We start from the raw sequence: 57,671 nt of genomic DNA, 5'->3' as shown, positions 1-57,671 counted from the left end.
CACCAACGGCTGTGTAGCCAAGCTTTCCCGATCCTGAGTTACTTTGTGCAAGATGACGTTATAGCGAAACTGGGTCATTTCATTGTGAGCCTGACCGCGAGTGAGCTGAATTTGCACCTCCTGAATTTGGGGAAAACGCGATCGCAACGCCTGAAAGAAATCTGGCTCAATCACTAGTTCTGGTTCCTCAAACATGGTTCGTTGAACTCGTTGCTGGAGCTGCGATCGCTCTAATGCAGGGCTAGCTTGATACATCTGCACAGAAGCATGAAAAGCAGACAACAGCGCTAGATTCCGCACATCCCCAATAAACAGAGAACCGCCCGGAGTTAGGACTTGTAGCGCTCCCTCCAAGACTTGCAACAAATAATCCACACTCGGAAAGTACTGCACCACCGAATTCAGGATAATCAGATCAAATCTATCTGGCTCTATATCCGTAAAGTCGTTAGCTGAGCGCTGCAATAGCTTGACTGGCGGCAACTGGTGCTGGTTTAGCTGTTGCCGAATCGCATCGAGGGAGACTTGAGAAAAATCTGTGCCCCAATATTCTAGACAGTGAGGAGCCAACTGAAATAGCAGCAATCCAGTGCCGCAACCAATTTCTAGAACTCGCTGAGGTTTCAGGGCGAGAATATTTTCCACTCGGCGATCGACCCATTCTCGCATCTGTTCTATTGGAATAGGTTGCCCCGTATAACTGCTATTCCAACCCACAATATTAAACGTTGGATCAGCAGAATTAAGAGGCTGGGTATAGGTTTGCTCATAGAGAGTTTGCCAATACTCTACTTGCTCCTGCTGTAGTTGCTGGGCGATCGCAAATCCTTCTCCTTGACGCTCTGGATGCAGGGAGACATAAGCCGTCAATCGTTGATCTCCAGATGCTGCTGCATGTACCGTGGCGATCGCCCCTCTCACCAAAGGATGCTGCTGCAAAACCGCCTCAATCTCACCCAATTCCATCCGGAAGCCCCGAACCTTGACCTGTTCATCTGCTCGACCGATGAATGCTAAGGTGCCATCTGGTCGATAACGAACCAAATCTCCTGTTTTGTACAATCTTGCTGCTAGGCTAGCGCTAAATGGGCAAGGAATAAAGCGTTCAGCAGTTAACTCTGGTCGGTTGAGATATCCCCTAGCCACTCCGTCACCACCAATGTATAACTCACCAATCACGCCAATCGGCACAGGCTGTTGATGAGGATCTAAAACATAAACTTGGGTGTTCGCCACAGGACAACCAATTGGGGGCTTTTCGCTGCTGTCAGCTCTACCCGTGAGTTCGGCTACTGTCGCCCAAATCGTGGTTTCTGTAGGCCCATAGGCATTAAACAGCCGTCGTCCTCGTGCCCACTTGCTCACGATTTCACTACTACAAGCTTCTCCACCTGCAATCATCGTTTGCAACATCGGCAGATCACCTTCTGGCAACAGGGCCAAGACCGCAGGCGGCAAAATCGCAGCAGCAATACCCTGGGTTTGGATGAGTCGAACCAGTTCTACTCCAGGCGATCGCGCTGACTGGGGAACAATATGGAGTGAACCACCAGCGCCCCACGCCATCAGCATCTCAAAGATAGAAGCATCGAAGCTCCAAGCGCTAAATTGCAACACCCGACTACCAGGCGACAAATTGAAGCTCTGCTGCTGTGCCGTCACCACATTGCACAACCCACGATGCTCTACCATCACCCCTTTAGGCGTCCCGGTCGAGCCAGAAGTGTAGATCACATAAGCTAACTGATCGGCTGTCACAACACTAGCGGGGGCTGACTGCTTTTGCTGTGCAACCAACTCCCAATCTTGATCTAAACAAATCACTCGCACCGTCTGATCCTGGCCCTGACATAACAACTCTAAATGCGATCGCTGCGTCAGTAGAACCGAAACCTGAGCATCTTGCAACATAAACTGGAGGCGATCGCGGGGATACTCTGGATCGAGTGGCACATAAGCACCCCCCGCTTTCCATACGCCCAAGATGGCAATTAGGATATCGAGGGAGCGATCGACACAGATACCAACCAGGGTTTCTGGCCCCACTCCTACTTGCTGTAAATAATGCGCGAGTTGATTCGCTCGTTGATCTAATTCTTGATAGGTCAGTTGCTGATCGGCAAACCCAACTGCGTTCCCAAAGGGTGCGGAAACTGCGATCGCATCAGGTGTTTTGGCAGCTTGGGCAGCAAATAGGTGATGAATACAGGCATCTTTGCTGTACTCCACCTGAGTTTGATTCCATTCCACTAACAGTTGATGTTGTTCGGCGGCGCTAAGGATTGGCAACTCGGCTAACCGCTGCTTTGGATTGGCCACAATTCCCTCTAGCAGGGTTTGAAAATGCCCAATCATTCGCGTAATGGTGGCTAGCTCAAATAGCTCCGTACTGTAAGCCACAAAGCCACTCAACCCCTCCTTTGGGGTATCCCAGAGGCCACTCAGTCCCTGTGATTGCTCCCACAAATGGAACTCTAGATCAAACCGAGCAGTGCCAACATCTAGTTTCCAAGGAGATAACGTTAGCCCCGGAAGTTCTAGCGATGTCATTGGTGCATTCTGGAGCGCAAAGGCTACCTGAAATAACGGATTGCGACTCAAGTCCCGCTCTGGATGCAGTTCCTCAACCAACTTCTCAAACGGTACATCCTGATGAGCATAGGCGGCTAATGCCACTTCCCGCGATCGCTCCAGCAACTCCCAAAACGTCGGATTACCAGAGAGATCGGTGCGTAGGACTAAGCTGTTGACGAAGAAGCCAATCAACCCCTCAAGCTCGCTGCGGTTACGATTGGCAATGGGAGACCCTACCACCACATCGGTCTGCCCTGTATAGCGGAAAAGTAGAGTTTGAAACGCAGCCAAAAGGGTCATAAACAGCGTCGTGCCCGCTTGCTGACTCAGTTCCTCCAGAGCTTGAGTGAGTTGGGGAGATAATGCTAAGGGAGCGATCGCGCCTTTATAACTTTGGGTGGCTGGGCGGGGATGATCAACTGGAAGACTCAGCACTGGTAGATCCTGTAGCTGCTGCCGCCAGTAAGAGAGTTGCGACTCCAGCACTTCTCCCTGTAACCATTGCCGCTGCCAGTGAGCAAAGTCGGCATACTGAATTGGCAACTCTGGTAAAGGAGAAGAATGACCTTTGGCAAAGGCTGTATAGAGCATTCCTAGCTCTCGCATCAACACTCCCAGTGACCAGCCATCCGAAATAATATGGTGTAGATTGAGCAGTAGTAGATATTCTGTTGCCTCTAGCTGCAACAACTTCACCCGCAGCAAGGGACTGATCGTGAGATCAAAGGGACAATGCGCTTCCTCGGTCGCAATTTGTTGAATAGCCAACTCCTGTGCCGAGGGAGTCAGCGCTTGCAGATCGATCACTGGGATAGGTAGTGGCAAAGTAGGCGTGATCATCTGCGTGGGCTGTCCGTCTACTTTGGCAAAGCGAGTCCGTAGCGTTTCATGACGTTGCACCATTTCGGCAAAAGCTTGTTCCAGAGCCCTTAGATGCAAACTCCCACTCAGTCGCACTGCTGAGGGCATGTTGTAGAAGGGATTTTCTGGCACCAGTTGATCGAGAAACCATAATCGCTGTTGGGCAAAGGAGAGCGGTAAGGCTTGATCACGGGAAATTGGCTTTAGCTCAGGGGCAGCTTGATAGGTAGAGGCATGAGCTTGCTGGAACCAGTGCAGCAGTTCTGACTTGCGTTGGGCGATCGCGGCCCGTAATTCTGGGGTCAAGGCTCCTTCCGGGGCACTACAGCGGAGATTGGCTCCCTCTAACCAAACTTGAATATCTAATTGCCGCAGATAAGCTAAAAACTCCACCGTTATCAAAACTCCACCTCCTCACGTCCCACTGCTCCAGCACCAGAAACTTCCTGTCTCCGCCCAACCCAGCTTAGTGTTTCCAACTGTTTGGCTAAACCTGCGATCGTGGGAGCCTCAAACAAGCTACGCAACGGCACTTCAACTTGTAAAACATCCCGAATACGAGACATGAGTTGAGTGGCTAGCAGCGAGTGCCCTCCCAACTCAAAAAAGTTGTCATGAATTCCAACCTGCGGGAGTCCTAAAAGCCGCATCCAGATCGCCGCCAGCTTTTGTTCAATCTCCGTTTGTGGAGCTTGAGCCACAGTGATTCCAACTACCGACGCTAAACTTACAGGAGGCAACGCCCGCCGATCTACTTTACCGTTAGGAGTCAGCGGCAGAGTCTCCAAAACTGCGATCGCGATCGGAATCATATACTCTGGCAACTTCGCCTTCAAGAAACTCCGCAGCTCAGCAGTGGTAGGAGCGGGTTTCTGGCTAGGCACGATATAAGCCACCAAAGATCGACCGTCAGTGTCGGATGGTTGAAGAAAGGCGATCGCTGCCTGTACTTGCGAATGTTGCTGCAAAGCTACCTCAACTTCTCCCAACTCAATCCGAAAGCCTCGTAACTTCACCTGGTCATCTGTGCGACCCAGAAACTCAATGTTGCCATCTGGGTGGTAGCGAGCGAGATCTCCGGTTTTGTAGAGAGGGGTGAGGGAGGAAGGAGGAGGGAGGAAGGAGGAAGGATGAAGGAGGAAGGATGAGGGATGTATGCCTTTGGTGTTCCTGGAGGGTGGGAGGAAGGAGGAGGAAGAAATAAAATGCTCAGCGGTTAGTTTTGGTTGGTTAAGATATCCTTGTGCCAATCCGTCACCACCGATGTATAGTTCGCCTTTTGCCCCGACTGGGACAGGTTGTAACTGAGCATCAAGGATATAAAGTTGAGTATTGGCAACTGGGCGACCGATGGGGAGAGAGATGGCGGTTTCTGGCAGTTCCCGAATCTCGTACCAGGAGGCAAATGTGGTGCTTTCTGTCGGCCCGTAGACATGCAACAAGTGTTTTGGTGCGCCTGCTTGGAGTATTGTTCGTACCTGCGGCAAATCGGCCACTTCTCCACCAAATAATAGATACCGCAATTGGTGAAAAGCAGTCGGAGCTTCACGGGCGATTTGGTTGAATAAGGCCGTAGTCAAAAATAGAATGTCAATCTGCTGTTGGAGTAGAGCGGTGGCAAATTTTGACGGAGACAAAGAGACTTCCCGCTCAATCCCAATCAGTTCAGCCCCATTCAGGAGGGCTCCCCAAATCTCGAAAGTAGCAGCATCAAAAGAGACATTAGAGACTTGAGCCACGCGATCGCCAGGATAAATCTGAATATAGTTAGTATCGCGGACCAACCGATTCACCGCCCGATGCGGCACAGCTACGCCCTTGGGTTGTCCTGTGGAGCCAGAGGTATAAACCACATACGCCAAATCTTCAGCCGTAATTTGGCTAGGGAGATTCTCTTCACTCGCTTGAGCGATCGCTGACCATACCTGATCTAGGCAAATCACCTGAGCGGAGCAATCCTGAAACTGCTCGCGATATGATGTCTGCGTAAGTAGCACCGAAATTTGGGCATCCTCTACCATGAAGCGGAGCCGCTCCGGGGGATATGTCGGGTCTAAAGGCACATAGGCTCCACCTACCTTAAGAATACCGAGGAGAGCTGCCACCATTTCAGAGGAGCGATCGAGACAGACACCTACCAACGTTTTCGCTCCAACCCCCAGATTTTGTAGATAGTGTGCTAACTGATTGCTGCCTTGGTTTAAGGCTTGATAGGTAAACTGTTTGTCACCAAATTGCACCGCGATCGCATCTGGTAAGTTCTCGACTTGGGCTTCAAAGAGTTGATGGATGCACTGGGATTTGGGATAGTCTGTATCCGTCTGATTCCAATCAATTAATATCTGTTGTTGTTCAGCCGCAGCCAGTACAGGTAAATCTGCCAAGCGTTGATGCGGGTTGGCGACAATGGCCTCCAAGAGCGTTTGCAGCGATCGCATGAACCGAGCAATGGTTTCTGGCTGAAACAGATCGGTGTTGTAGACCACCACCCCTCGCAGACCTGTGGAGTTTTGCCAGCCTTGCCCCCACAAGCCCCGAAAATTCTCACCACATTCCCACAGATACAGCTCCAAATCAAACCGACTGTTTTTGGTGTCAAACTCAATGGCGTTCAGTGTCAATCCTGGCAATTCTAGCTGCGTCATCGGCGCATTTTGCAGCGCAAATACCACTTGAAATAGGGGATTGTAGCTAGGGTTGCGGATCGGCTGCAATTCCTCGACTAACTTCTCAAACGGCACATCTTGATGGGCATAAGCTGCTAGAGTTGTGTGGCGCGATCGCTCCAGTAGTTCCACAAAGGTAGGATTGCCAGATAGATCTCCGCGCAGCACTAAACTATTAGCGAAAAACCCAATTAAGTTCTCCAGCTCACTGCGGTTGCGATTGGCAATTGGTGAACCGATCGCAATATCCGTCTGACCTGTGTAGCGATAGAGCAATGTCTGAAACGCTGCCAACAAGCTCATAAAAAGAGTATTACCCGTGTCCTGACTCAGAGCATTGAGAGCTTCAGCTAAGCTTTGAGGCAGTTCTACTTGATGGAGCGCACCTCGGTAAGTAGGCAGCTTGGTGCGGGGGCGATCGGTTGGGAGATCCAGCACAGGGAGATTTCGCAACTGTTGTCGCCAGTAAGCCAGTTGAGATTCTAAAACTCCTCCCTGCAACCATTCCCGCTGCCAATGAGCAAAATCGGCATATTGAATCGGCAACTCTGGCAAAGGAGAAGATTGGTCTGTACTAAAAGCGGTATACAAAGCTCCTATTTCTCGAATCAAGATGCCACTGGACCATTCATCAAAAACAATGTGATGTAGATTGAGCAAAAGGATATGTTCTGACGGGTCTAGGCGAAATAACATCAACTGGATCAACGGTCCTTGGGACAGGCTGAAAGGTCGCTGCATTTCTGTACGAATCATTCTCTGCGCTTCTGCATACCGCTCTGCAACCAGACAATGCTGAAGATCTATCACAGGCAAGGAAATACTAAGGCAAGGAGCGATCGCCTGAGCGGGTTCTCCCTCACTCACGACAAAGGCAGTCCGCAAAATCTCATGGCGACACACCAACTCATTAAAGCTCTGCTCCAAAGCCGCTACATTCAGCTCACCGGTCAGGCGAAAGACCGTCGGCACATTATAGAGGCAGGTATTAGGGACAAGCTGCTCCAGAAACCACAGCCGTTGTTGGGCAAAGGATGTCGGAAAGACAAAAACTTCTTCCTCAGAAACATTGCCAACTGGGTTTTCGATCACCATGCCAACTGTACCGAATCACTTGTACCGAATTGCTTGGACTGAATTACTGGCCTTTCCCTTTTAGTTCGTTCAAACTAACAAGTAAATCTCTCTCTGGGCAGAGCTTAATCTAGATCTAGTAACCATGTTTATCCGTCAATATCAAATAGCCGATGCTGAGGCGATCGCGGCAATTTACCAAAACTCTGTGCTTGGCATTGGTGCCACGGCCTATAATCCTGAGCAAATAGCTGCCTGGTCTGCCTATCCGGACAACCTTGAGGAATTCAGGCGATCGCTCCAGCAAGGTCTGACCCTGGTGGCTGTAGCAGATGAGCAATTAGTCGCTTTCGGGCAATTAAATCCGCTCGATCATATCGCTTTTCTCTACACAGCCAGCCCAGCGGCGCGACAAGGATATGCCACGGAGATTTACCAACAATTAGAAACTTACGCAATACAGCAAGGGATAGAACATCTACACACCGAAGCCAGTCGCATCTCCAAGTTTTTCTTCTTGAAAATGGGATATCACATCACAGAAACCGAAGTTGTTACCCGTAAAGGCGTAGAGCTGGAGCGCTTCAAAATGGCCAAGCTCATGCGCCACTAATCACCCAAAACCGCGATCGCACAAAAAATGCCCCCGGTGGAGGCATGGATCTGAGAGGAGGAGCCAAACTAGGTTGCTAATTAGCGCTGAGTTTGAGCTTCTTGGGTTTTCACTTCCTCAGGTGAAACTGTTTGGGGTTCATGGCCTCTGAGGGGCACCTCAGGTGTAGAAATCTGCACAGTTTCCTCAGCGACTGGCGTCCAATCCGTGTGGAAGACTCCGGGCTTGTCAGTTCGCAAGTAGGTATGGGCACCAAAGTAATCGCGTTGGGCCTGAGTCAGGTTTTGCGGCAGGCGATCGCGACGGTAGCTGTCGAAGTAATCGAGCGAAGCACTAAAAGCAGGCACGGGAATGCCCAATCTGGCAGCTTGAATCACCACTTCACGCCAAGCGTCTTGTCGATCCAGAATGCTTTGCTTAAATTCTGGAGCTAGCAGCAAATTAGGTAAGCTAGGGTTCTCATCAAAGGCTTGCTTAATCTTATTCAAGAAGCGCGCCCGAATGATGCAACCGCCTTTCCAAATCCGAGCAATTTCGCCTAGATTCAAGCCGTAGTTGAAATCCCTGGAGGCAATGCTCAACAACTCCATGCCTTGAGCATAGGAGCAAATTTTGGAGCAGTATAAGGCATCGCGAACTTTGTTGATGAAGTCCTGGGTATCGCCTTCATACTTACCCGTAGGCCCTGTCAACACCTTAGAAGCAGCCACCCGGTCTTCCTTTTGCGAAGAGGTAATCCGGGCATTGACGGCAGCAATCATGGTAGGGATAGAAACACCTAGCTCCAAAGCACTAGCAACCGTCCAACGCCCTGTCCCCTTCTGGGCAGCGGCATCTAGAACCACATCCACCAGGGCTTTGCCTGTATCGGGGTCAATTTTTCTGAAGATGTCGGCTGTGATTTCGATTAAATAGGAATCGAGTTCCTCAGTGGTATTCCACTCGGCAAACACTTCATGTAGTTGCTTGTGATCCAAGCCTAAGGTGTTCTTCAGCAAGTCATAGGCTTCTGCAATCAACTGCATATCGCCGTACTCAATGCCGTTATGCACCATCTTGACGTAGTGCCCTGCGCCACCAGGGCCAATATAGGTGACACAAGGGCCATCATCTACTTGCGCCGCAATCTTGGTCCAAATGGGAGCGAGTTCATCATAGGCAGCTTTGGAGCTACCTGGCATCAAGCTGGGGCCATTCAGGGCTCCTTCTTCGCCACCGCTGACTCCCATGCCGACAAAATGTAACCCGGAAGGTTCTAATTCCTTGGTGCGCCGCTCCGTATCTTCATAGAAGGAGTTGCCACCATCAATAATGATGTCACCAGGCTCTAGCAGGGGTCTCAACTGATTAATCACAGCATCGACCGGAGCCCCCGCTTTCACCATAATTAAAATTTTTCGAGGCCGTTCCAGGGCAGCCACAAAGTCTTCAATCGAGTAGGCAGCTTTGACTTGCTTACCTTGCGCCCGTTTTGCCATGAAGACATCGGTTTTGTCTGGGGTTCGGTTGTAGACGGCAATCGGGAAACCATTACGTTCAACGTTCAGGGCTAGGTTCTCACCCATAACCGCTAAACCAATGAGACCAAAGCTCTGCTGGGTCATAACACTCTCTACCAACTCTGCATGTATAAGGGCCTGTCGATTCCCTTTCAGGGTAGCCCGATCCCTTTAGGTTGGATTGGAAGAAGAAGTTAAGAGCTGGCTCAAAAGTTAGAGAGAAAGAGGAATTCGGGTCGTCCGGAAGCAAGAAATTTAGGTTTTAACCCTGATCGAGAGCCCATTAAGCTTAGATAATCACTAAAAATTGTTACGTTCGTGCGATCGCCTTGCTGCTCGTATAGCTAGCTCCAAAGGGTCATTCAGCCTTCCCACCTACTTCAGAGGTATGTCAGAGACAATAGACATTAAGGCAGTAGATTGATTAGTAGTTGTCAGATTCGGTAGGGAGTGCACGATGCTTGCATACATCCTGGCATTGGCTGTCGCGCTTGGCAGCTTTGCCCTTTATATGGCCGCGTTCTTCTTTCCAGAAGTCCATCGCAAAAGCGATTTTATCTGGAGCGGCATTGCTTTGTTTTATGCCCTAGTGCTGTGGGTCTGTGCGGGACGGATTACCGGGGGTGTCCTACTGGGTCAGACGGCAAGCGTCGCCCTCCTCGGTTGGTTTGGTTGGCAAACTCTAAAAATGCGCTGGGATCTCACCCCCCCTGAGCAAAAAACTCAACTGCCTGCCCAGGCAACGCCAGCAGCTCTGCGTGGCACCACTCAGCAGGTTCGCGAAAAACTGATCGGCTTGTCTTCCTCAGACGGCGTGACGCAACTCAAAGATCAAGCAACCCGTCTCTTCAACAACGTGAAAGACCGGACGCAGGGAAGTTTGGGCTCTGGGCAATCAGCGGGCGCAACGGCCTCTTCTGGATCTGCGGTGCCGACAGAAGTCGTGCCGGAACCTACACCTCGTGGCAGTCAATCGGCTCAAACTTCTAGCAGTGCCAAGTCAACCGGAGCTTCTAACCCCCTAGCCTCAGTGTCAGGGTTGGTTAATACGGTAAAGGAGGCGATCGCCCAAGTGGGACAAATCGGCAAAAAGAAACCCAGCCGACCCATGATGGAGCTAAATCATCCGCCTAAATCTGGTTCTGGAGCGGATACTGATATTAGCGATGAGCTTGCCGACGAAATGGCTGATCCCACGGCCACAGCTGCAACGCCAACGCCAGCGAACCAAACAACTCCCCAAACAACTTCATTGAGTGATGATGAGCCGACTCTACTGCTAGAGTCACCAGGCCCAAGCATTACAGAAAGCTCAGCGACCCCTGAGATCACTAATCCTGCGACCACTAATCCTGAGATCACTAATGCAGAACTGCTAAGTGTTAGCGAGGAAGAACAACTGCTCAACAACGCCGCAGAAGTGGCTCCAGAAGCTCTAGATCAGATAGTGGTACCGACTGCTTTCGCCCCTTCTGGTGACGTAGCCGCAGCGATCCCAGAAGATGAAGCCACTCCAGAAGCAGTGGAACAGGCGACTACAGGCGATCAAGTGGTGGAAAACCCGCTCGGCGATCCCTTTGTGCCCGCCGAAGCGATCGCAGTAGATGCAGCTGAAATTGACTTAGCTCCACCTGCCGAACCCATTGGCCCCGGTGACCCCATTGAGCGCCAACAAGAAGCGGTAGACCTCAATGCCCCTCCGATTGAACCTGCAACATTTACGCTGGTTGAGCCTGAGGCGGTAGAGGAAGCGATCGCAGCGTCCGAAGAGGCATCGGAGGACACTCCGGAGTTAAAAGCGCCCAATCCATTCTTTGAGGACAAAAATCAGAACTCATCTGAAAATCCTGAAAACTAAACTTGAAGCATAGGGAGCTTGTCAAGGATAATGGTCGAAGCAAGACTTGACCTTTATCCTTCGTTGGCTTCCGACTGTGACAGAATCAGGAACTTATAAAAACACCGTCAATCTGCCCAAAACCAACTTTGACATGCGCGCCAATGCTGTCAAACGCGAACCAGAGCTGCAGCAGTTTTGGGCAGAACACCAGATTTATGAGCACCTGTCGCAGAACAATCCAGGTGAGCTGTTTATTCTGCATGATGGGCCTCCTTACGCCAATGGTTCGCTACACATTGGTCACGCCCTCAACAAGATTCTGAAGGATATTATCAATAAGTTTCAACTGCTTCAGGGGCGTAAAGTTCGCTACGTTCCCGGTTGGGATTGTCATGGTTTGCCGATTGAACTGAAAGTTCTGCAAAACATGAAACCGGAGGAACGGCAAAAGCTAACGCCCTTAGATCTGCGCCACAAAGCCAGAGATTTTGCGATCGCCACCGTAGATGACCAGCGGCAATCCTTCAAGCGCTACGGCATCTGGGGCGATTGGGATCATCCGTATTTGACCCTCACACCTGCTTATGAAGCGGCTCAGATTGGGGTGTTTGGGCAAATGGTGCTAAAAGGCCACATCTACCGGGGTCGCAAACCTGTTTATTGGAGTCCCAGTTCCAAAACAGCGCTAGCAGAAGCAGAACTGGAATATCCCGAAGGCCACACCTCCCGCAGCTTGTACGCCGCCTTCCCCATGACGGGATTGTCTGACACTGCTAAGGAAGCCTTTGGCCCCTACCTGCCAGACTTGAAAGTGGCAATCTGGACCACCACGCCTTGGACGATCCCCGCGAACATGGCCGTGAGTGTCAATCCACAGCTAAACTATGCGGTGGTAGAAGTGGGCGCAGATGCCCAAGTTGCTGACACAAAGTACTTAATTGTCGCTGCCGAATTAGTAGAGCGCCTTTCAGAAGTATTAGGCACAACGCTTACTGTCAAAGCCACCCTCAAAGGCCAAGCCCTAGAGCATTCCACCTATCGCCATCCCTTGTTCGATCGCGAAAGCCCAATTGTCGTCGGTGGCGATTACGTCACGACCGAATCTGGTACAGGCTTGGTTCACACCGCCCCCGGTCATGGTCAAGACGACTATCAAGTCGGTTTACGCTATGGCTTGCCCATCTTTGCACCCGTAGACGACAACGGCGACTTCACCGAAGAAGCAGGCCCATTTGCAGGCTTAAACGTCCTCGGCCCTGGCAACCAAGCCGTAATTGATGCGCTGCAAGCCGCAGGCTCACTCCTCAAAGAAGAACCTTACGTCCACAAGTACCCGTACGACTGGCGCACCAAAAAGCCAACCATCTTCCGGGCCACTGAACAGTGGTTTGCTTCGGTGTCTGGGTTCCGGGAAGCAGCTCTAGAAGCGATCGCCTCTGTTCAGTGGATTCCAGCCCAAGGCGAAAACCGCATCACCTCAATGGTGGCGGAGCGATCGGATTGGTGTATCTCCCGTCAACGCAATTGGGGTGTGCCGATCCCCGTGTTCTACGACGAAGCCAACAGAGAACCTTTGCTCACCGAAGAAACGATCGCCTACGTCCAAGCCATCTTTGCCGAGAAAGGCTCCGATGCTTGGTGGGAACTCCCGGTCGAGGAATTGCTGCCAGAAACCTACCGCAACAACGGTCGCAGCTACCGCAAAGGCACCGACACAATGGACGTGTGGTTCGACTCTGGCTCCTCCTGGGCCGCTGTAGCCAAGCAACGCGAGGAACTATGCTACCCCGCCAATATGTACCTGGAAGGCTCCGATCAACACCGGGGTTGGTTCCAATCCAGCTTGCTTACCAGTGTCGCCGCGAATGGTGTCGCCCCCTACAACACCGTCTTGACCCACGGCTTTGTTTTGGACGAGCAAGGTCGCAAGATGAGTAAGTGGATGGGCAACGTCGTAGACCCACTGACCGTGATCAACGGCGGCAAGAACCAAAAAGAAGAACCACCCTACGGCTCCGATGTGTTGCGGTTGTGGGTGTCGTCCGTGGATTACTCCTCCGACGTGCTGATCGGCAAAAGCATCCTGAAGCAAATGTCGGATGTGTATCGCAAGATCCGCAACACTGCCCGCTTCCTGATCGGCAACCTGCACGACTTCGATCCCGCCAAAGATTCAGTGGCCTACGAAGACTTACCAGAACTCGATCGCTACATGCTGCATCGCTCCTGCGAAGTCTTCAACGAAATCACCGAAGCCTTCAAGAGCTTCCAGTTCTTCCGCTTCTTCCAGACGGTGCAAAACTTCTGCGTCGTCGATTTGTCTAACTTCTACCTAGACATCGCCAAAGACCGCCTCTACATCAGCGCCCCCGATGCCCTCCGTCGTCGCAGTTGCCAAACTGTGCTGCGGATCATCCTAGAGAACTTGGCCAGAGCGATCGCCCCCGTCCTCTCCCACATGGCCGAAGACATCTGGCAATTCCTGCCCTATGCCACCCCGTACAAATCGGTATTTGAAGCAGGTTGGGTACATCTCGAAGGTCGCTGGGAAGTAGAAGCCCTAGCAAAATCCTGGCCTGCCCTGCGGCAAATCCGGGCTGAAGTCAACCGAGTGCTAGAGAAAGCTCGTGCCGAAAAAATGGTCGGTTCCTCCCTAGAAGCCAAGCTACTGCTCTACGTGCCCGACTTAGAGCTGCGCCAACAGCTACAAACCATGAACCCAGCCACCAGCCTCAACGGCAACGGCGTAGACGAACTGCGTTACCTGTTCATTGTCTCCCAGGTAGAACTGCTCGACTCCCCCTCCGCCCTCGAAGGCTTGCAGTACAGCTCCCAGTCCGACGCGCTAGGTATTGGTGTGGTGAAAGCCGATGGCGAAAAATGCGATCGCTGCTGGAACTACTCCACCCACGTCGGCGAGTCAGAAGCTCATGCATTGCTGTGTGAGCGGTGTGAACCTGCTTTAGAAGGCCAGTTTTAGATTGACCTAACCCCCTAGCCCCCTTCCCTAGTAGGGAAGGGGGAACTGAGCCGTAAATAAAAATTGAGCTACTTCTTGCTCCCCTCGCCTCGTAGGAGAGGGGCTGGGGGAGAGGTTCTTTGTGAGCGATCGCCCATAGTTCTATCTCCCAGAAGATAACGTCTGATGGGCCTACAAGCCATAGTGGTGAAGTAAAGCCTCAAGATCCTGAACTAGAAATGACTGATATTGGATTCACCCATGTGGCGCTGCCCGTCACCGACCTTGACGCCACGATCGCCTTCTATGCGAAATACGCCAACATGGAAGCCGTACATCGACGCACCGACCCCAAAACTGGGGAAAAAGTCGCTTGGCTCACCGACCACACGCGACCCTTCGTCATTGTGTTGCTGCAAGAACCCAACGTCGAGCACAAACTTTTACCCCCCGCTCACCTGGGAGTTGCTTGCGAAAGCCGAGAAGAAGTCGATCGACTGTGTGAGTTAGCGCGACAAGACGGATGCCTCAACAATGGCCCCGCCGATGCTGGTGCGCCCATTGGTTATTGGGCATTTGTGGAGAGCCCAGACGGCCACATTTTAGAACTCACCTACGGGCAAGAAGTAGCCCTCAAGGTGCAAGAAACCGCTAAAGAAAAGCAACCCGCCGAAAGTTCGGTTTAGCTGATCCCCCCTAGCCCCCCTTAATAAGGGGGGAAATTTGGATTAAAACTTATTCCATATCTGCGAGAGCGAATTTGTTGGGTTTCTGGTCGATGCGAGCGGCAACGGTGAGTTTTTGCAGAAATTCTTGAGCTAGTCCTGCAAAAGCTTTAGCACCCGATGAGCCAGGATTGCTGAGTACCACAGGTGTGAATGAGTCAACAGCCTTGGAGACATTCACATCCACAGGAATCCGAGTTTTGAAGATTTTGGCTTCACTATAGTCTTCGTTCACCCGCTTCATGACTTGGCTGTAATAGCGACCCGTGAGCAAGTTGCCAGAGAGCATAAAAGTAATGCCCAGCAGTTGAATCTTGACTGGTGCACCTTCTTTATGAGTCTCTCGTAGTTTGGCAATGCGGCGTTCGAGCAGTTGAATCCCGATCAGAGAGAGTGGTTCGGGTTTGGCAGGCAAGACGTAGAAATCACTGGCTAAGAGAGCGCTTCGAGTCAAAAGATTGTAACCAGGAGCGCAGTCGAGAATGATGAAATCGTAATCTTTAAGAACAGGTTGCAGAATACTTGAAATTAGTCCTTTTTCAAAGTTATTCCAAACTTGTTCAAAGTTTTTGGTACTGTCTTTTGTAGCTTTTTCAAACAGCATTTCGGAGACTAAAAATTCATCGTATAAATCGATATCTCCGGGCAATAGATCCAACCCTTTGACATTACACATGTAGGCTTGGATAGCTTCGGGGATAAGATTAGGCAATTGTTTGTCGCTATAAATAGCGCGATGCACTAAATGCCTCAGGGTGCGCTTGTTGTTACGGAGTTTGGCGAAGTCACCAGGGGCCATGAGACTGAGGGTGGCGCTGATTTGGGTGTCGAGATCGACAATTAAAACTCGCTTGCCATGATTTTTGGCCAGGGCAGTGGCTAAGTTGATGGTGAGGGTCGTTTTGCCAACGCCACCTTTCATGTTTGCAGTTGCGATGATAAATCCCATTCGTTGCGTCCTCTCAAGGGTGATGCATGACCCAGCCAGGGTGGGCTAGGGGGTTAGGCACCTACGACATAACATGCAGTCCAGATCATAAGCGTAGTGGCACCAAACTTTAAACTTTATTCAGGGGGAATCTTTGGGGTGGCGATCGCCACTCTGGCCCCTAAGAATAACTCGATAGCTGGCGCTTTTACCTGATTCTGAAGTCGCTAGAAACTGCATCTTAGCGTAATGGGGATCGGGTGGGTATCCGCACTCTCGCTAGTTCTCTCATTTCTGAAAATACTGTAAACTTTCCTTAAGAGAGCAAGGAGCGATCGCTGTGGCGACTGGTGGATTTGGTAAGGCAGAAACCCCAAAAAAGTCTGTTTCTAAGAAGGCAGTCAAGCGGACTGAAGCTTCGAAGCAGTACGACAAGATGAAAACTGATGGGGTGCCTGAGTTCAATATCTATATGCGAATTCAGGGTAAGAAGCAGTGGTATCCGGTCGGCTCGATCGCGGTGAAGCGAAGCAGCCAAATCAATATGGCGATCTACGACAGCGAGAAAGATTTACGCGAAGGTGCCTTCCGCCTATTCCCCATCCTCCGCAAAAACCAAGCCAATTTAGAATACGGCTATCGCTTGAAGGAATTTAGCGACGAACCCATCCAAGTTGCCGTGAAGCCTGAGCAAGCAGTTGCCAATGCGTTCCAATCTGCGATCGCCAACGTCACCAACCGCGTCACCTCTCTCTTCAAGCGCAGCTAGTTCCAAATGCTAAGCTTTTGATCAAGATTTTATGCAAGAACTGAATAGTTAGATATTCAAGACTTTGCAGTAGCGTAAGCAGGAGGCGTGTTTTACCTCCTGCTTATTTTTGTCTAATTTCTTTAACTTTTGTTAGAAGTTACTCTAAATTAAGCTTTAAGGTGTGCCTATTTCAAAACTGATAGCTAAACTCATACAAGCCACTCAAATTTGCTGGTTGCATGAATTCCTCATCCAGTCTGAATTCACTAAACTTTTTGCATTCAATTACTCCTTACAGTAGTGAATCGGACGTAGAACACAAAGTTATCATCCCGCTTCTACAAACTCTTGGCTATAGTGGTTCTGATTGGCGAACCCAAGCTCCAATTGGCAAAAGCAAGCTAGATTTTCTAGTGCAACCTCAGAATCTACCAGTAATCTCTTCACCTTATTTAGTAATTGAAGTCAAAGCCCCAAGCAAGGACATTACAAAGAGTGTCTGGCAAATAAATAACTACTTACGAGAATCAAAAGCCATATTTGGTTTATTAACCAATGGTTGTTTCTTTAGAATATTCTACAACTACGAAGGAGAAATTGTAGTAGTTGCAAACTATGAAAAAAACACTCTACCCCAAGAATTCAAATTCTTTCACAAGATACTTTGCAAAACGACTTGCTTAAACCTTAATCGTGTCATTCACAAAAGTCAGGAAAAAATCTATTTTCAGCTTGCTAATCGCATTGCAGAGGAACTAGATAATCAAGACATGCTTAGAATCTTTAAGAAAAAACAAAAACTTGAGCCTCAAGTTGATAAAGAAGAAGCCAATTCAGCACCCAAAGGACATAAATGTATGATTATTACGGTTTTTAACAATAAGGGTGGAGTTGGTAAAACTACTACAACTATTAATCTTGCAGCGGCTCTCAGCAAACTTGGAAAAAAAGTTCTTTTAATTGATATTGATGCTCAAGCCAATCTAACGATGGGGTTGGGAATTGATCCCTTATCAGATGTTGAACAGCAGGGCAAAAAGGATATTACTCACTTATTAACTGAGGCAAGAACCCTTCTTCCAGATACTATTATTCGCAAGCAGTGGAAGGATATTGAGTTAAATTTAGTCCCGTCGCATATCCGATTAAGTTATATGGAGCCCACTTTAATTCAAACCGTAGATATCGATAGAGTACTGACTAGAAAACTGAAGAACTATAAGCAAGAGTACGATTTTATTTTTATTGATCCACCACCATCCTTCGGTAAAGTCAATACCATTTCATTGATGGCAGCATCTGGTATTTTGATTCCTACTCAACTATCCCCCTATCCTGTCAGAGCATTAGAGTATGTAATTAGCAGAGCCCAAGAGGTAGAGCAGTCTAGAGACGAACCTCTACCCATTCTAGGCATTGCCGTGAGTATGTATGACCGAAGAGCAGCTTCTTTAAAGCAGGAAATGGCTAACAAGATCAAAAATCTACTTGCAAGTATTCCGGGAGGTGAGAGTATTAGTTTGTTTCCTGAAGAAACATGGATTCCCCAGCTCAAAATTGTTTCTTCAACTCCAGATAAGGGATATCCACTTTGCCATGCAGAGTTTGATGATTCCTTAGCACGCTCAGATAAAGAATCTGCACAAAGTGCTTTTGATTGTTATATGAATTTGGCTCAACATCTCGTTCAGATTACTCAGGAAAAGGAATAACCATGAACTCATCTGAACGCCAAAAGAATATCAAAAAATTTCTTAAGCCTCAGCCAATCAATCATGGTCAATTAGACACATTTCTGATTGCGGTCCCGATAACAAATTCTCATGTTTCTTCTGAGAGATTAGAGCTGTTAAAGGAAAACCTCAAGACTCAGGGTAGTAATTTATTGAATTTGGTTGTACGTCGTAGCGATGCCTACGAAGATGAAGAGTATGAAGTTGTTTATGGTGCAGATTGGTTAATTGCTGCCAAAGAACTTGAACTTGAAAAAGTTTGGGTCTGGGTTTTTGATATGGACGATGAACAAGCTGCTGCCACTAAGGAAGAAATGGAGCAGTTAGTAGGTAATTTAGAGACTAGATCAGAAAAGAAAGTCGAAGGTAAAACAGACCAATCTATTACTGAAATTCTCAATGAAAAACTTCAGCCTATTGTTTCAAGTATTAATAAACTAGCGTCTGCTCCTAGCGGTAATACAAGCAGCATTATAGTTGATAGGCTAGAACAAATAGATAGTAGAATTAATCGTTTATATTCTGCAATTGAGGGGCTAAGCCAGAAAATCGAAGAGCTTGCCCCACCCAAAATAAACTTACTTGAATCTACACAAGAAGAGATTGATGATGCTCTATTAGGAATTGGAGTCAGTGATAAACAAAGAAGGGCAGCTTTAAAGGCAATTGAGTACTGGAAAGCTTCGGACAGAATCCTCACTTGGAGTAATCTAAAACTTTCAACCAAAACCGATACAAAAGAAAAAATCAAAGACTTTGGTAGCAGTACTTACAACAAATTAAGACAAATAGGAAAAATATTCTAGATCGCCATCAGTCATGTTTAATCATGCGTTACGGCTGCGCCTAACACACGCTACGGGTTTGTTTGGGTTAATTGGGCGATCGCTCTAACTCCCCACTTTTTTCATCCTTCAAACTTAGCTAGAAGGTTGCACTTGGCGTACTTGTTCCGCGTAGTCCTTCGATCGCACTTGGCGGAATAAATTAAACGCAACTTGGCGCAGACTCTCTGGTAAGTAGGAGAGCACCAGACCTGCCTTAGCGCGGTTAGAGGTGCCGAGTACTTGATTCGCTTCTTGCAAAAGTTGGCGACCTTCCGCCGTATCACCCTTCTCAATTAACCTCAAAGCGAGATCTTGCTTCAAGCCTGCTGCTTTTCTGGTCCGCTGCCGTTCCAAATCACTCTCATCAAAGCGATAGCTGTTGAGGCAGAACAGTTTTGCTCGCAAGAAATGGATACTCTGGCGCAAGCTGTTTTGGCCGCCGTGCATGCGGTATTCCATCAAATACTCTGGCAGAAAGTAGCCCTGCTTCCCCGCGATCGCCAACCGCACCAACAAATCAAAATCCTCACAGCCATCCGCCTCAAAGCGCATGAAATCCACTTCATCCAAGCAAGCTTTGCGAAACAGCGTCGAACCCACCTGCAAGCTCTGGCGCAAAAAGGTTTCATGAACCAAGTTAGGGATCACACCTGCTGGCAACTTGTCTTTGCCCCACTTGGCCGCATTGGCCTGGGTTGCTGCCGCCTCACGCTCTCCGGCTGGATTAATAATCCAATGATTGGTGCAGACAAAATCCACATCCGGGTTCACATCTAAAACCGCCACAGTTTTTTCTAAGAATTCCGGCGTTAGTGCATCATCATCGTCAAACTTGATAAAGTACGTGCCAGCCGCCGCCTCAAACCCAGAGCGCATATTCTTACTGCGCTTAATATTGACCGGATGACGAATGTAACGAATCCGCGCATCGTCCCACTGACTCACCACCTCAGGAGTGGCATCGGTAGAGCCGTCGTCACAAATCAATAGTTCAAAATCTGTGTAAGTTTGATGAAGAACGCTATTGACTGCATAGGGGAGCAGATGGGCTCGGTTATAAGTAGGAATGCAAACACTAACTTTAGGCATTGGTTGATTACTAGAAAATGCTGTAACTGGGAATCGCCCCTCAAAACGTCTTAAATTTGCATCCCTAAATTGTCAAAACTTGGGTGAAGATTCAGTCCAAAAACTGCTACTTCGATATTGATGGTATCGCTCCGATTAAAATCTGGATCGAGCCTGCTATATGAATTTTATAAAGATCAGGGAATCTGTATAAAGATTCTAGAGAAAATCAAGCGATGGATAGCCCTCAGCCAGACACCTACTTGCCTCAGGTTTCCGTTGTCATTCCAATCTACAACGGCGAAACCGATTTACCCGAACTCTTGGCTTGCCTCCAGGCTCAAACCTACCCCAAAGAGCGAGTGGAATATCTCTTGGTCGATAATGCCAGCCAAGACCGCACTGCCAACATTTTGCAGCAAGCCGCTGAGTCCGCCCAGCGAGAAGGGTGGAACCTGCACCATCTCACCGAGGCCAAGATTCAAAGCGCCTATGCCGCTCGCAATACGGCCATTCGAGCGTCGTCCGGAGAAATTTTTGTCTTTACAGATGCCGACTGCCGCCCCCAAACCGATTGGTTAGAGCTGTTGATGCCACCCTTTACCAAAGCAGCCATTGGCCTAGTCGTGGGTGAGATTGTGGCCTTTCCTGGCACCACCCTGCTAGAGCGCTATGCCGATAGTCGCAATCTGCTGAGCCAAAAAGACACCCTTGCTCACCCCTTCTGTCCCTACGGCCAAACCGCTAACTTAGCGATTAGACGCCAAGCCCTAGAGCAAGTAGGATTATTTCGGCCCTACATGACCACTGGGGGTGATGCCGATATTTGCTGGCGCATCCAAAAACAAACGGATTGGCAGCTATATTTTGCCGAGCAGGCGATCGTGCAGCATCGGCATCGCGCTACTCTCAAAGACCTGAGAAGCCAATGGCAGCGCTATGGCCGCTCCAATCGCTACTTACACGAACTCTATGGCGTTGGCTTAACGCGGAAACACACCTGGCGCGAGTCGGTCTATCTGCTCAGCCGTTGGTTCCTCAAAGAACTGCCGCTCAAGACTGGCAAAACGCTCCTTGGCAAAGCTCCGGCGATCGATCTGATCAGTACTCCCATCGGGGTTTATTGCGCCAGAGCTAGAACAGCGGGCCAACAAGCAGCTCAGTTGTCTGAGCAAGCCACTGAAATTGACTGGTTATAGTTTTTCACCCGACTCCTATGAAAATTCTCGTGCTCTCCTGTAATACGTTCCCCTATCCCCCCAGTCGAGGAGCAGCGGAGGGCAGGACTTTTAATTTATTGAAATACCTGCATCAGCGCCATGAGGTAACGCTAGTAACTCAGCAGCAGCGCTGGACCACAGATGAGGATGTAGAAGCGCTGCGGCAATGGGTCAGCCATCTGATGGTTTTTCCAGGGGAGCAGTCCGCAGCCAAACCTGGAGTATTCCGTAAAGTGGGCCGCTTTGTCGAGTCTGTCGCCAAAACCACACCTCCGAACGTCCTGAATCGCTATTCTCCAGAAGTACAAGCTTGGGTGGATACCTTTGTTGGCGCTGGCAAATGTGACGCGATCGCCTGTGAGCACAGTGTCAATGAAGTCTACATCCGCCCAGAGTTCCGTCAATCAGTCCACACCATTGTTGATGTGCATAGCTCGGTCTATGGCTGGGTGCTGAACCATCTAGAGCATGGTGCTTCGGAAAATCCGTGGCGCGATCGCCTCTACTTACCTTTACTCTATCGCTACGAGAAACGTTACTGTGCCAAGTTCTCCAGTCTCGTCGCCACCACCGAAGACGATCGCCAAAAGCTAGCCGCCATTTCCCCAGGTTCGCCCATTACCGTCGTTTCTAACGGGGTGGACTTGGAGATGTTTCCCTATCGTCCCAGTGACCCAGGCGAACAACGCTTGGTGTTTGTGGGGGCGATGGACTCTTCCCACAACATTGATGCCGCCCGCTTCTTTGCTCTAGAGGTTTTTCCCCAGGTCAGACAGCGTTATCCAGAAGCCACCTTGAGCTTGGTGGGGGCACGTCCTGTTCCCGAAGTTTTAGCGCTCAAAGATGAGCCTGGTGTAATCGTCACAGGCAAAGTCCCCTCTATGGTGGAATACATGCACCAAGCAACGGTCTGTGTCGTGCCCCTACGGGTCGGCTTGGGGATTAAAACCAAAACTCTGGAATCAATGGCGGCGGGTGCCCCGATTGTGGCGAGCGATCGCGGCTTAGAAGGCTTGACCGTCGATGAACCTAATGTGCCCCTGCGAGCGTTGCGGGCTAATTCCGTAGCCGAATACGTCAGTGCCATTAGCCAGTTGTTTGAGAATCCTGCCTTACGGGTCGAATTATCTCAAAACGCGCGATCGATGATAGAAGCCGACTACACTTGGGAGCGGGCGGGTCAACTTTACGAACAAGCCTTACTGCGCGCTTAAAATTCTATAGATTTTGGCAAAAGCTCTTAAGATTCTGCTGAACGATCGAGAATTAGCTGTACAGTAAGTTCCAACTTGGCTGAGTCGGGGCAGTACGATCGCTTTATAAGAGACCTAACCCCCAGCCCCTTCCCTCCCAGGGAAGGGGAGCTTGAGGCTCCAACTCACTTCCAAGAAATTATGGATTAACCGGAAGAGGTTACTACATCTTGTATGGATCAGTACGCAGTCGGCTAAGCTGCAAACCCTGCGATCGCCAAAGATCTTTGATTGCTCACTGAAAGCTGGAATGGGAACTAAACCAGATAAGACTGCGCTCGAAACCCAGAAGAAATTCTTTCTACCCCGCAAGGTAGCGACCCCAAAACCAATCGCTAGTACTGACCTACCTAACGTTCCGCACCCTGCTCAACCACCTGCTAAGGCTCAGTCTCATGGTTGGCTCTCGGTGTTGGGGGCATTCCTGCTTTTGTGTGGTGCTGCGGGGCTAACCGTGGGGGGAGCCTGGGTGGCCATTCTATTGATCGTTGATCCAGATGCGATCGTCGGTTTAAATCAGTATCTACCCACTTGGACTCGCATTCCAGTTGCTAGCCAAGAGTCCTTCCAAACTCTTGCCGAAATCCGTACCAGTATTCGCCAATCTGGTCGCATTGCCGCCGAGCCTGTCTCCCTTGGCAAGGAAGTTAAGGGGACAAACCAGACTCCAAGCGCTACCGACCTTTTAATCCCTGTTTTAGCGCAGCGACCCCTCTGCCAAGCCACAAACACCTTAGGCTCCACCCAAAACAACTGTGAGCACATTGTAGAACTCAGAGTCTATCGACCCATGGCAGATGCCTGGCGGTACGCTAAGCAAGAGCAGTCCTATTGGTTAGCCAGTCAGATCGCCGTCGCAGGGCCAGAAGAATCCTTCGCGATCGCCCCGCTAGTGGATGCCAACTCCGAAAATCAAGGATCAGCGCGATCGCTCCCTCTGACAAAAATTCAGCGTTTTGAGGGCAAAGTTCCCACCTCAGGTGTTTGGCTGTTGTTGAGCGGGGAGATGGTGCGGGGAGACGATACCATTGCCTATGGCCGTGTGGCTCACTACAATCCCGCTCGAGACTATTTAGGTTGGATGCTGGAATGGACGAGTTCGACAGGACAAGTGCCTACTTGGAAAGCAATTACTAGCGGAGCCACTCCAGAGTTAGTAGTAGACCAAACCGTCGGCTTAGAACCCCAATTTCAGGTTTACCAAGTACAGCCACGACAATTTTTGCCTGACCCGATTCAATTAGAAGCTATTTCGCTCAGTGAACCAGCCTTTAATACTGAGACCTACAGCAAAATTATGACCCTAGCCCGGAGTGGCTTATGGTCTCCAGCTTTAGCCTGGTTTAAATCACTTCGACAAGCTAGTGAAGCTGATCCGGCGCTGTGGTCCAGTGCTGCTCAAGCTGAGATGGATTTTGTGCGGCTGCATGCGGAAGCGACCCAAGCCCAGGCAGAGAAGTCTTGGGCTAGCCCTAGCCAACAAGTACTCACAAATTTAATCGATGGTCGGTGGGCCAGAGCCTTATCCGTGTTTCAAGCGTCAGTGGATAACAGCCAGGAGGTCGCCTCTCTTTTAAAGGGAGATGCCGATCGCCTGTGGAATCGAGTCGAAGCAGCGCTTAAAGTTGATCCAGCTCAAACAGACGCTAAAGCTTGGGGCGCTTTAATTGTGGGGGCGAAAAAAGACAAAGCAGCGGCGATCGCTTGGTTAAAGAAACAACCCCAAACCAACCCAGCCGCGATCGCTCGCATCAGCAAACTCCTCGATCGCCTCGACCCCAACTTCTCAGATACCATTCCTCCTAGCACCCACCCCAGCCAAGTCGTCGGGACAGCGGAGCCGCGCAAGCAAATCAATCCAGCGGATTGGTGGCAACTGAAAAACTCAAGTTTGAAGCTGGAGCCTGGACAAATCTGGTACGAAGTGCAAGTGACTGGTTTTTACGATGGCAAGAGCTGGCGACGTTCTGACTTTTCTGACCTCAAATTCTCTAAAACAGACGGCGCAGAGCCATTGTGGAATTTGCTCGGCCTCACCACCGATCCACAAATACAAATCTTGGTCTGGACTGATACAGCTCAACAAGACACCATTTTCGCCACAGCCAAAGCTGTTCAACTTCAAGGCGGCACATTACGTATTCTGGCAGCTGGCGATCCGCTGCCTACCCCCGCTTCTGGGCAACCCCTACCCAAGCCTTTGGCCCTCACGAGTACAGCCTTGCAGTGGGCAACCCCCGCAGTTACAACTTTGGCAGACCTCAATCAACAGCAACCCAAGCTAGCCATTCCTATCTTGCAAGCGTTAGGAGCTGAGTTAGAGCAAAGCAATCAGTTACCAACCGGGGTTACGGCTACACCTACGAGCTTGCTCCAGCAAAGCGAAATTGGTAGCTGGCAAGTTCAACAAATTGATCTGACTGGCAATCAACAGCCTGAAGCGGTGTTTACCCTCGACCCAGCAACCCTCGCCAGCCTGCAACTTGACCAGCCAACCTCCCAGAAACCTAGCTCTGCGCGATCGCGAACCCTAATTATCTCGGATACGGGCACTGTGCTCTACAACGAGTTTGATGGGACTGCCCAACAGTCGTTGCTAGCGATCGCAGACTTAGGCGATGGCGGCATCCCTGCCCTTGTCATCGATGGCTCTACAGGCTACCGTCTCCAACGTTGGTCTACCAAGAAACAGCAATTTGAGTAGGGAGAACACCCTAGGAGCGATTAGTAAGTCCTTGCAATCGCACCTTGCAAGCTACGTATAGGGGAAATTGGTGATGCTCAGCGACTAACCAAGCTACCAGAATGAAGTGCACCGAGAAGGTCAAGCCAGTCCACAAGAAAGGGACAGAACTGGTGGGGCTATCCTCAAGGGGTGGAAACATATAAGAAGCCAGCCCCACTAAAGCGGATGGAAAGACCACCAAAATCAGCCCAATCAACCAAATTAGGATAGTTTGGTCAGCATTTCCCTGATGCATCGTTCGCCAAGTTTGCCCGTTCCAGCGCCAAGCTAAGGGATGGGAGTTATCCACCACATGAACCGATTGTTCAAGCAGGTTAGCCGTGAAGATATGGCGGCAAAAGTTACAAGCAAACGCATCCATCAAGGTCATCCCGGCAATCTCACCATGACGGCAGATAGGGCAGGTATAAACCTCTTGATAGTTCAAATTTCGGGAAAGAGTTGACTGAGGCGATCGCTTCATAGCACGCACACCTACCTAGAGACTGGGTTCAAGCAAAGCTCCTCCCCATTCTAGACATCAGAATTAGGTATAGTCTCCGCCTAGGCGCTTAGAACGCACGAGCAACCGTATTGCCCGCACTACCCACAGCTTTGACAATTTCAACTCCGTTTTGCTCTAGCACCACAATGGGTTGCTCACGGGTGCCCAGCTCAATTCGCTTAACTAAAATGCCACCCGCCAAGTACTCACCTTCACTGACATAGCGGCCAGTAGACTCTTGTGGCACTTTGATAATAGCGCTCACCTTCTGTCCAACTTGCACCACCCCTGTGACTTCTATTGTATCGGTCACGCTGGTAGGGGATACGGGAGCCACAGCAGAGAATGGGGGCGGCGGCGGTAAGGGAATGGTTGTGAAATCAGAGGAAGTAGGCTGCAATTGTGGTAGAGGAGCCGCCGCAATAACTGGAGCGGGAGCTGGCTGGCTTGGAGCTGGCTGAGGTGCGGCGGCTGTCACTACTCTAGGCACTGGGGCAACTTGGGGCACAGGTCTGCTAGCACTATTGGAATTAGCAGTACCCGGTACAACCACTGGCGAAGCGACGACAGCAGCAAAGGGGTCACGACGACCTGAAGCGATTTGCGGCAACCGCGCAGTTGCATTGGTAGGTTGCACTAAGCCTGGAACATGTACCGTTCTCGTCACAGGAACGGGGGGCACCACAGGTTTAGAAAAATTCTGTTGGGCGATCGGCTGAGGGGTAGCGGGTTGAGTAGAACTAGCAACCGATGGAGAAGCAGGAGTGGGATTTTGCTGAACCGTGCGATCGCCCCCAGCACAACCGACTAAGACTAGAGCCGTGGCCGTGAAACTTACCAGTTGCTGCAATTTGTTCATGCCCACTCCTTCACCAACATTGCTGAAATCTATGCAATCTGATTACACAGAATAGCCTTAATTCTAACGGCTGAAGCTCCCGTTAGATAAAAAAACGTAAATTTCAGCAGAACAACGATGACTATTGACCTTGGCGATAGTCGGTAAACGAGTGGTAGCAAGTCTCAGGGTGATACAAGTGGCACCGATTCGTAATCTCTTTCATCAATGCCCAAGAAAAGTTGCACTCCTGGTACAAGTGATCGCCCCAGTTTTGCTGCAAACTCCGATAAGCCATCCGTAAGTTGTAGGACGGAATCGCGGTGGAAATATGGTGCGGCACATGCACATTAATGTCATGGCAGAGAAACTCCACCCAACCGGGGTAATTGCAGTGCACCGTGCCAGAAAGCTGAGAATCAGCCGCATTCCATTGGTCTTCGGGATAAAACGCAATATCTGGCGCAGTATGATGCACGAGCGTGAAAGTGCTCATCCAAAAATGGTAGACCAACCAAGGCATCAGCCAAAACTTGACAAAGCCCCAAATTCCAGTTGTCGCAATTAGGGTCGGAAAGGCGATCGCGGCAAAAAGCAACACAACCGTCACAGACAACTTAACTTTGCGGTGATCCTTAGGTTGAAACTCTGCCAGAGTGAAGTGTATACCTGCCCAATGCACGATTGAAGCCACCCACCAGAAACGGCCCCGCAGCCCCTCATAGCCTTTTTGAAGCGAGCGTGGCAAGCTATCGTAGTACTCTGGCTGGAAGGGTTGCCAAGCGTTATCGATATCTAGCTTGTTGGTATGGGTGTGGTGGAAGTTATGGAGAATGCGCCAGCTGTGGAAGGGATAAATCAGCGGCATCATGAACAAGTGACCCACCAAATCATTTACCCAGCGCCGTTTGGCAAAAGAGCGATGGCCGCAGTCGTGCCCAATCACAAAAAAACCAGTTAGCGCTGTCCCGGTGAAAATCCAGAGCACAGGTAAGAGAAACCAAGGGGCAACCGCTAAACCCCAATAACCTAGAGCCACGATAGCGACGCTGAATAAGGCAGCAGACCACGCCTTGCGGCTATTTTTTTGAAAACATTCTTTCGGTAAGGTCTTCAAAATATCTTTTAGACGTAGAGCTGAAGCAGGTGCATCAAACTCTAAATTCTCAGGCTTTACTGTCGATACAGTCATAAAGAAACGAGCTTTCTCCAGTGAACAGTGATATCTGGGTTCACACTTAAAAACCTGCTAATGCAAGGTAGCAGGTTATGTTTTTTAAGTAGTTGCGTCGATTGATGTATAGAAAAACTTGGCAGCAGAAATGAGTGCTGCAAACTAGAGTGGGACTCTAGCTACAAGCCTCAGTAACCAGTCCTTTGTACCACAAGATCGAATTCAAATATTAAGTTTTTTACAGATAATGGTTCAATTTCTCATAATGAACCATCGGCAAGCCCGCAGCAGCTCCTCACCTCATTGAGCCTCATTCACTACAGTTCGTACACTACAGCTCGTAGCGATCGCAGGGCCAAGTCAGCTCATCTGTCACCACTGACTGAACTGAGGAGATCTAAAGTTAATGAGTTAATGTCCCTGCTCCCAACCTTGAAAGCAGGGGCTAAAGGACGAGAGGGCGCTGTAACTACCCTTTAGGAATGTTGGGCTGAGGCCAGTTCTGGGGTCAAACGTTGTTGCTTTAAAACTTGTAATTGTTGAAGTAAAGCGTCTGCCTCTGCTTGCAAGGTCAGAACTCTAACTTGGTGGTCAACCTGGTAAGCAGATTTTTTCATTGATTCCATTAAACGATTTCTGGCTTCCGAGACGGCTGGGTTACTACTGGCAGGTTCACCGGGTTCTAGACGGCTAGGAGCACTTGATGAGTTGGATGCACTTGTCGAGATCAGTAGTTGACTAGTCATTTTTGCTTACTCACACCATTTGATTATTTTACTGGATTAATGAGCTAAGGTGAAGGAATGTATCGATATTTGAGTTTGGCCCTTACAAGTTCAGGCCCAAGCTCAGGCGGGCACACTGAAAGTTTAGAGAAGTTTGCCGATCGCGATACACTAAGGTTTACTTCAATTTTTTTGGAACCCACATAGCTGACCACTGTGACTCTAAGCCTGTCCTCCGCTAATTCCTCTGTTGGATCTGCACCAAAGGCCGTAAGTTGGCCGGGTCTGATTGAAGCCTACCGACCCTATCTACCCGTTACCGACCAAACCCCTGTGGTAACGCTACATGAGGGCAATACTCCCCTCATCCCTGTCCCTGCGATCGCAGAGCAGATTGGTAGACAGGTGCGTGTGTTCGTAAAATATGACGGTCTTAACCCCACCGGAAGTTTCAAAGATCGCGGTATGACTTTGGCAATTTCCAAAGCCAAGGAAGCAGGGGCACAAGCTGTCATTTGTGCCAGTACGGGCAATACTTCCGCTGCTGCCGCCGCCTACGCCCGTCGGGGTGGAATGCGGGCCTTTGTGTTGATTCCAGAGGGTTATGTGGCTTTGGGCAAATTAGCTCAAGCTTTGCTGTATGGCGCTGAGGTGCTAGCAATTCAGGGCAACTTTGACCGAGCCTTAGAAATTGTGCGGGAAATGGCCGAAACTCACCCTGTGACTTTGGTGAACTCGGTTAACCCTTATCGCTTAGAAGGACAGAAAACTGCTGCCTTTGAAATTGTGGATGTCTTAGGTAACGCCCCCGACTGGCTCTGCATCCCAGTCGGAAATGCGGGTAATATCTCCGCTTACTGGATGGGCTTTTGCCAGTATCACCAAGAGGGTCGTTGCGATCGCCTACCCCGCATGATGGGTTTCCAAGCCGCAGGTGCTGCCCCTTTGATCTCCGGCATTCCGATTCAGCATCCCGAAACCCTAGCAACCGCCATCCGGATTGGCAATCCAGCTAACTGGGAAAAAGCGATCGCGGTCAAAGATGCCAGCCAAGGTGCTTTCAACCCAGTCACCGATGACGAAATTCTAGAAGCTTATCGTTTACTCGCTTCCCAAGAAGGAGTTTTCTGTGAACCTGCCAGTGCCGCATCGGTAGCAGGCATGTTGAAGGTCAAGGATCAAATTCCTACCGGAGCCACGGTCGTTTGTGTCCTCACAGGCAATGGCTTAAAAGATCCAGATTCAGCCATTAAACACAGCACCAATCAATTTAAACAGGGAATTGCGCCTGATTTAGCGGCGGTAGCTCAAGCGATGGGTTTCTAGCGGCCTCTCCACTTTCAGCCATTGTCGAAGCGCCAGCATTCGTGATACTGCTGGCGCTTTTGTCTATTTGCTGAATGGCTCTCTCTTTAGTGAGCAGGTCAATGGTATCGCCCAAGGCAGTGGTTAAGCTCTTACGAGTTTGAGCATGATTAGCCTGCTCTAGTTGTAACGCCTGGATTAATTGCTCCACCTCACTTTGTAGCCGCCCTTGTTCCTGTAGGAGCTGCACCAGTTTTTCACGCAGCTCAGCTGGAGATTGGATCTGGTCGATGACTTGAGCAATTTCTGTAGCCGAGCGGGACGAGTCCACTTCCAGAACAATGCCACCTCGCAACTGCTGAATTTCAATTTGCAAATCTGCGATCGCCTGTTGAGCCAGGTTCGCCTCGGTGCGCCGCTGTTGAGCTTCTGTTTCGTAGAGCCGACGCCAGTTAGTCGCACTGGTATAAGCCGCGTCTCGTTCTCGTTCTACTTCAGCTAATTGTTGTTGCAGTGCCTTAATTTCAGATAGCCACTGTCTAACATCTTGAGTCATCGGCCACGTTCCTTCCTGATTCCATCAAGTCAGGCTCCCAGCAGTATGTCCTAAAAACCTAGGATTTGAGTCACAATCCTGGGGGCAGGCAAAATAATAATCAACAGCAAGCCCAAAGTGAACAATCCCAGCAAATCTCGCCGATTGTCGAGTTCACTCACGTCGTTGAGTGCGGGGCCATCCACCACTGGCATAAAAAATAGCAGCACTGCCCAGAGAAAGAAATCCGGTTGCACTAGAGACAGTCCTAGCACCAATAGCCGCGTCACTTGCCCAATCAGGGCTCCGGTACGTTGCCCAAACATAGCATGCACCACATGACCGCCATCAAGCTGTCCCACAGGCATTAAGTTAAGCGCTGTCACAATTAAGCCCAAGCAGCCTGCGATCGCTACAGGATGCAGCTTAATAGCAGTTTCAGAAGTTAAGGCAGCACCCAAAGCCAATTTGCTTAAAAGTGCGAGCAAAAATGAGGTACTAGGATTCAACGCATTAAAGTTGAGGCCAAGTTGCTCCGTTGCAGGCACAGTTGTAGAGTGCATCAGTCCCCAAATCAAGATAGGCAGGGTGATAATCAACCCAGTCATAGGACCAGAAATGCCCAAATCAAACAAGGCTTTGCGATTGGGAATGGGCGATCGAATTTGAATGAACGCGCCAAACGTGCCCAAGAAGAAGGGAATTGGAATGAAATAGGGTAGCGTCGCCCGCACTTTATAGAAGCGAGCGGTCAAATAATGGCCCGACTCATGAATCCCCAAAATTGTCAGTAAAGCCAAGGCGTAGGGCAACCCTGCCGCAAATAATTGCGGTTCTGCAAACAATTGGGAGAGCGAAGTTACAGAAACTCCAGCAATTTCAATTCCCGCTAGGGTGGTCGTGAACAGAGTAGCGACCAGTAACCCCAACGCCAATCCAGGTCGAATTAAAGGCTCTTGCTTAGATTGATCGGCTTGCTGACTTTGGGGATTTGGCACTAGAGCAAAGAAGGGCTTGCCGTTTGCTCCTTCTTGCAGCATCACCAAGAAGCGATCGCCAAATTGAGCTTCAATATTGTCCCGAATCGTCTGATAAGCTGCGTCGGGTGTGGTGCGCAACTGACCACGACAAATCACTGCTTGAGGACGGTACTCAATGTTCTGAACATAGTAGACTGACCAAGGAAAGCAGCTTTGCAAACTTGCTTCTTCCTCTTTATTGATCGGCTTGACCACTGTTTGGGTTTCAACAACTGTTTTGTCAGCCACTAAGGAATGCTTTGTTTCCCCCAATCCAGGTTGGCTAGTCGTCTCAGAGGCATTGCTAGAAGATGAATTAGGAATGCGCCCTAGGCGAATGAGCAACCAATACAAGAGGGTACAAGTGACAAAAGGCCCGATCACTAAAATTGGCGGTGGCGGATTATTCTCACCGTAAACCAGTGTCCAGGTGCTCCAAATCAGAGCAGGAGTCATCATCACTAGCCACAAAATCCAGACGGGTGTCCGGGTAATGCTAGCGACATTGCGCTGCACAACCAAGTAGGTGATGAAGCCAAGCAAGAATACGAGTGAGAGCAACCAAAAAGTCATGCTATTAATCTCAATTGGTCTTTAGAGATGTCTTGAACAGTTCCACGACCAGTTAGCAACATTATCACCAGCCTGGTAGACATGTCTCGCGACCTGTTGTCAGCGTATTCTCAATTTACAAGAACTGCAAAATTTACAAGAACTACCACAAAAGCTCAACCACGACTATGCCAGAGCCACAAAGCTCCCTATCGAAGCAGCCTCGGGTTGTCTTGGATGGACAGCCTCCTTACACCCTGTATGCCTTCCCCCCCAACCGAGATACTTTGGGCGGTACTGCTTATTTTATTGTAGGAAATGATGCCAATATCCTGATCGATTGCCCCGCTTGGAATGAAGCCAATTTATTGTTCTTACAAGCTCAAGGTGGCGTCCGCTGGCTGTTTATCACGCATCGAGGTGGCATCAGCAAGCATGCGAGCGAAATCCAGGCTGCTTTGGGATGCGAAATTGTAGTTCAAGAACAAGAAGCCTATTTGCTGCCAGGCTTAAATCCAACTCAGTTTCATGAAACTTTTACGTTTTATTCAGAGGCTCAAGCTCTTTGGACACCGGGCCACTCTCCCGGCTCTGCCTGCTTTTACCATCCAGCCTATGGTGGGGTGCTGTTCTCTGGGCGGCACTTAATTCCTAGCGCTCAAGGGGAACCTGTCCCGTTACGGATTGCCAAAACTTTCCATTGGCCCCGTCAATTGCGGAGCATTCAACAACTGCTGGAGCAATTTACGCCCCAAACCCTCAATTTTATCTGTCCGGGAGCCAACACGGGTTTTTTGCGAGGCGATCGCGCCATTGCTCAAGCTTATGATCGCTTAGCCTGTCTAGATTTGGCTGCTTACGCTCAAGCCAAGCCCCTGCTTTAAGCCAAACTTAAGTTTTAGAGTTTGACTGCTAGCGATCGCCTCACAAAAATCCATAAAAAATGCACCCCTCCCTGTGGAAATCAGTGGAAAGGGTGCAAATCCTAGAGCGTTGTCAATTTCTGAGAATTCGTCAGTCTAAATCAGACCCAGCTTCCTTTGCGAGTCTATCTACCCACGCCCAGGTAGCGGAAACCAGCCCGCTCCAAGATTTCTTCTTCTAAGAAGTTACGACCGTCAATCATGACTGGGTTGTTCATCAACTTCGCCATCTTGGCATAGTCGAGCGTGCGGAACTGTTGCCAGTCGGTCACCAACACCAACGCATCACAACCATCTGCCAAGCGCTCAGGATCAGTCTCCACTAGCACGTTAGACAGACCATGACGCAAACCAGTTTGGGAAACAATCGGGTCGTAAGCCTTCACTTTGGTACCCAAGCGAGTTAGGTGCTCAATCAAGTCTAGAGCAGGCGCATCCCGCATATCGTCGGTATCGGGCTTGAATGTCAGACCCAACAAACCAACCGTTTTGCCCTTCAAAATTTTGAGCACTTGTTGCAATTTTTCCAGGGCAATCAAGCGTTGGCGCTGGTTGACGCTAACCGCAGCCTTGAGCAAGTGAGCTTCGTAGCCATAGTCATCAGCAGTATGAATCAGCGCTGAGACATCTTTGGGGAAGCAGGAACCACCCCAGCCAATCCCAGCTTGCAAGAACTTGCTACCAATCCGGGAGTCCAGACCAATGCCTTTCGCCACTTGCACCACATCTGCACCAACGCGATCGCAAATATTTGCAACTTCGTTGATAAAGCTAATTTTGGTAGCTAGAAAAGCGTTAGAGGCATACTTCACCATCTCTGCCGAGCTGATGTCTGTAGCAACCACTGGCACTGGGGGCAAAGACTTGTCTTCAGCAAATTGACGCTCTGTAATGGGGGTGTAGAGCTCCTGCATCATCGCGATCGCCTTAGAGCTGTTGCTGCCCAAGACAATGCGATCGGGATTGAAGGTATCGTACACAGCCGAACCTTCGCGCAAGAATTCAGGGTTGCTGACCACATCAAACTGAGCCCCGAGGCTTTCCTCAGTCACAGCACCGCCAGCTCCCACCAAAGCTTTCTGACGCTCAGCAATGCCATCCAGTACGATCATTCTGACCCAGTCACCTGAACCGATGGGTACGGTGGACTTATTCACAATCACCTTATAACCGCCGTTGAGATGGCTACCAATACCACGAGCCACTGCTTCCACATAGCGAGTGTCACTTTCACCAGTAGGCAACGGTGGCGTACCCACGGCAATGAAGAGGATTTCTCCGTGGGTAACACCCGCATCCAAGTCAGTGGTGAATTGAATCTTTCCACGCTGAATCGAAGACTGCATCAAGTCTGACAGCCCTGGTTCAAAAATGGGAGATTGACCAGCCTGCATCAGTTTGACTTTCTCTTCGTTGTTGTCAACGCAGATCACATCATGTCCAATGTGAGCCAAGCAGACTCCAGTTACTAGGCCAACGTATCCAGTACCAATGACACAAACGCGCATAGGGTGAGTCCTCGAAAAGGGGCAAATGAAAGGTCAGGAAATCGGAACGAGGCAGGGAACGCTCTAGAACGTCTTCAACATGGCAGGAGAACCAGTTACATCATCGACGGACGGATTACTATCCGGGTTTGGACTGGTAATCCGAGTCCGAAAATCTTCCACAGTTAACCGCAAGCCATCCTGCAAGGGAACGGTAGGCTGCCATCCCAGCCAAGTTTTAGCTTTAGTGATATCAGGCTTACGACGACGAGGATCGTCCTGAGGTAATGGTTCATACCGAATCGCGACATCTGGAGCCACCATTTGTTGCACGGCCTGAGCCAACTGCAAGATGGTGTACTCATCAGGGTTCCCCAAATTAACGGGACCAGTATGCTCACCGTTCATTAAACGAATAAACCCATCCACTAAATCTGAGACGTAGCAAAAGCTTCGGGTCTGAGAGCCATCTCCATAGACAGTTAGGGGATTGCCTCGCAAAGCTTGGACGACAAGATTGCTCACAACCCGACCGTCGTTTTCCAGCATTCTGGGGCCGTAGGTATTGAAGATTCGAGCCACGCGAATTTCAACATCATTTTGGCGATGGTAATCAAAAGCCAGAGTTTCTGCGACTCGCTTACCTTCGTCATAGCAGCTACGAATACCAATCGGGTTGACATTCCCCCGGTATTCCTCAGTTTGAGGATGCTGCTCTGGATCACCATAGACCTCCGAAGTAGAAGCGAGGAAGAATCTCGCTTTGACTCGTTTAGCCAAACCCAGCATATTCAGAGTACCCATCACATTGGTTTTGATGGTTTTGACTGGGTTGTACTGATAGTGCACTGGCGAGGCTGGACAGGCTAGGTGATAGATCTGGTCTACTTCTAGGGAGATAGGTTCGGTGATGTCATGGCGAATCAACTCGAAATAAGGGTGATTTAGCCATTTCAACAGATTCCGTTTATGTCCGGTATAGAAGTTATCGATGCAAAGAACTTCGTGTCCTTCCGTCATCAATCGATCTATCAGATGTGAACCGATAAATCCAGCACCACCGGTGACTAAAATTCTCATAATCTAGAGCTACAGATATTTGAAAAGAGCTGACTTATATTACAACCCAATCTTGAGTCAACTGGAAAACAGACAATGAAGGACGATTTAGGGTTTCTAGAATGTTTAGCCAGTCTTTAGGGTAAGAGCGGCCTTCTAAAGTAACCTGAGATTTTTGTCTTGTCTAACTCCGTCGTATTTGCACTGATTTGTCTAGAAAATTAACAGAAATTCTCGGCGAAGTCAGAACCAAAACTGTAGAATTCACCAAAACTTAATAGCAATGCTGCAATGATGAAAATTAGCCTAGGCTAAAACTGACTTTCACTAAATGAATTACCCTAGCACCTTGGAAATTAACGGCAGAGGGCGATCGCAGCTGTTTTCATAGTTCTAGCAGTCAGCCCGATCAGGCACGAAACAACTCAAAACTTTTGAGCTAAGTTTGATACTAAATCGTGAAAATCAACAATACTGAATCAGCAAAGTTACATTCACACAATCAGGGTTGAAAGCAAATCTAGTTCTAACTTCAGGCTAAGCTCAAGATAAGTTAACCTCACCGAACCAAATCAACCACTAGCTAGTTTTGATACCAATTAATACTAGTTAATCCTAATCAAAGTTCGCGATCGCTGTTACTGGCATCTTGAGCTATGACTGGCTGCACAAAAAGAGGCGCTCTAGCTTGCCAGTTTTCCCACAGGGTACTTTTGAGCCAGAGCGCGACAAGCCTTGAGTTGGTTTTAAGCTCCTCAACTTAGCAAGAGAGCAGTTAGCAAGAGAGCAAGCCGAGTTAGGGCTGGTCGAGGCGCAGGACAGCCATAAACGCTTCTTGGGGTACATCTACAGTACCGATAGCCTTCATGCGCTTTTTACCCTTGGCTTGCTTTTGCAGGAGTTTCTTCTTCCGGCTAATGTCACCGCCGTAGCATTTAGCCAATACGTCCTTGCGTAATGCAGGGATGCTTTCACTCGCAATGACTTTTGAACCAATGGCCGCCTGTAAAGGAATCTTGAACTGATGGCGAGGGATCAGCTCTTTAAGCTTTTCTACCAACACCCGCCCAACTCCATAAGCTTTGTCACGGTGGACAATCGTGGCTAATGAGTCTACTGGATCGCCGTTAATCATGATGTCTAGGCGCACCAGCGGATTTTCTTGATATTCAATTAGGTGGTATTCCATGCTGGCATAACCGCGCGATCGCGACTTCATCTGATCAAAGAAGTCGGTCACCACCTCGGCCAAAGGCAATTCATAAATCAGCGTTGTACGGCCTTTAGTCAGGTATTTCATATCTTTGAATACCCCGCGTCGCGTCTGACTCAACTCCATCAGGGTACCCACGTACTCTTCCGGCGTAATCATATCTACTTGGACGTAAGGCTCCTCAATTTTTTCGCGCTCTTGCGGACCCGGTAAACGGCTGGGATTATCCACTAAAGTCACTTCACCTTTAATGGTCGTGACTCGGTAGATCACCGAGGGAGCCGTAATAATCAAGTTCAGGTTGTATTCCCGTTCCAAGCGCTCTTGCACGATTTCCATATGCAACAAGCCGAGGAAGCCACAACGAAACCCAAAGCCCATCGCACTAGAGGTTTCTGGCTCATAATAAAGCGCCGCGTCATTGAGCTTGAGTTTTTCTAGCGCTTCCCGCAAATCTTCGTACTGGTCTGCGTCTACCGGAAACATGCCACAAAACACCATCGGCTTAGCTTCTGTGTAGCCAGGGAGAGGCTCCGTTGCCGAGGCATTGGCTTGAGTAATCGTGTCACCTACCCGCGCATCTTCGACCGCTTTGATTGCCGCTGCCAGGTAACCTACTTCTCCAGCATGCAGTTCATCCACTTGGACTTGCGTAGGAGACAGTACGCCTAGTTCGTCGATTTGGTACTCTTTTTTGGAGGCCATCAGCCGAATGCGATCGCCTTTTTTCACCGTGCCATCCATGACCCGGAAATAAACGACCACACCTCGATAGCTATCGTAATAACTATCAAAAATCAAAGCTCTCAAGCGATCGTTAATGGTGTCTTTCGGCGGTGGCACCAAATGTACGATCGACTCCAAAATTTCATCAATGCCCAGACCTTCTTTAGCCGACGCCAAAATCGCCCCGCTACAGTCGAGCCCTACAACCTCTTCAATTTCCTGCTTGACGCGCTCAGGGTCGGCACCCGGCAAATCAATTTTGTTTAGGACTGGAATAATTTCTAGATTATGTTCTAAAGCTAAGTAGACGTTGGCTAGGGTTTGCGCTTCGACCCCCTGGGAGGCATCCACCACCAACAACGCGCCTTCACAAGCGGCGAGCGATCGCGACACCTCGTAAGAGAAATCTACGTGCCCCGGCGTATCAATCAAGTTAAGGACGTACTGCTCACCATCACGGGCTTTGTAGTTCATCCGCGCTGCCTGGAGCTTAATGGTAATTCCCCGCTCGCGCTCTAGATCCATGTTGTCGAGAAACTGGGCCTTCATATCCCGATCACTAACAGTGCCAGTTGTTTGTAGCAGGCGATCCGCGAGGGTAGATTTTCCGTGGTCAATATGGGCAATGATCGAAAAATTACGAATGCGAGAAACAGGCACGTCGGTCATATAGCTGGCTCAATTAACAGGCAGGATGGAAGATAACAGGCAGGATAAAATAACTCAGAAAACGACTTAAGCGCTTCAGTTGGCCTTGGGATAGGGCCAGTCGAGGAGTGAATTTAGTAGAGCTCTTTAATGCATTTTGACATACTCCCCGTCCTGAAAGAGCGAGGATTCTAGGCTCAATTAGCTAGCTCAAACAGCAACCACAGGCACAGCCCATCTTACAGGCTAGATTCGCTCAACCCAACTCCGAGTGCAGCTAGGGCACTGGGCTGAGATTGGGCTGAGATTGGGCTTGATGCAGATATTCCACGGGATTAGAGGGCAGCATGTACAATGCACGTAGGGAACTCAATCCGTGTCTCTAAAACTTTTTATGACTCAGATGGGTTTTTGATCCTTCAAAAAACGTTTTGAGTGTTCCTGGTAGGCGAAAGTACTTAGAGTCGCCATCTTTTCAGATCTCCTCGCCCTTGATCCACTGAAGATCTCTGTCATTACACTATGAGTGAGCAGGCTAGTCCTTCCCCCCGATCGTCAGATAAGGTTGAGATTGCAATTCATTTAGACCCAGAATTGCTTGATCAAATCCAGCATCTCACCAATGAGCCCAGCAAGGTGATTGAGACAGCAGTGCGTCAATGGTTGAGGGGAGAATCTTCCTCAGACCAAGAGCTGTCTCGAACACTGCCTAGAAATCCTCCGGTGCCGCCTAGAGGCGAATGGAATGATTGATCTATAACCAAAAGAAACGTGTTACATCAAAGCTTAAAGCTTAATTGAAGTTAATTGAACGGTTGAATTGGGATAACTGCGTATATATCAGTGTATATGTCAGTCATACCAGCAATTTTCTGTACTCGTAGTGGTTGTTATTTCTACCGTGTAGCGAACAGTTTTTTGGGGTTCTCGACATCTGCTGGTGGCATCTACCTTGTCCTAAGGACTTCTACGCGATCGCGAAGCCTCACTAAGCTTAGTCATTAAGCCTCCAGAAGTGCTTCCCTATCCGCACCCTTCGCAGTTTCGCATCCTATACTAATGACCTCTTCCGCCGACTCTAAATTTTCATTAACGGAACTAACAGAATTAGTACCTGCTACTGATAACCCTGAATACTTGCAGGGACTAGGGTCTGAGTTGGTATTTACCCAGACAGTTACCGGGGAATACCTTTCGTTTTATTGGCAGGAAGCTGAGCACTTTGGGCTTGCACCAGAGCAACTGGTAGGTCATAGCCTAGGAGAAGGGTTTGGGCCAGCAGCACTTAATCCCTATTTGGGGCGGGTGCGACGAGTTTTAGACTATTTAACCCCCGATCGCTTTACCTATCCCTTTCGTTTCGGCGATCAATACCTATTGTTCGACTTAATTGTGAGTCCTATCCTCACGCCCAGCGGCATCGCTACAACCGCTTTGGTGATGGGTAAACGACTCTCTACTTCTGGTCGGGATCAGGCAGTCACCGTCGAAACAGACGCACCCCCCTATCAAGCCCCTAATTCCGATCGCTATCAAAAATTACTCACCCAAATCGCCTGGAATATCCGGCGTACCCTTGACCTAGAAACAATTTGGCAGCAAACGGTTAATGGTTTAGGCAAAGCCTTAGGCGTGAGCCGCTGCATCATCTGTCCTTACGAAGGCGGCAGTCCTGCCGTGAAAGTGGTGGCAGAATTTTGCCAGGACTCCGCTCCCGCCATGCTAGGGCAGACGCTAAAAATTGCTGAGGAAGTCCACTTTAAGCAAGCGCTGACTCTGCTAGAGCCAATTCTGTTAGAGCAAAGCGCCAACACGATGCATATCTTCAATGGCGCTTATAGCGGTCAAGAGGCAAGTCACGCGGGTAGCTGTTCTACAGCACAAGTTCTAGAGGGGCCAAAGCAATCCATTTTAATGGTCGCTACCTGCTATCAAGACCAACCCAATGGTTTAATTTGCTTGTATCAGTGCGATCGCCCCCGGATGTGGAGTGAGGCTGAAATTGACCTAGTGCGAGAGCTGGCCGACCAAGTGGGAACCGCGATCGCCCATGCCACCCTATTTGCGGCCAGTCAAGCCTTAGCGACTCAACTCCAAAAAGTCAACGAAGATTTAGTTCAGAAACATCGTGAGCTAGAAGAAGCCAGCCAGCAAGCGGAAGAAGCCTCGCGTCTCAAGAGTGAGTTCTTGGCCAATACATCCCATGAACTCCGTACTCCGCTGAATGGCATGATTGGCTTCCTCAAGCTGGTGATGGATGACATGGTCGATGACCCAGAAGAACAGCACGAATTTATCGAAGAAGCTTATCACTGTGCTATTCATTTGATGCAAGTGATCAATGACATCCTCGACATTGCCAGAATCGAGGCTGGCAAGATGCAGCTAGAGTTAAGCCCTGTCAACCTCAACGAACTACTGGCCGCAGTTGAAAATTTTTCGCAAAGACAGATTCAAGCACAACAGAAGAACTTGAATTTTGAAATCAACCTACCCCCGACTTACGACCAAATCATTCTGGAAGGTAACTATCAGCGCTTGTTGCAAGTGATGCTGAACTTAGTGGGAAATGCGATTAAATTCACCCATGAAGGCGGAATTACCATCAGCGCTGAAGTGGTTAAGAAGAAAATTACGGTGCAAAATAATGAACGGCCCGGAATGGTCAAGATTCGGGTGGCCGACACAGGCATTGGGGTTTCTCTCGACAAACAAGACAAATTGTTCCAATCCTTTAGTCAGGTAGACGGTTCCCGCACCCGCCAATATGGGGGGACAGGTTTAGGGCTCGCCATTTCGCAGCGATTGGTCGAAGCAATGGGTGGAGTCGTCAACTTCTACAGCTTGGGGGAAGGATTAGGCTCAACGGTCACCTTTGATGTCCCTCTCTTCCAAGAACCGATTATGAGCACGACTCCTTTGAATGAGTCCGTAGATCTCCTGGTAGAGCGCTTACCCTAATAAACTCACCAATCAACAATTTTCTGCTAGAGCTAGACGCTTCTGTGCGGTCTTGACCTTTGTAGCGCTAGGATAAACCTAAGATCAATACAGCTGCAATTAGACAGACTGCGAAAGGGAAACTATGGCTGAAACTCTAGCGTTAACCTCAGAGAACGTGGAAAAAGTATTGGATGAACTGCGTCCCTACTTGATCTCGGATGGCGGCAACGTCGAACTTGTAGATATTGATGGGCCAGTAGTCAAGTTACGACTCCAAGGCGCTTGTGGCTCTTGCCCCAGTTCTACCATGACGCTTCGTATGGGCATTGAGCGACGCTTGCGAGAATTTATTCCAGAAATTGCTGACGTTGAACAAGTCATGTAAGGAAACGTTACTGACTTTACTGTTCTTTTACACTGTGCATAAAGTGAATAAACAGGGAAAGCGAGTGGATTTTCCCTGTTTATTTTTTATGGTAAGAGCTTCCTCACAATTCCTATGACTTATCCTCTCTACGTCGCTTTCATCTGGCATCAGCATCAGCCGTTGTACAAGTCGCGAGTGGCGGGGCAGTACCGTCTACCTTGGGTGCGATTGCATGGTACGAAGGATTATCTGGATCTGGTGCTCCTGCTGGAGCGCTACCCCAAGCTGCATCAAACGGTCAATTTAGTACCGTCCTTAATCCTGCAAATCGAAGACTATGTGGCGGGACAGGCATTTGACCCTTATCTTTCCGTTGCTTTGTTGCCAACGGAGCAACTGACGCGGGAGCAAAAAGAATTTATTGTGGGGCATTTCTTCGATGCCAACCACCATACCTTGATCGATCCACATCCCCGTTATGCCGAGTTATACGGTCAGCGCCAAGAACGAGGGGAGGCATGGTGTTTAGAAAACTGGGTCTTGCAAGACTATAGTGACCTGCTAGCTTGGCACAATTTAGCTTGGATTGACCCCCTGTTTTGGGATGACCCAGAGATTGAGCAGTGGCTGAAGCAGGGCCGCAACTTTACCATTGGCGATCGCCAACGCATTTACTCCAAACAACGGGAAATTCTCAGCCGCATCATTCCGCAACACCGCAAAATGCAGGAGACAGGGCAGCTAGAGGTCACGATTTCGCCCTACACTCACCCGATTCTGCCTCTGCTGGCTGATACCAACGCTGGACGAGTGGCAATTCCCAATATGAAATTGCCAGAGCAGCGGTTCCAATGGGCCGAGGATATTCCCCGCCATTTACAGAAAGCTTGGGATTTGTACCTCGATCGCTTTGGACAAACTCCCCGTGGCCTCTGGCCCTCCGAGCAATCGGTGAGTCCAGAAATTTTGCCCTATGTTGCGAAGCAAGGGTTTAATTGGTTGTGCTCGGATGAAGCCGTCTTGGGTTGGACGCTGAAGCACTTCTTTCACCGCGATGGTCTGGGCAATGTCCATGAGCCAGAACTCTTGTACCGACCGTATCGCTTAGAGACTCCAAATGGTGACTTGGCGATCGTGTTTCGGGATCACCGCCTATCTGACTTGATCGGCTTTACTTACGGGGCGATGGAACCCAAGCGGGCCGCTGCTGATTTGGTGGGGCACTTGGAGGCGATCGCGCGATCGCTGAAGAAACGCCAATCGAGTGGCAGCACGGCTCTAGAGAAACCCTGGCTCGTCACCATCGCCTTGGACGGCGAAAACTGCTGGGAGTTTTACCAACAAGATGGTAAGCCCTTCTTAGAAGCTTTCTATCAAACCCTCAGCCAAGATCAAGATATTAAATTAGTTACAGTTTCTGAGTTTGTCGAGAAGTTTCCGCCGACGGAAACCATCCCAGCGGCTCAACTCCACAGCGGCTCTTGGGTAGACGGCAGCTTCACCACCTGGATTGGCGATCCCGCGAAAAACCGGGCTTGGGATCTGCTCACCGAAGCTCGCCAAGTGCTAGCCAACCACCCCGAAGCCACCGAGGAAAGCAATCCTGCCGCTTGGGAAGCGCTTTACGCCGCTGAAGGCTCCGATTGGTTTTGGTGGTTTGGTGAAGGCCATTCGTCCAACCAAGACGCCATTTTTGACCAACTCTTCCGCGAACACTTGTGCGCCATTTACCAGGCGTTAAACGAGCCAGTGCCGTCTCATTTGTACCGTCCGCTTGAGATTCATGAAGCGAAGGGAGACCACCGTCCCCAAGGCTTTATCCATCCTGTAATTGATGGGCAAGGGGATGAACAAGATTGGGATAAGGCGGGTCGGATTGAAGTGGGGGGAGCCAGAGGCACCATGCACCGTAGCAGTGCGATGCAGCGGCTTTGGTACGGGGTCGATCACTTAAATTTCTACCTGCGCCTAGACTTTCAAGCAGGAATGCAAGCTGGCATTGGGCGATCGCCAGAACTGAATTTACTTTGGTTCTATACCAACCAAACCATGCACAACAGCCCAGCGCCGATCGCGGATTTGCCCGATGAAGCACCCTTAAATTATTTGTTCCACGACCATCTCAGCGTTAATTTAATGACTGAATCCCTCTGGTTTCAGCAAGCCGGAGAGCATTACCAATGGCATTCCCGTCCTAGCCGTGCCCAAGTTAGGATCGACAAGTGCTTAGAGTTGGCAGTGCCTTGGGCCGACTTACCCGCCAAACCAGACTGGTCGCTGCGGGTAGTGTTGGTACTCTCGGATGGAGGCCGCTACCACAGTTACGTCCCAGAAGAAGCCTTGATTCCGTTCGACGTGCCTTAAGACCTCTCCCCAAACCCCTCTCCTGCTAGGCGAGGGGCTTTGAATCTCGCTCCCCTTCCCTAGTAGGGAAGGGGCTGGGGGTTAGGTCAGTCCTACAAAACTTAACGAGAATCCCGATAAACGGTATATCTTGATCTATTGCCAGAAGTATTAATCAAGATTTTGAGGAAGATTTGTGCTTGATCTGAAGCAGATCCGGGAAAATCCACAAGCAGTCCAAGAACGCCTGAACCGCCGATCAGGCAATTTTGACATTCAGCCGATTCTGCAATTGGATCAACAACAGCGGGAAATTGAGAAGGAGCGATCGCAACTTCAGGCCCGTGGCAACGAAATTGGTAAACTCGTCGGACAAAAAGTTAAGGCGGGTAGCGACCCCAAAGGCCCAGAAATTCAAGAATTGCGGGAAGAAGGCAACCAAATCAAGGTGAAGCTCAGCGATTTAGAGCCTCAGGAAAAAGAACTGAAAGCTCAGATTGAAGCGTTGCTGCTGACCCTACCCAACCTGCCCAGCGATTCTACCCCCGTGGGCCAGAGTGAAGAAGAAAACGTAGAAGTGCGGCGTTGGGGCGATGAGTACAAACCGCAAAACCCCGGTATTTTGCCCCACTGGGAAATCGGCGAAAAACTTGGAATTTTGAATACCGAGCGATCGACTAAAGTGGCTCAGAGCCGATTTGTGACCTTAATTGGTGCTGGAGCGGCATTGGAGCGGGCCTTGATTCAGTTCATGCTCGATCGCCAGACTGAGGCGGGTTATCTAGAGGTGATTCCGCCTTTCTTGATCAACAGCGAATCACTGACCGCTACAGGACAACTGCCCAAATTTGCTGAAGAGAGTTTCAAGTGCGAGTCAGATGATCTTTGGCTAGCACCCACAGCCGAAGTTCCCGTGACCAACCTCTACCGCGATGAAATTCTAGCGGCGGAGCAATTACCCATCCATCACTGTGCTTACACGCCTTGCTTTCGTCGGGAGGCAGGCAGCTATGGTCGGGACACGCGCGGCTTGATTCGTCTGCACCAATTTAACAAAGTGGAATTGGTCAAACTGGTGCATCCCAGCACCTCTGAGCAAGAACATCAAGCTCTGGTCCAAAATGCCGAGGCGATTTTGCAGGCTCTGAAGCTACCTTATCGAGTGATTGAGCTTTGCACTGGGGACTTAGGGTTTGGAGCCGCCAAGTGCTACGACCTAGAAGTCTGGTTGCCATCTTCGGGGAAATATCGCGAAATCTCTAGCTGTTCTAACTTCTTAGATTTTCAAGCTCGGCGGGGCAATATTCGCTTTAAGGAAGCAGGCCAAAAGGGCACCCAACTGGTTCATACCTTGAATGGTTCTGGCTTAGCGGTCGGACGGACGATGGCCGCAGTTCTAGAAAATTACCAGCAACCGGACGGTACAGTCCGTCTACCCGAAGTGTTACAACCCTACCTCCGACGAGAGGTTCTCTAAGATGGAGTCGGCGTCAACGATTCAGGCATCCTAGAATAGTAAAGATATCTAACAGACGTTTTTCGGGTCTTAAATCTATGTCAGTTTTGGCGGCGATCGCAGTCTTAGCACTCTTGATTGTGGTCCATGAGTTGGGTCACTTCACCGCAGCGCGGGCTCAAGGCATCCACGTGAATCGCTTTTCCCTAGGGTTTGGCCCCGTTCTGTGGAAATATCAAGGGCCAGAAACTGAATATGCGATTCGGGCTTTCCCCCTAGGCGGGTTTGTCGGCTTTCCTGATGACGATCCGGAGAGCGAAATTCCCCCTGAGGACCCGAATCTGCTGCGCAACCGCCCCGTACTCGATCGCGCGATCGTGATTAGTGCTGGCGTGATTGCCAATCTAATTTTTGCCTACTTCCTGCTGGTCGGTCAGGTCGCAGCAGTAGGTACTCCAGAGTTTAACTACCAACCGGGAGTAGCGGTGCCCAAAGTTGCCGCAGAAGTTAGTTCAGCAGCAGCAAAAGCAGGCATTAAACCTGGAGACATTGTGCTGAGTGTCAATCAGCGAGAACTGGGTGCTTCTAAGCAAGCCATCCAAATCTTGATGGAAGAAATTCAAACTCACCCTGATCAGGCTTTGCCGCTGACTGTGCAACGTGGTAACGAAACATTATCCCTGAGCGTTACACCGGATCTTGGCCCAGAAGGCAAAGGTCGCATTGGCGTGCAACTGGCTGAAAACGTGGAGGTAAAGCGGCGGCGGGCCAGCAATATTGTGGAAGCCTTTAGCACGGGTGCACGTGAGTTTCAGCGGATCGTAGTTTTGACAGTGCAAGGTTTTGGCCAGTTGATTCGCAACTTTGGTGAGACAGCAGAGCAAGTTTCTGGCCCAGTGGCGATCGTAGCTTTAGGGGCAAACATTGCTCGTTCGGACGCGGCCAAATTATTCCAATTTGCTGCTCTGATTAGTATTAACCTCGCCATTATCAACATCCTGCCCCTACCCGCTTTGGATGGCGGCCAGTTAGCCTTTCTGCTGATTGAGGCACTCCGAGGCAAACCACTACCGACCAGGATTCAAGATGGGGTGATGCAAACGGGGCTAATGCTCTTGCTAGGTTTAGGCATCTTCTTGATTATTCGGGATACCGTTAACCTAATCGATGTTCAAAAGCTATTGCAGCCCTAGAGCAGCACAAGTCTGTCATACTGCGACTCCATGAGTATTACGCGCAAGCTGTCTGCCAAAAAGCAACGGGCTCTGGAAATTTTGATTCGGCTCAAGCGACTCTACCCAGAAGCCCCTTGCACCCTCAACTACGAAACTCCCGTTCAACTCTTGGTAGCGACGATTCTCTCGGCTCAGTGTACCGATGAGCGAGTCAACCAAGTCACTCCAGAATTATTTCGCCGCTTTCCAGATGCTGAGGCGCTAGCGGCGGCTGACCCATTGGAGCTAGAAACTCTAGTGCGATCGACTGGATTCTACCGGAACAAAGCCAAAAACATTCGGGCCGCTTGCTATTTAATTCAAACTGAATTTAACGGTCAAGTGCCCAAGTTAATGGAAGACTTGCTGAAACTTCCTGGCGTGGCTCGTAAAACCGCCAACGTTGTCTTAGCTCACGCCTATGGGATTCATGTTGGGGTCACGGTCGATACTCATGTCAAACGGCTCACCCAGCGCTTAGGACTCACCAAGCACACCGATCCTATTCATATTGAGCGGGACTTGATTAAGTTGCTGCCGCAACCTGATTGGGAAAATTGGTCAATTCGGATCATTTATCATGGGCGGGCGGTTTGCAATGCTCGTAACCCTGCTTGCGATCGCTGCCTCCTAGCCGACCTCTGCCCCTCCGCTGACCCCAACAAGGTGGACATAACCACTCTGCAACCGCCCTTACTCACAGCCCCACAACTTTGATTCAATCAACATTAGGTAGATCAGGGTCTGTTGAATCAGATACAATAGAAAATGCTGTCTTTATTTGAGAGAAACTAGGCAATTCATGGCTAAGAAAAGCATGATTGAGCGGGAAAAGCGTCGCCAGAAGTTGGTTGACAAGTACGCTCAAAAACGGGAAGAGTTACAAGAACAGTTTGACCAAGCGACTTCCCAACAAGCAAAACTTGAAATTCATCGCAAAATTCAACAGTTACCTCGTAACAGTGCCCCCACTCGTTTGCGGAATCGCTGCTGGGTGACAGGTCGTCCTAGAGGTTACTATGGCGACTTTGGTTTGTCTCGTCACGTATTCCGGGAAATGGCCCACGAAGGTCTACTACCCGGAGTGGTCAAGTCCAGCTGGTAAACAGATTTTGGATTTTAGGTTTTGGATTAGTCAGAAATTTCTATCCAAAATCCAAAATCCAAGATCTACCCAGCGACAATTAGTTCTATTGACCGCAGCAGCGATCGATTCCTAAGCTATCTAAGAGCAGGTCGCTAACAGCATTTGCCACGGCAAATTCACTGTAAAAGCTTTTAGAAAAATCAAATGCTTGCATTTCGGTAACGATGGCAATGACGAGCGACCCTAGGTCATTTTCGCCTTCCATTCGCTGCCGCACAAAAACTTGAGTGGCTCGCTCAGCAATCTGCTGATTAATGGCTTCGGGGATAAATTCGTGGTCAAGCCACTGACACAAAACATTTTTTAGCCATTCTCCTTCCTGCTGAGGATTTTCGGCAGGAGGTAAGGTGATGGGGGGAATTGGTTCAGCCATTGGCCTAGCAAAGTGACAACTGTTTGAAGGCAGTCTGGGTGAAGCTAGCTCAGCTCGACTAGGGTGCTTCTAGGAAAACAGACAGTTTCTCTAACCACTATACCGCTACCCCAACACTGGATTAGAGCCTCTGAACAAACTGCAACAACCATTCAGCTCGGCTAAGACAACAGGGGGATTAAAGACAATGGGGAAAGAACCACTGGTGCTACTCTCACATCGGGAGATAGACAAAATGCGTCAGGCTGGACACTTAGGGGCTGAGTTGCTGAGTCATCTAGAACCGATGGTGCGACCCGGCGTTAGCACCTTGGAAATCAATGACGAAGCAGAGCGCTGGACTCAAGCGCGTGGAGCGAAAAGTGCGCCCTTAGGTTATCACGGCTTTCCCAAGTCAATTTGTACCAGTGTCAACCATGTGGTTTGTCACGGTATCCCCAACGCCAAGCAGATTTTGAAAGAAGGAGACATCATCAACATTGATGTCACGCCCATCTTGGATGGTTTTTATGGAGACACTTCTAGAACCTTCTTTGTCGGTCAGCCGTCACCTCTAGCGAAGAAGTTGGTTGAAGTGACAGAGGAGTCTTTAAGAAGAGGCATTGCTGAAGTTAAACCGGATGCGCGAGTCGGAGATATTGGGGCCGCGATTCAGGAATATGCCGAAGCACAAGGCTTTTCGGTCGTGCAAGACTTTACTGGGCATGGAGTGCATCGAGTCTTCCATACCGAACCGTTTATTCCTCACTATGGCAAGCGGGGCACAGGTAAAAAGCTGCGAACAGGCATGGTGTTCACGATTGAACCCATGATCAATGAAGGCACATGGGAAGTCGAAGTTTTAGAAGACAACTGGACAGCTGTCACCAAAGATCGCAAACTTTCTGCCCAATTTGAACACACTGTAGCTGTAACTGAGGATGGCGTCGAAATCCTTACCCTTTGATGTTCCAACGATTGTTCAGGGGTACGCTCAGGGCTATTTTTTAATGGCGGATGAGTCGGGCGCATTGGATTGGTACTCTAGCCGCCAACGTACACTGATTCCGCTAGATGAACGGTTTCGCTATCCGCGATCGCTCCAACGAGTCCTAAATCAAGAGCGCTTTACGGTTGCTGTAAATCGTGACTTTACCGCAGTGGTAGAAGGCTGTGCCGATCGCGAAACCACTTGGATTTCTCCTCAACTCAAAGAAATCTATCAAGCCCTCTACGCCGCAGGTTGGGCCTACAGTTTTGAAACTTGGCAAGGCGATCGCTTAGCAGGCGGCATTTTAGGCATCGTCATCGGTGGCGCGTTCATTGGCGAGTCGATGTTCTTCCACATCCCCGATGGCTCGAAGGTAGCAATGGTAAAGCTAGTAGAACGCTTGCGATCGCGCCAATTTGTCTTCTTCGATGCCCAAATGATGAACCCCCACCTAGAACGGTTTGGAGCCTACATCATTAAGCAAAAAGAATATCGTGTCCTACTCAACCAAGCACTCCAACTCCAGTGTGTCTTAGACTGATGAGAAATACGATTTGCTTACTAGTTCAGTGACCTGCCATGCTGCCTATGCTACAACCATTCAACTGCTGGTTCTGGAAACACTGGCTCGAAATGCAGAACCATAATTTGCTCTGGACGCAAACCTAAAGACTCATAAGTGCGACCATCACGATTACCGAACTCTATTTCAAACGCTGCTCCGCTAGCCAAGACCTCAACAACCGTGCCAACCTGCCCGCGTCGAAGATTGTACTGAGGAAGATCAACTGTCAGTGCCACCACATCAAGAAGCTTAATTAAAGTATTAGTCGTCATTTCGTATCACCTTCAGACGCTACAAGGGATAGCAGGTCGTTAATCTAGGAATCTTAGAATTTTGTTCGATGATCCAACCGCTCCGGACAATTGCACTTCTATCTTGCCATTGAAGCGGGAAATCTACAGTGTAGCGTTGCCCAAACTCATCATGTCGTCCTAGTCGAGCCTCTTGGCTTTTGATGACTTCGAGAAGAATTTGACGCAAATCTTCAGCATCTTTAGCAGTCATACCCAAAATTGATGAAAATAGCCTAGATTTGTGCTTACCTTCATCATGACTTGGGCTAAGACAATAGTCACGAAGCTTTCGAATATCGACTATGGCATTCTCAGCGAATGGAAGTAACCCTCCTGCACTAATCCTCTGCTCTTCAAGCCCTTGTTGAACCTTTGATAAAGTCGCTAGGGCATTGATGCTGGCATTGCGTACAACTTCTTCGTTGCCTTCAGCACAGTCGCATACCACGTAAGTCCAAACACCTGGATTACCTGCTTCTGCACTCTCACCTTCGTAGAAAGTAATTGTGCTGTCCTCTGCATACTCATAATGGGCTGAATAGATGTCTTTCCAATCTAAATTGGAACTTCTTCGTACATTCTGAATTGCATCTAATACGCCATCAATATGATTAGGCTGAGTTTCGATTTGTACTAGGCGTTTCCCTCTCAAAATATAGTTGTGTATCTCCAAAGGCATTATCAGTTTTATCCTTGTGCTTGGCTAAGAGATACGTTGTGCTTGGCTAAGAGATACGTTGCTTTAACTTCCAAGAACTATTTAATAACCTTAGCGATTCAGATTCCTAACACCAACATATAGCGTTTCTCCTCGAAATGAGGTACACATATCCAGTCTGGGTAAGGATTTCAGCTTGTGACTTGTACCTCACCAGATTAGGAACCGCTATAACTACCGTTCTAAATCTGTTGGTCCGAAGCTTTGCTAGCAGTTTGACCTTGTTTCTTTTTGGCTTCTTGTAGGGCGGCTTCGCTGTGGCGTTGGTAAACGGTGGTGCGGTCTTGGGCGATACTGTAGCGCTTGTCTTGAGGTGGGACTTGGCTCATCAGATCGGAGGCTTGTTGCCATTTGGCGGCTAGAGCTAACCAATCGGCGGAGGATTGGGCTGATTTACCAGCACTGGCGGTTTGTTCAGCTAGCCTGACTGCATCGGCGAAGGGGTCAGCAGAAGTTGGAGCAGAGGTTGGGGCGATCGCAGCAGCTTCAGGACTGGGGCTAGGACTAACTGAGGCAACTGGAGACGGGCTAGGGGCGATCGCGGCAGTAGAGTTGGGAGAAGCAGGCGCAGGCGTAATAGGCTCAGGAGATTGGGCAGGATCAGGAGATGTTGCTGTATTCGCTTGGCTGTTTGCTTGCAACTTGGGACCGAACCAACTGTAGACGCCCCAAGCCAGCAACAGCAAAAGTAAGCTGGCCGCAGTGCCACCCACCACACCACGCTTAAATTGGCGTTGCTCTCGGACTTGACGCGGAGATGGAGTCTTTGGCATGCCAGACTTTGATTGATCTGCTTGCTGGCTCTGCAAATCCTCCATGAACTGTTTGAACAAGTTAGGCCGAGTCAGGGTAATTTCTTGCGACCAAAGCACCTGGTTTTCTGGGTCGCGATTAATTTCCTCTAACCACAACAATTGTTGCTCACGCACAATGCGGCTGTTAATTTTGACGCGGCGAATATTACGGGGTGAAATCGCCTCTAGAATCTGACGCACCCGCTCAACTAAGGTAGATTGCTCCAGTTGATCCACATCAGGAGCTTCGCACAAAAGCTGTAGCACGCCATCCGCAAAAATGGCTCTAGTTCTCACGCCAGAATCCGCCAGCTTGTCATTCAAAACTTGAATAATAGCGGCCACACTGCCTTGGCGGGCTTGCTTAGTAATATTTTCAATCGAATCTACCATTGTGCGCTCAGCGGTCGAAATAAAAATCCTGAACTTTAGTCGCAGTCATCCAGGTTCCCTGCTCACAATACTGTACTCTAAGGCGGATTGAAACTGTTCAAAAACCTCAGTTAGAAACCTGTCTTGACAGAGACTTTAGCGCCTCGTTGCCCAGGTTTCAAGAGGCTAAATGACGGCAATCATTAAAGCGGCGCACTTGCCAGAGATCAGTATTAAAACGGTTTTGGTCTTGTAGGTGCCAACGCGATCGATCGAGCCAAAATTCAAATAAAGCAGTATTGCGGGCATGTAAGCGCCAAGAGCGATCGCAACCCATCAACTCCGCGATCAAATGCTGCAAAATCCAACTATGCGTAACAATCCAAATTTTGTCAGAATCCTGATGTTGCCCCAGTAACTTTTGAATGAACTGATGGGCGCGATCGCGAGCTTCTTGCAACGATTCGGCTTCGGGAATTTGAATCCAATCGGGCGAGGTTTCTAGGGTGCGGCAAAACTCTGGGTATCGCGCCTTGGCTTCCATCCAAGTCAAACCTTGAAAAACCCCATTCTGAAACTCTGCCAACTCATCGGCATAATGCACTTGAAAGGTTGGGGGCTTTTGAGTTGTTGTCGAAACGCCCACGGGAGAGGCGTCTTCACTATCGATCAGATCACTAACAGCGGCAGGTAGAGGAGCTGTGACAAAGTGATTTATCAAAATTTCTGTCGTCTGCACCGCTCGCTTTAACGGACTGCTATAAACTGCGGAAGGCCACCAAGATTCTTCTAGTAAACGCTGAGCCAGCTTCCCCGCTTGAATCTTGCCATTGACCGAAAGCTCAAACTCACCATGCCCCTGCATGCGCCGCTCTATGTTTCCCACAGACTGAGCATGGCGAATAAACAGGAGTTTCATGGCCGTAGTTTAGAATGATTCAATACACTCAATAGACCGTAACATTTCCTATGCTACTCAAGTCTACAACTCGCCACATCCACATCTTCACTGCGGAAGTAAAAGGCACCGAACTGAACCCTGCTGATGGCGTTTTGACGCTGGATGTTGACCCAGACAACGAGTTCGTATGGAATGACGCTGCCCTGCAACAGGTATACCGCAAGTTTGATGAGCTAGTTGCAGCCAATGAAGGCGCGGATTTAACTGACTATAACCTGCGTCGCATTGGTTCAGACTTGGAACACTTTGTGCGATCGCTGATCCAAAAGGGCGAAATTAGCTACAACCTAGAGAGCCGCGTGCTTAACTACAGCATGGGTTTGCCTCAAGTGGTTGCTCAAGACAACGGGTAAAGCTTGTTCGCCAATCTTGCATAAAAATAGCCCTTTTTAAGGACAGCTGATAGAGCTAGGCTAGGCTTTTCTGGACCCATCATTAGTCAGTTTTTAAAGCTAATGGTGGGTCCTGTATTTTAGTCAACGTATCCAGTCAATAAATAGTGGCCCAGCTAAGACAAGCCAGACGCTGGCTAAGCCAATGAAGCTGGCAAGAATGCAGTTATATGGCTGCCTTAAAACTTCAGTGTCCGTGCTCATAAACTATTTCAACTCGCCCTAGCCTCATTGACAGAATTAGGACTCTGCTGTTCCGCAGAAATGGCATCACTTAGGCTTACTGCTTAGTTCTAGCGATCGCTCGAAGATATAGCAACTAGGGGTATATTCATCAACAGGTCAGCGTGCCAGTACCCGCGAGCTAGAGACAAATCATGCGCCCTCAGTATTCTTTTGTTGTTCCTATTTATAACGAAGAAGCCACGATTCCAGAGCTGTACCACCGCATTAGCAGCATCATGGACCGCATGGATGGGCCAGTGGAACTGGTGTTAATTAATGATGGCAGTCGCGATCGCTCTCTGGAAATGCTCCGAGACCTGCACCAACGGGATACGCGAGTTTGCTACCTAAGCTTAGCCCGCAACTTCGGCCACCAAATTGCGGTGACAGCAGGGCTAAATTTTGCTCGTGGTCAAGTGGTGGTGATTCTGGATGCAGATTTGCAAGACCCGCCAGAACTGATCCCCGACATGGTGGAAAAATGGCGGCAAGGCTATCAAGTTGTTTATGCGCAACGCACCCAGCGCCACCGAGAAAGTTGGTTTAAGCGTTTCACGGCTTATGCTTTTTACCGCATCCTCAAGCAGCTAGCCGATGTCGAAATTCCCACCGATACGGGAGACTTTTGTTTGCTCGATCGCCAAGTAGTTGATGTGCTGAATGCGATGCCAGAGCGTAATCGTTATATTCGAGGCTTGCGATCGTGGGTAGGGTTTCGCCAAACCGCAATTTTGTTTGAGCGCAATCCTCGCTTCGCAGGCGATGTGAAATATACCTTCCAGAAGTCCTTGGGGCTAGCAGTCAATGGGTTAGTTTCTTTTTCCAAAGTACCGCTCCGCATCTCCACTTATATTGGGCTATTTTCAGCAGCGATCGCGCTCTGCATGGCAATTCTGGTGCTTTATTGGCGCTTTTTCGCCCCTGGTTCACCTTTAACTGGCTACGCTGCCATTATTGTGGCAATCTTCTTTCTCGGTGCCGTACAACTGGTTAGCATCGGCATCTTGGGCGAATACATTGGCCGCATCTACGAAGAAATTAAAGGCAGGCCACTCTATACCCTGGCGGAAGTGCAAGGCTTCCAAGAAACTGAGGCTCCTAGCTTTAGAGCAATCTCTAATGGTCATGCCGAACGACGATAGAACATTGGGTAGGGCGATCGCTCTTTAACCGCCGACCGCTACCACCTGTCCTGTTTCTGCCGATCGCCGAGCTGCATCTGCCACCTTCAAGGCGTACAAGCTGGCTTCTGGGGACACATATAAAGGAGTGCCTTTATATAAGTGATCTAAAACATTGGCTGTATCTTTCGCGAACAGCCCCCGTCGTCCACCCACCTCAACGACCTGTTCACCATCCGCTTGGATGAGAGTCCCGCGATCGCCATCAAAAACTAAAGCTCCTTGAGTTCCTTGGACTTCAAAGGTACGAGCCGATTGCCATAGCGTTTCCCCTTTGCCATAGGTGACTTCGGCTAGCACACCACTGGCAAAATTCAAGTGGGCTGTACACAAGCACGCCTGATAGAATCCAGGCTGTTGAGCGGTTTCAGGGTGGCTCCAATACCGCGCCTGACAACTCACACTTGCCACTTCCCCAAACAAATCGGTCAAGCGATGAATGCGAGAAGTCGCTCCAGAAAAGGGAAAGCCAAACAATTCTGACTGATAAGTCCATTTCTGCGGAGCAGGATGTTGAGGGTTGATCGTGGTGTAGCGGGCGTAAAAGACCGAGCCGATTTGCAACAAAGACTTGACTAGAGCCTGATGCAAGCCACCCAGTAGCTCAATATGTTCGACGTGCAGCAATTTGTTTTGGGTTTTGGCTAGGGCAATCAATGCGGTTGCTTCAGCGACATCCAAAGCCAAGGGATACTCAACCACAACATGCTTGCCTGCCTCCAGTGCCGCTCGGGCGATCGCCCCGTGATCCCGATTCACAGTACAGATCACCACCAAATCAATCTCAGAGCGATCGAGTAAAGCTTGCCAATTGTCTAGGGCCTCAGCTTGGTAAGTTTGGCTGAAAGTCGTTGTTCTTTCTAGGTCGTGGCCTGCAACTGATACTAGTTGCGATCGCGAATCTGCCTGAAATGCCTCTGCTCGTAGCTTCGCCGCATAACCAGTGCCAACCAACCCCACTTTTAGTGGGAATGGAGCCGTTTCCTTAGAGAAATAAGTCGTCACAGATACAAGCCCGAATCAGTTTTATTAAAAAGATCGCGAACCTATAGATTACCGAATTATTTTTATCTGGTGGGCAGATTTCTTCAGAACCCAATTATCTGCCTTATTGATGAATTCTAATAAGGCAGATAATTCTTACTAATTTATTACTCGATTTTGGGACAAATAGAATTCTATTTGTCAACTGCCAAACCCTCATAGCACCTCAGCTGTGGGTCGCAAAACTAATAAACAGACCGAGAAGCAACTAGTAAAAGTCCATTTAGTCAAGCTTTTGACCGTCCCATAAGTATAAGTAGATCAAATAGCCAAATTTCATTACGAATCCCATTCAACCCAAGACCTGATTTGGTGTTACAAGTTTTGAGTTTTCCCGTAGTATCTAGAAGTGAAGCTGATTAAGGAAGCCATTACTCAGGAAATTACCTGGCGCTAGCTTTCTATGCACTTCACACGCCGATTATTGAACAGAGAGGACTACTGATGCCAACTTTTAAGGTCACCTTGATCAACGAGGCTGAAGGGCTTAACACCACTATTGAAGTTCCTGATGACGAGTACATTCTCGACGCTGCCGAAGAGCAAGGAATCGACCTTCCTTACTCCTGCCGTGCTGGTGCTTGCTCTACCTGTGCTGGCAAGATCACCAGCGGCAGCATTGATCAAAGCGATCAGTCCTTCTTGGATGACGACCAAATTGAAGCTGGTTTTGTGCTAACTTGCGTGGCTTACCCCACCTCTGATTGCACCATCATGACCCACCAAGAAGAAGAACTGTACTAAAAATTTTCTTTCCAATAGGCAGGAGTACAAATTGTGCTACCTGCCTTATTTTTTAGCTTTTGGGTGCTGCCTCAGGAGAGGGAGTTCGCCAAAAGGTCAAGGCTTGGCTAATCGGCTGAATCTGAGTACCGGGGTAATAGAAGTTCAAAATTTGTCCACTGGTCCACCCAAGGCGACCGAGCCGATAAGACCCAGTTTGACTCATGCCAACGCCATGACCTAGCCCACCACCCACAAATGCATACCCCTTTAAGACTTTATTCGCCGCATAAATAGGGTCTAAGTAAAAGAGGGTGCTGTTGGGGGCATAGAAAGCATTGAGAATGTCATCTTTTTCTAATTCGATCGCGCCTCGATCCGTCTGGGCCACCATTTTTTGGACTCGTCCCGCAGGCGATCGCTGGGTAACCTGAAGCTGCTGAATTGCGGTGAAGTTAGCCAAGGGATGCTTATTGCCCTGCAAATACTTCTTCAAGTCTTGGGTGAGCTGAGCTAAGCTACTCTCCTCGCGCCAGCGGAACATATCCCACCCTTCTTCATTGAAGCCTTTACGCTGCGTAATAAAGGCACGGAGGTTTTGCTCATCAGCCAAGCTACGGCGCGACAAATCCCAAATACTAGCGGCTGAATCGACTACCGCCCGTAAATAAGGCCGAGGTGCGCCATTCCAGACATCATTAAAGGGTGCGGTCACGCCACCTGTAGTGGAAGAGTACAAAGCATCGACCAACTCATTTTGATAGGTCAGGACCAAGCCACGAGTAGCAGCGATCGCGCGATCGGCTTCAGGGATGGTTCCCTTCAATCCCCAATAGACTTGGCATTGAGTATCGGCACAAAGCTCGTAACCATCGATCGCAAAGCGGCGCAGATTACGCAAAACATAGGTACGAGCCAAAATCGCTTGAGCCTCAACCGCAGGCTGGGGAGCTTCTGCACCAATTTCATGCGGCACAACTCCCCGCAGGTAAGTTTCGATCGGGACTTGATTGACGAGTGTATAAGTGCCGTAAGAGTTGGGTTGCAGGCGCACCGTCCCCGCATATAGACGGCTCGTTTGGTTCTCTTTGGCAATTTGTTCGGCGGTCTTGTCTTTGGCTTTGCTGCCTTGAGTCACCTGCACCAAGCTGCTACTACTAGCGACTTGCAACTGATCCCGGGTGTAACGGTAGCCATCCACCACGAATGAAGCTTTCGGCACCTGAGCCAGCACTTGTGAATCAACGTAGGCAGTGTTATTGCCTTGATCTTGTAGGCTTTGCAGGAGTAAGCGCCGCAGCAACGGTGAGCTGTACACATCCCGCTTGGCCCAAACTTGCCAACGCTCTGGTTGAGCCACCTCAACCTCAATGCCTTGCGATCGCCACTTTTCAGCACTGTCTTCCGCACTCTCAAAGCTGCGGTGGGTGCTCAAAACGACTCGTTCGCTGACTTGTGGCTCTGGCAAAGGTTGCATCACCACATCAACTTTCATCTTGCTAGTGCTGAGACTTTGGCGCTTCCCTCCGGTTTCAAAGGTTAGCGTGAGGCGATCGCCTGCTGGA

General features: G+C 49.5%; 46 protein-coding genes (2 of these 46 cut by a window edge). 25 read left to right on the top strand and 21 right to left on the bottom strand.

The window, feature by feature from the left end; translation table 11 throughout:
- Positions 1–3,837, bottom strand: the 5' portion of a protein-coding gene (locus KME12_07535) for an amino acid adenylation domain-containing protein (GenBank protein ID MBW4487626.1). The gene continues 927 nt to the left of window position 1, outside the view; only the first 3,837 of its 4,764 coding nucleotides appear in the window; its start codon is at positions 3,835–3,837; its stop codon lies off the left edge, out of view.
- On the bottom strand, positions 3,834–7,196 hold the full coding sequence (locus KME12_07530; GenBank protein ID MBW4487625.1) for an amino acid adenylation domain-containing protein: 3,363 nt from the start codon (positions 7,194–7,196) through the stop codon (positions 3,834–3,836). The genes KME12_07535 and KME12_07530 overlap by 4 nt, the downstream gene beginning before the upstream one ends.
- 124 nt (positions 7,197–7,320) lie before the next feature.
- Here KME12_07530 and KME12_07525 point away from each other — a divergent pair, with 124 nt between their 5' ends.
- The gene (locus tag KME12_07525) at positions 7,321–7,788 is read left to right on the top strand and encodes a GNAT family N-acetyltransferase (GenBank protein ID MBW4487624.1); all 468 of its coding nucleotides are present in this window, start codon (positions 7,321–7,323) and stop codon (positions 7,786–7,788) included.
- An 80-nt stretch (positions 7,789–7,868) separates the two neighbouring features.
- On the opposite strand, the gene gndA is transcribed toward KME12_07525, so the two are convergent.
- Positions 7,869–9,392, bottom strand: coding sequence for an NADP-dependent phosphogluconate dehydrogenase (gene gndA / locus KME12_07520; GenBank protein ID MBW4487623.1), 1,524 nt, complete (start codon positions 9,390–9,392; stop codon positions 7,869–7,871).
- 352 nt (positions 9,393–9,744) lie between these two features.
- Between gndA and KME12_07515 the strand changes: the two genes are divergently transcribed.
- From KME12_07515 to KME12_07505, 3 genes are all read left to right on the top strand, one after another.
- Positions 9,745–11,145, top strand: coding sequence for a hypothetical protein (locus KME12_07515; protein ID MBW4487622.1), 1,401 nt, complete (start codon positions 9,745–9,747; stop codon positions 11,143–11,145).
- Between the two features lie 133 nt (positions 11,146–11,278).
- Positions 11,279–14,107: an isoleucine--tRNA ligase gene (ileS, locus tag KME12_07510; protein MBW4487621.1), complete on the top strand. Its 2,829-nt coding sequence runs from the start codon at positions 11,279–11,281 to the stop codon at positions 14,105–14,107.
- 218 nt (positions 14,108–14,325) lie between these two features.
- Positions 14,326–14,772 (top strand): VOC family protein, encoded by a 447-nt coding sequence (locus tag KME12_07505; protein ID MBW4487620.1) that lies wholly within the window; start codon positions 14,326–14,328, stop codon positions 14,770–14,772.
- A gap of 49 nt (positions 14,773–14,821) precedes the next feature.
- Here KME12_07505 and KME12_07500 read toward each other — a convergent pair whose 3' ends face one another.
- Complete coding sequence (locus tag KME12_07500) at positions 14,822–15,760, bottom strand: ParA family protein (protein ID MBW4487619.1); 939 nt, start codon at positions 15,758–15,760, stop codon at positions 14,822–14,824.
- Between the two features lie 319 nt (positions 15,761–16,079).
- Here KME12_07500 and KME12_07495 point away from each other — a divergent pair, with 319 nt between their 5' ends.
- The 3 genes from KME12_07495 (at position 16,080) to KME12_07485 (ending at position 19,029) form a co-directional block, all read left to right on the top strand.
- A complete protein-coding gene (locus tag KME12_07495; GenBank protein ID MBW4487618.1) occupies positions 16,080–16,508 on the top strand; it encodes a hypothetical protein in 429 nt (142 codons plus the stop codon).
- 221 nt (positions 16,509–16,729) lie between these two features.
- Positions 16,730–18,202, top strand: coding sequence for a formate--tetrahydrofolate ligase (locus KME12_07490; protein ID MBW4487617.1), 1,473 nt, complete (start codon positions 16,730–16,732; stop codon positions 18,200–18,202).
- Between the two features lie 2 nt (positions 18,203–18,204).
- Positions 18,205–19,029, top strand: coding sequence for a ParB N-terminal domain-containing protein (locus KME12_07485; protein ID MBW4487616.1), 825 nt, complete (start codon positions 18,205–18,207; stop codon positions 19,027–19,029).
- Positions 19,030–19,143: 114 nt separating this feature from the next.
- Here KME12_07485 and KME12_07480 read toward each other — a convergent pair whose 3' ends face one another.
- The gene (locus KME12_07480) at positions 19,144–20,139 is read right to left on the bottom strand and encodes a glycosyltransferase family 2 protein (GenBank protein ID MBW4487615.1); all 996 of its coding nucleotides are present in this window, start codon (positions 20,137–20,139) and stop codon (positions 19,144–19,146) included.
- A gap of 215 nt (positions 20,140–20,354) precedes the next feature.
- On the opposite strand from KME12_07480, the gene KME12_07475 reads away from it, so the two are divergent.
- The 3 genes from KME12_07475 (at position 20,355) to KME12_07465 (ending at position 25,295) form a co-directional block, all read left to right on the top strand.
- Positions 20,355–21,317 (top strand): glycosyltransferase, encoded by a 963-nt coding sequence (locus KME12_07475; GenBank protein ID MBW4487614.1) that lies wholly within the window; start codon positions 20,355–20,357, stop codon positions 21,315–21,317.
- Between the two features lie 17 nt (positions 21,318–21,334).
- Positions 21,335–22,552: a glycosyltransferase family 4 protein gene (locus tag KME12_07470; GenBank protein ID MBW4487613.1), complete on the top strand. Its 1,218-nt coding sequence runs from the start codon at positions 21,335–21,337 to the stop codon at positions 22,550–22,552.
- 289 nt (positions 22,553–22,841) lie between these two features.
- Positions 22,842–25,295: a hypothetical protein gene (locus tag KME12_07465; protein ID MBW4487612.1), complete on the top strand. Its 2,454-nt coding sequence runs from the start codon at positions 22,842–22,844 to the stop codon at positions 25,293–25,295.
- Between the two features lie 10 nt (positions 25,296–25,305).
- Here the strand turns inward: KME12_07465 and KME12_07460 are convergent, their stop codons facing one another.
- From KME12_07460 to KME12_07445, 4 genes are all read right to left on the bottom strand, one after another.
- On the bottom strand, positions 25,306–25,800 hold the full coding sequence (locus KME12_07460) for a hypothetical protein (protein MBW4487611.1): 495 nt from the start codon (positions 25,798–25,800) through the stop codon (positions 25,306–25,308).
- Positions 25,801–25,888: 88 nt separating this feature from the next.
- Positions 25,889–26,680 (bottom strand): hypothetical protein, encoded by a 792-nt coding sequence (locus KME12_07455; protein MBW4487610.1) that lies wholly within the window; start codon positions 26,678–26,680, stop codon positions 25,889–25,891.
- Between the two features lie 121 nt (positions 26,681–26,801).
- A complete protein-coding gene (locus KME12_07450; GenBank protein MBW4487609.1) occupies positions 26,802–27,851 on the bottom strand; it encodes a fatty acid desaturase in 1,050 nt (349 codons plus the stop codon).
- Between the two features lie 458 nt (positions 27,852–28,309).
- Complete coding sequence (locus tag KME12_07445; GenBank protein ID MBW4487608.1) at positions 28,310–28,579, bottom strand: hypothetical protein; 270 nt, start codon at positions 28,577–28,579, stop codon at positions 28,310–28,312.
- A gap of 186 nt (positions 28,580–28,765) precedes the next feature.
- Between KME12_07445 and KME12_07440 the strand changes: the two genes are divergently transcribed.
- Positions 28,766–29,884, top strand: a complete 1,119-nt coding sequence (locus KME12_07440) for a threonine synthase (protein MBW4487607.1) — start codon at positions 28,766–28,768, stop codon at positions 29,882–29,884.
- On the opposite strand, the gene KME12_07435 is transcribed toward KME12_07440, so the two are convergent.
- Both KME12_07435 and KME12_07430 read right to left on the bottom strand, forming a co-directional pair.
- Complete coding sequence (locus KME12_07435) at positions 29,829–30,419, bottom strand: hypothetical protein (protein ID MBW4487606.1); 591 nt, start codon at positions 30,417–30,419, stop codon at positions 29,829–29,831. The two genes, KME12_07440 and KME12_07435, sit on opposite strands and share 56 nt — an antisense overlap.
- A gap of 50 nt (positions 30,420–30,469) precedes the next feature.
- Positions 30,470–31,990 (bottom strand): site-2 protease family protein, encoded by a 1,521-nt coding sequence (locus KME12_07430; GenBank protein MBW4487605.1) that lies wholly within the window; start codon positions 31,988–31,990, stop codon positions 30,470–30,472.
- Positions 31,991–32,202: 212 nt separating this feature from the next.
- Between KME12_07430 and KME12_07425 the strand changes: the two genes are divergently transcribed.
- Positions 32,203–32,853, top strand: coding sequence for an MBL fold metallo-hydrolase (locus tag KME12_07425; GenBank protein MBW4487604.1), 651 nt, complete (start codon positions 32,203–32,205; stop codon positions 32,851–32,853).
- Positions 32,854–33,017: 164 nt separating this feature from the next.
- Here KME12_07425 and KME12_07420 read toward each other — a convergent pair whose 3' ends face one another.
- From KME12_07420 to lepA, 3 genes are all read right to left on the bottom strand, one after another.
- The gene (locus KME12_07420) at positions 33,018–34,400 is read right to left on the bottom strand and encodes a UDP-glucose/GDP-mannose dehydrogenase family protein (protein MBW4487603.1); all 1,383 of its coding nucleotides are present in this window, start codon (positions 34,398–34,400) and stop codon (positions 33,018–33,020) included.
- Positions 34,401–34,463: 63 nt separating this feature from the next.
- A complete protein-coding gene (locus tag KME12_07415) occupies positions 34,464–35,459 on the bottom strand; it encodes an SDR family oxidoreductase (GenBank protein MBW4487602.1) in 996 nt (331 codons plus the stop codon).
- A gap of 775 nt (positions 35,460–36,234) precedes the next feature.
- Positions 36,235–38,046, bottom strand: a complete 1,812-nt coding sequence (gene lepA / locus KME12_07410) for a translation elongation factor 4 (GenBank protein ID MBW4487601.1) — start codon at positions 38,044–38,046, stop codon at positions 36,235–36,237.
- Between the two features lie 501 nt (positions 38,047–38,547).
- Between lepA and KME12_07405 the strand changes: the two genes are divergently transcribed.
- The 8 genes from KME12_07405 (at position 38,548) to rpsN (ending at position 47,453) form a co-directional block, all read left to right on the top strand.
- On the top strand, positions 38,548–38,778 hold the full coding sequence (locus KME12_07405; protein MBW4487600.1) for a hypothetical protein: 231 nt from the start codon (positions 38,548–38,550) through the stop codon (positions 38,776–38,778).
- Between the two features lie 306 nt (positions 38,779–39,084).
- Positions 39,085–40,986 carry a GAF domain-containing protein gene (locus tag KME12_07400; GenBank protein ID MBW4487599.1) on the top strand — a complete coding sequence of 634 codons (1,902 nt, stop codon included), beginning with the start codon at positions 39,085–39,087 and terminating at the stop codon, positions 40,984–40,986.
- A 124-nt stretch (positions 40,987–41,110) separates the two neighbouring features.
- Positions 41,111–41,353, top strand: a complete 243-nt coding sequence (locus tag KME12_07395) for a NifU family protein (protein ID MBW4487598.1) — start codon at positions 41,111–41,113, stop codon at positions 41,351–41,353.
- Positions 41,354–41,467: 114 nt separating this feature from the next.
- Positions 41,468–43,699 carry a glycoside hydrolase gene (locus tag KME12_07390; protein ID MBW4487597.1) on the top strand — a complete coding sequence of 744 codons (2,232 nt, stop codon included), beginning with the start codon at positions 41,468–41,470 and terminating at the stop codon, positions 43,697–43,699.
- Between the two features lie 175 nt (positions 43,700–43,874).
- Entirely contained in the window at positions 43,875–45,155 is a 1,281-nt protein-coding gene (gene serS, locus KME12_07385; GenBank protein MBW4487596.1) for a serine--tRNA ligase, read from the top strand.
- A 77-nt stretch (positions 45,156–45,232) separates the two neighbouring features.
- Positions 45,233–46,327: an RIP metalloprotease RseP gene (gene rseP, locus KME12_07380; GenBank protein MBW4487595.1), complete on the top strand. Its 1,095-nt coding sequence runs from the start codon at positions 45,233–45,235 to the stop codon at positions 46,325–46,327.
- A 30-nt stretch (positions 46,328–46,357) separates the two neighbouring features.
- Positions 46,358–47,065 (top strand): endonuclease III, encoded by a 708-nt coding sequence (nth, locus tag KME12_07375; protein ID MBW4487594.1) that lies wholly within the window; start codon positions 46,358–46,360, stop codon positions 47,063–47,065.
- Between the two features lie 85 nt (positions 47,066–47,150).
- Positions 47,151–47,453: a 30S ribosomal protein S14 gene (gene rpsN / locus KME12_07370; GenBank protein MBW4487593.1), complete on the top strand. Its 303-nt coding sequence runs from the start codon at positions 47,151–47,153 to the stop codon at positions 47,451–47,453.
- 85 nt (positions 47,454–47,538) lie between these two features.
- Here the strand turns inward: rpsN and KME12_07365 are convergent, their stop codons facing one another.
- Complete coding sequence (locus KME12_07365) at positions 47,539–47,868, bottom strand: hypothetical protein (protein MBW4487592.1); 330 nt, start codon at positions 47,866–47,868, stop codon at positions 47,539–47,541.
- A 187-nt stretch (positions 47,869–48,055) separates the two neighbouring features.
- Here KME12_07365 and map point away from each other — a divergent pair, with 187 nt between their 5' ends.
- Positions 48,056–48,814: a type I methionyl aminopeptidase gene (gene map, locus KME12_07360; protein MBW4487591.1), complete on the top strand. Its 759-nt coding sequence runs from the start codon at positions 48,056–48,058 to the stop codon at positions 48,812–48,814.
- A complete protein-coding gene (gene aat / locus KME12_07355) occupies positions 48,789–49,379 on the top strand; it encodes a leucyl/phenylalanyl-tRNA--protein transferase (GenBank protein MBW4487590.1) in 591 nt (196 codons plus the stop codon). Before map ends, aat begins: the two co-directional genes overlap by 26 nt.
- A gap of 50 nt (positions 49,380–49,429) precedes the next feature.
- Here aat and KME12_07350 read toward each other — a convergent pair whose 3' ends face one another.
- The 4 genes from KME12_07350 to KME12_07335 form a co-directional block, all read right to left on the bottom strand.
- Complete coding sequence (locus KME12_07350; protein ID MBW4487589.1) at positions 49,430–49,675, bottom strand: DUF4926 domain-containing protein; 246 nt, start codon at positions 49,673–49,675, stop codon at positions 49,430–49,432.
- 19 nt (positions 49,676–49,694) lie between these two features.
- Complete coding sequence (locus KME12_07345; protein ID MBW4487588.1) at positions 49,695–50,039, bottom strand: hypothetical protein; 345 nt, start codon at positions 50,037–50,039, stop codon at positions 49,695–49,697.
- A gap of 557 nt (positions 50,040–50,596) precedes the next feature.
- A complete protein-coding gene (locus KME12_07340; GenBank protein ID MBW4487587.1) occupies positions 50,597–51,601 on the bottom strand; it encodes a hypothetical protein in 1,005 nt (334 codons plus the stop codon).
- Between the two features lie 157 nt (positions 51,602–51,758).
- Positions 51,759–52,499 (bottom strand): histidine phosphatase family protein, encoded by a 741-nt coding sequence (locus KME12_07335; GenBank protein ID MBW4487586.1) that lies wholly within the window; start codon positions 52,497–52,499, stop codon positions 51,759–51,761.
- Positions 52,500–52,549: 50 nt separating this feature from the next.
- On the opposite strand from KME12_07335, the gene KME12_07330 reads away from it, so the two are divergent.
- Positions 52,550–52,894, top strand: coding sequence for an NAD(P)H-quinone oxidoreductase subunit M (locus tag KME12_07330; protein MBW4487585.1), 345 nt, complete (start codon positions 52,550–52,552; stop codon positions 52,892–52,894).
- A 416-nt stretch (positions 52,895–53,310) separates the two neighbouring features.
- The gene (locus KME12_07325; protein MBW4487584.1) at positions 53,311–54,300 is read left to right on the top strand and encodes a glycosyltransferase family 2 protein; all 990 of its coding nucleotides are present in this window, start codon (positions 53,311–53,313) and stop codon (positions 54,298–54,300) included.
- Positions 54,301–54,324: 24 nt separating this feature from the next.
- On the opposite strand, the gene KME12_07320 is transcribed toward KME12_07325, so the two are convergent.
- Positions 54,325–55,344, bottom strand: a complete 1,020-nt coding sequence (locus KME12_07320) for a Gfo/Idh/MocA family oxidoreductase (protein MBW4487583.1) — start codon at positions 55,342–55,344, stop codon at positions 54,325–54,327.
- 483 nt (positions 55,345–55,827) lie between these two features.
- Between KME12_07320 and KME12_07315 the strand changes: the two genes are divergently transcribed.
- The gene (locus KME12_07315; protein MBW4487582.1) at positions 55,828–56,127 is read left to right on the top strand and encodes a 2Fe-2S iron-sulfur cluster binding domain-containing protein; all 300 of its coding nucleotides are present in this window, start codon (positions 55,828–55,830) and stop codon (positions 56,125–56,127) included.
- Between the two features lie 52 nt (positions 56,128–56,179).
- Here KME12_07315 and KME12_07310 read toward each other — a convergent pair whose 3' ends face one another.
- A protein-coding gene (locus KME12_07310; GenBank protein ID MBW4487581.1) for a SpoIID/LytB domain-containing protein crosses the window boundary here: on the bottom strand, positions 56,180–57,671 show its 3' portion. Its footprint extends 149 nt past the window's final position; the window shows 1,492 of its 1,641 coding nt (coding positions 150–1,641); its start codon lies off the right edge, out of view; its stop codon occupies positions 56,180–56,182.

The organism is Trichocoleus desertorum ATA4-8-CV12, from assembly GCA_019358975.1.
Classification (GTDB): Bacteria; Cyanobacteriota; Cyanobacteriia; order FACHB-46; family FACHB-46; genus Trichocoleus; species Trichocoleus desertorum_A.
This window is presented reverse-complemented; position numbering and strand designations above follow the sequence as displayed.

Coding starts and splice junctions, on each gene's coding strand:
- KME12_07525 (MBW4487624.1), top strand. CDS start 7,321: ATGTTTATCCGTCAATATCAAATAGCCGATGCTGAGGCGATCGCGGCA.
- KME12_07505 (MBW4487620.1), top strand. CDS start 14,326: ATGACTGATATTGGATTCACCCATGTGGCGCTGCCCGTCACCGACCTT.
- KME12_07445 (MBW4487608.1), bottom strand. CDS start 28,579: ATGACTAGTCAACTACTGATCTCGACAAGTGCATCCAACTCATCAAGT.
- KME12_07465 (MBW4487612.1), top strand. CDS start 22,842: ATGGGAACTAAACCAGATAAGACTGCGCTCGAAACCCAGAAGAAATTC.
- KME12_07470 (MBW4487613.1), top strand. CDS start 21,335: ATGAAAATTCTCGTGCTCTCCTGTAATACGTTCCCCTATCCCCCCAGT.
- KME12_07460 (MBW4487611.1), bottom strand. CDS start 25,800: ATGAAGCGATCGCCTCAGTCAACTCTTTCCCGAAATTTGAACTATCAA.
- KME12_07330 (MBW4487585.1), top strand. CDS start 52,550: ATGCTACTCAAGTCTACAACTCGCCACATCCACATCTTCACTGCGGAA.
- KME12_07335 (MBW4487586.1), bottom strand. CDS start 52,499: ATGAAACTCCTGTTTATTCGCCATGCTCAGTCTGTGGGAAACATAGAG.
- ileS (MBW4487621.1), top strand. CDS start 11,279: ATGCGCGCCAATGCTGTCAAACGCGAACCAGAGCTGCAGCAGTTTTGG.
- KME12_07400 (MBW4487599.1), top strand. CDS start 39,085: ATGACCTCTTCCGCCGACTCTAAATTTTCATTAACGGAACTAACAGAA.
- KME12_07405 (MBW4487600.1), top strand. CDS start 38,548: ATGAGTGAGCAGGCTAGTCCTTCCCCCCGATCGTCAGATAAGGTTGAG.
- KME12_07390 (MBW4487597.1), top strand. CDS start 41,468: ATGACTTATCCTCTCTACGTCGCTTTCATCTGGCATCAGCATCAGCCG.
- KME12_07530 (MBW4487625.1), bottom strand. CDS start 7,196: ATGGTGATCGAAAACCCAGTTGGCAATGTTTCTGAGGAAGAAGTTTTT.
- KME12_07315 (MBW4487582.1), top strand. CDS start 55,828: ATGCCAACTTTTAAGGTCACCTTGATCAACGAGGCTGAAGGGCTTAAC.
- lepA (MBW4487601.1), bottom strand. CDS start 38,046: ATGACCGACGTGCCTGTTTCTCGCATTCGTAATTTTTCGATCATTGCC.
- KME12_07365 (MBW4487592.1), bottom strand. CDS start 47,868: ATGGCTGAACCAATTCCCCCCATCACCTTACCTCCTGCCGAAAATCCT.
- KME12_07430 (MBW4487605.1), bottom strand. CDS start 31,990: ATGACTTTTTGGTTGCTCTCACTCGTATTCTTGCTTGGCTTCATCACC.
- rseP (MBW4487595.1), top strand. CDS start 45,233: ATGTCAGTTTTGGCGGCGATCGCAGTCTTAGCACTCTTGATTGTGGTC.
- KME12_07395 (MBW4487598.1), top strand. CDS start 41,111: ATGGCTGAAACTCTAGCGTTAACCTCAGAGAACGTGGAAAAAGTATTG.
- gndA (MBW4487623.1), bottom strand. CDS start 9,392: ATGACCCAGCAGAGCTTTGGTCTCATTGGTTTAGCGGTTATGGGTGAG.
- KME12_07340 (MBW4487587.1), bottom strand. CDS start 51,601: ATGGTAGATTCGATTGAAAATATTACTAAGCAAGCCCGCCAAGGCAGT.
- KME12_07490 (MBW4487617.1), top strand. CDS start 16,730: ATGAATTCCTCATCCAGTCTGAATTCACTAAACTTTTTGCATTCAATT.
- aat (MBW4487590.1), top strand. CDS start 48,789: ATGGCGTCGAAATCCTTACCCTTTGATGTTCCAACGATTGTTCAGGGG.
- map (MBW4487591.1), top strand. CDS start 48,056: ATGGGGAAAGAACCACTGGTGCTACTCTCACATCGGGAGATAGACAAA.
- KME12_07475 (MBW4487614.1), top strand. CDS start 20,355: ATGGATAGCCCTCAGCCAGACACCTACTTGCCTCAGGTTTCCGTTGTC.
- KME12_07420 (MBW4487603.1), bottom strand. CDS start 34,400: ATGCGCGTTTGTGTCATTGGTACTGGATACGTTGGCCTAGTAACTGGA.
- KME12_07480 (MBW4487615.1), bottom strand. CDS start 20,139: ATGCCTAAAGTTAGTGTTTGCATTCCTACTTATAACCGAGCCCATCTG.
- KME12_07435 (MBW4487606.1), bottom strand. CDS start 30,419: ATGACTCAAGATGTTAGACAGTGGCTATCTGAAATTAAGGCACTGCAA.
- KME12_07325 (MBW4487584.1), top strand. CDS start 53,311: ATGCGCCCTCAGTATTCTTTTGTTGTTCCTATTTATAACGAAGAAGCC.
- KME12_07515 (MBW4487622.1), top strand. CDS start 9,745: ATGCTTGCATACATCCTGGCATTGGCTGTCGCGCTTGGCAGCTTTGCC.
- KME12_07450 (MBW4487609.1), bottom strand. CDS start 27,851: ATGACTGTATCGACAGTAAAGCCTGAGAATTTAGAGTTTGATGCACCT.
- KME12_07350 (MBW4487589.1), bottom strand. CDS start 49,675: ATGACGACTAATACTTTAATTAAGCTTCTTGATGTGGTGGCACTGACA.
- nth (MBW4487594.1), top strand. CDS start 46,358: ATGAGTATTACGCGCAAGCTGTCTGCCAAAAAGCAACGGGCTCTGGAA.
- KME12_07485 (MBW4487616.1), top strand. CDS start 18,205: ATGAACTCATCTGAACGCCAAAAGAATATCAAAAAATTTCTTAAGCCT.
- KME12_07415 (MBW4487602.1), bottom strand. CDS start 35,459: ATGAGAATTTTAGTCACCGGTGGTGCTGGATTTATCGGTTCACATCTG.
- rpsN (MBW4487593.1), top strand. CDS start 47,151: ATGGCTAAGAAAAGCATGATTGAGCGGGAAAAGCGTCGCCAGAAGTTG.
- KME12_07455 (MBW4487610.1), bottom strand. CDS start 26,680: ATGAACAAATTGCAGCAACTGGTAAGTTTCACGGCCACGGCTCTAGTC.
- KME12_07500 (MBW4487619.1), bottom strand. CDS start 15,760: ATGGGATTTATCATCGCAACTGCAAACATGAAAGGTGGCGTTGGCAAA.